The following is a 55507-nucleotide window of genomic DNA, read 5'->3' on the forward strand; positions in this document are numbered from 1 at the left end:
GACACGCTACGGCAGGGACAAGGCCTGGATCGAGCGGTTCGTCGACACCTACGGCTACGACCTGAGCGAGGAGCCCGGCCTGGATCTGCTGATGCGGATGCGCGACCTGGTCCAGCTCTCCGGGCCGCTGCGGCGTGCCAACCGGTCCGCTGCGCACCGCGCCGCGCTCCGCGAGCGGTTCGACGCCATCCGCGCCGGCGACACCGCCATGACCTGGACAGGGCTCTGAGGCGAGCGCACCTCCCTCGCTCTCCACCCGGATGCGGACAGGACCGCTGTCCGCATCGAACCCCTTCCGCCGACTGCCTGATGACGGGCCCAATGGAACTGCCCCGGCCGAACCGCTGCGGCAAGTGAACCGTCTGACATCAACCAGTCGAAGGAGACCGACATGTTCGAGAACGACCGCACCCAGCCCGTCGAACGGTGCAGAGACCGCGAGCAGCACGCGGAGGTGATCGAGCTCGGCGACGCGGCTGAGCTCACCCTGGGCAGCGGCGGCACGGGTAGCGAGGACAAGCGCCGCCAGTACAACTGACGCCTGCCACGCACCGGGGAGGGCCTGCCTTGCGGGCTCTCCCCTGCCCGATCCGCGACTCTTCACGAAACGAGGTTGAGCATGTTCTGGATGGCCGGCTACATCGGCGACCACTCGCGACCCCGATCCCCGCTCGGCGCACGCCCGGTCGCCGCCAGGGGCACGTCGATCGCCTGGGCAATGGACGAGCATGGAAGCCACGCGCCAGCGGCGCGATATCGCCTGGTCCGAGACGGCGTGCACGACCTGATCCTCATCGGCACGGCGTCGGTCAGCGACGCCGAACTCGCCGCGGCTGCGGCCAGCTCGGTCCCCGACGACGTGACCTGGCGATGGCCCGGCGCATACGCGGTCGTGGAGCAGACCGAGTCGCACCTCTCGATCTGGTCGGACCTGGCGACTGCCGTGCCGATCTACACCTGCCTCGCCGACGAGGGCCTCTACTGGTCGACCTCCGCTCGTGGCCTCGCCGGGCTCGCCTGTAACGGCGAGCACCGTCTCGACATCGAGCGGCTCTCTGGCGAGCTCCATGCGCCGGGCACGCCGAGGCTCTTCGGGGAGCGCACGTACTTCGATGGCGTGCGCCTCGTCCTTCCCGGGCACCGCTACATGTTCGGCCGCAGCGGCACCGCGTGGCGCAGCCGCATGTGGGTTCCCGGAGAACGGCACGGCTCGGAACCGAGCGGCCCGGCCGGGCTCCGGGCCGAGCTCACCGCAGCGATCAGGTCACGGATCGCGAACACCATCGCTCCGAGCGCGGACCTCTCCGGAGGGCTCGACTCGACCGCCCTGACCCTCCTGGCGGCCAGGGCTCTGGCCCCGAGCGGGCGCAGGATCTCGGCCTACACGGTCCACGAGCCGTCGACCAACGCAACCGGAGCACCGACAGGGGACCTCGCCCACGCGCTGCGAGCAGGCCAGCGTCCAGGCGTCGAACACCATCTCCTCGCCCTCGACGGCGCTCATCTCCCCTATTGTCGTCTTGACGGCCTGCCGGTGACCGACGAGCCGGCACCCTCGGCCAGGGCCTACGCCAGGTTCGCGTTCCAGCTCGACGCGATGCGCGAGCGCACTGCCACCGACTGCCACATGACCGGGGACGGCGGAGACACCGTGCTGATGACGTCAGTCGCGTGGATCGCGGATGCGATCGCACATCGCCGGTTCGCCGTCGCTGCAGCCGAGGCGCGCAGGCTCGCGAGGCTGCGGCGCACCGCCCCTGCAGAGGTGCTCCGTGCGGCCACGGACCTCCTCCGCCACACGCCGGAACAGGGCCTGGCAGCAGCGGCCGCGTGGTGGCACTCCGGACTCGCGACCAAGACCCAACGCGCTGCGGCCAACGCATGGCTGACGGTCGCGGCACCGCCGCCGTGGGCGACCGCCCAAGCCGGGCTCCGCGCAGCGGCGCTGGCGGACGCCGCCCCGCCCCTGCCGCACGCCCGCGGTGCACTCACGGCGCACGCAATCGTCCACGACGCGGCAGAGGTCGGCAGGACAGCCGACTCCGACGCCCAACTGGCGGCGCACCATGGCGTACCCCTGCACAACCCCTTCGTCGACTCCCGCGTCCTGGCTGCCGTGCTGAGCGCGCCGGTCGCCGCGATGCCTCGCCCGAGCGAGTACAAGCCGCAGATCCGGGAAGCGCTGGAGGACATCTACCCGCCTGAGCTGGCTGTCAGGACCACCAAGGGCAGCTTCGCATCGGACTACTTCGCTGGGTTGCGGACGAACCTGTCTTCGCTGCTCGATCTCGCCGACGGACGCCTGAGCGACCTGGGACTCGTCCGCGTGGACGCGCTGCGTGCCTCACTCCGGGCAGGCGCGGCCGGGGCCACAGGGGCGGCCGTCTGCCTGCCGCAGCTCGACGCCGCGCTCGGCCTTGAGAGCTGGCTGCGCACGTTGGACCGGACCGAGATCGTCAGATGGGAATGGCAAGTGAGCCCGGCTGGGGCAATCTCATGACGACCACCTCCATTCCGTGTCGCGGCCGGGACCTGTACGCATGCCAATTCACGGACACCACCCTGGTGGTCGACTACCACACGGGTCTGGTCCGCCTGCTCAGCAGGAGACGCGACACAGACCAGGCCTGTGCGGGATCGCCTGCCGCTGACCAACCCCTCGCCGATCGGATCCGCGACGCGCTCGGCCTGGACGGCAGTGGCACGCGTTCTCTGCGTGTCGTGACCGGCAAACCTCCCGCGCTGTCGTTCGGGGCCGATGAGTGCGACGCCGGCCTGACTGCGGCTGAGTGTCGCAAAGCGACGCCAGCGGAAGTCATCGCCTCGGCGGCGGCTTTCATGGCAGTCCTCTTTCTGAAGGCGCTCGGAGCCCGCGGGGGGACGATGCGCCGGCTGACCGCTCTTCTCGGCGGCGTCGCCCTCCTCCCCCTCCGGACGGCGACCCTCGACGAAGCCGAGCGGGGTGTCCTCCACATCAGGCGGATGGGACGCTGGTTTCCTGGGCGTGTCGCGTGCCTGGAGGAGTCTGTCGCGGCCACAGTGGCACTTGCGCTACTCGGCAGGTCGGTCACGTGGTGCCATGGCGTCGCTTCCGACCCCGTCAGGCTCCATGCCTGGGTGCAGGCGCGAGTCGGTAACAAGGGCGTCCCCGCTGCCGAACCCGCGTCCACCGGCCGTTACACGATTCTGCGCGCGATCCCAGAAGACTTCGACCACCAAGGAGCGCAACATGACCAACACTGACCTGTGGCTGACCCACGACGGCGTCGGGCTCGGACCGCTCCGCGCCGACCTGCTCGATTCCTACTGGAGGTGGGAATCGAGCCTGCGAGTCATGGCCGGTTACGGCCGACTCGGACCCGAGACGCTCCCAGAGCGCACCGCCGGTTTGGACTCGCAGTTGCGTCACTCCGATTCGCAAGCTCGATTCACCATCTACCAGGAGGTGGACGGCAGCGAGTGGCAGCCCGTCGGCAGCTCATCTCTGGCGATGGACCACCGCTATGGCACCGCCGAGTTCTTCATTTACCTCGGCGACGAGAGGACCCGCGGCCGCGGAATCGGCACCACCGCAACCACGATGGTGCTCGACTGGGCCTTCCACGTGGCCCAACTCCGGTCGGTCTATCTGTCAGTGATCGCCGACAACACCGCCGGAGTGCGAGCGTATGAGAAGGCGGGGTTCAAGATCATCGGTACGCGACGCCAGTCGGCCTGGTGGCTTGGCCGACCGGCCGACGAGATCCTCATGGACGCGCTTCCCGGGGACTACCCCGGACCACGCCTGGTTGAGGCCGCGGTGCTCGGCAAAGCCGCAGGTGACAGTGGTCTAAGTTGAGCACCTTGATCCTCAGCGACCTCGACGGCACGCTCCTCGGCCCCGGCGCCGCACTCTCGACGTCAACCCGTGACGGCATCAACGACCTCGTGGCGAAGGGCCTGTGGTTCACCTACGCGACCGCCCGCTCGTACGTCTCCGCGGCACGCGTCACCGATAGCCTCGACCTGCGGATTCCGGTCACCGTCTCCGGTGGCGCGTTCCAGCTCGATCCGAACACCGGCGCGATCCTCAACGAGGAACGCATCCCGGACGACGACCTGGACACCGTGCTCCAGATCTGCCGCGAACACCGAGTTCCGCCGATCGTCTACAACGGCACTCCGACGGTCGAGCGGGCGACCTGGGTAGAGGGCGAGGAGTCCGAGGGCATGCGCCGCTTTCTCGCGGACAGGGTTGGCGACCAACGCTTTCGAACAGCCACAAGCTGGGCCCGTCTCCCCCGCGACGGCGTCTTCTATGCCACGATCATCGGCGACGCATCGGCGATCGCGGCCCTGACGATCGACATCGCGGCGGGTACCGACGGCAGGCTCTCCCTCATCGCGCAGATCGACACGCACCACCCGCAGGACACGTACCTCGAGCTCAGCGCCGCCCGGGCGACCAAGGCCCACGCCGTCGACTGGCTGCGCGACTACCTGGACGTCGACCAAGTCATCGCCTACGGCGACAACCTCAACGACCTGCCCATGTTCGGGGCAGCCGATGAGGCGTACGCCGTCGCCAACGCCGCCCCGGAGGTTCTCGCCGCCGCGACCAGCGTCATCGGCGCGAACACCGAGGACAGCGTCTTGCGCCACCTCACGACAGCCTGGGCAACCGACACCGCGACTGTGATTCCAAGCTGAACGCACCCTGGTAGCGCGAGTCCCTGGCACCGATTACCGCGGGTGGCGGAGACTAAGGATGTGTCCTCCAAACCAGCCCCGCACGTACTCGTCCTCTTCGGCGCGACCGGTGATCTGGCCGCGCGCAAGCTGTTCCCCGGGCTGTATCGGCTCGCGCTCGCCAAACGTCTTCCCGATCAGCTCGCCATCATCGGCAGCGGGCGGCGCTCGCCGGGCACAGACGACGAGTTTCGTGACCAGGTTCGCCAGTCGCTGAAGGAGTTCGTCCACGAGATCGACGAGAGCGTCGCCGGGCCGCTGCTGGAGCGGATCCGCTTCGTCGCCTCGTCCGCCGAGGACGGCGCCGCACTAGCCGAGGCGGTGCACGAGGCCGAGGACCGGCTCGCGCTGGAGAGCGGACAGACCCTCGGTGACGTACAGCGCCTCCTCTATCTCTCCGTGCCACCGCAGGCCGTGGAACCGATGGTCGGGATGCTCGCGCGTGAAGGACTGAACGCCCGCAGCCGGCTGGTCGCGGAGAAGCCGTTCGGCACCGACCTCGCCTCGGCGCGCGAGCTCGACTCCGTGCTCAGCGAGGCGTTCGACGAGAAGCAGATCTTCCGGATCGACCACTTCATCGGGAAGGAGGCCGTGCAGAACCTGCTGGCGCTGCGCTTCGCCAACGGTCTCTTCGAGCCCGCCTGGAACCGGCACAGCATCGAGTCGGTGCAGATCGACGTACCGGAGAAGCTCACCGTCACCGGGCGCGGCAGCTTCTACGAGGGCACCGGCTGCCTGCGCGACATGGTTACCACCCACCTGTGCCAGCTGCTCGGGTTCGTGGCGATGGAGGATCCGCACGCCTTCCGGGAGGGCGCGATCCGCGCGGCGAAGGCCGCCGCCTTCGCGGCCGTTCGGCCGCTGGACCCAGAGCGCGTGGTCTTCGGGCAGTACGACGGCTATCGCGAGGAGCCCGACGTCGCCGAAGACTCCGACGTGGAGACGTACGTCGCCATCGAGGCGTGGATCGACAACGACCGGTGGCGCGGGGTGCCGTTCTACCTTCGCACCGGCAAGGCGCTCGCGGCCGGGCGCCGGACGATCACGATTCGGTTCATCGACCCGCGGCACCGCTGGCTGCAGCCTGAGGATCCCAGCTCGGCGGAGCCCAACGAGCTGGTGATCGAGCTCAGCGACGAGGCCCGGATCGAGATCGAGGTCCGGGCAAAGCGGCCCGGACCCGGCATGGCGCTGACGGACGGCGTCTTCCGCCTCGACCTCGCACATGACGCACCGGACGCCGGGCCGCTGGAGGCGTACGAGCGACTGATCCTCGACGTCATGAACGGCGACCGGACCCTGTTCACCAGTGCGCGCGAGGTGGAGCGGCTGTGGGAGATCTGCCAGCCGGTCCTCGAGCATCGGCCCGAGGTGGAGAGCTACCCGCAGGGATCCTGGGGCCCGGAGTCGGCGCTCGAGTTGCCCCACGGCGGCTGGCGGCTGGGCAGGAAGCGGTCGACCTAGGCTGCGTACGGCACGGAGGTTCAGCCGAGGAAGTCGAGCAGCAACCGAGCCGTCTCGTCGGGCGCTTCCAGCATCGCGATGTGCCCGACACCGGCGAGGTACTCCACGCGTCCATCCGGCAAGACGTCGTACTCATGGGCCGATTCAGGGTCCCACCGCGGGTCAGCGTCTCCGAAGACCACGAGCGGCTGGCGTCCCAGCCGTAGGAGCCGCTGCGGGATGCTCTGTTCGACGAGGTAGTCGCGGTTCGCCTGCATGATCGCCCGGAACGTCTTGAACGATGTCCGCCTCAGGTCATCGATGACCTCGTCGCCGATGGTCACCGGCCGGGCGGCAGTGGCGGCGATCCCCTTCCGGAGCAGTGCGTCGGTACGCAGCCGCCACACCAACGCACCGAGCGCACCCCCGGTGAACAGCTTGACCAGCGCGGGTTCTGGAAGCAATGCCGCCATGCTCGGCCCAGTGCTGATCAACGCCAGTGGACCGACCAGCTCCGGGCGTCGCTCGGCCAAGGCGGTGGCGACGTACCCGCCGCTGGAGTGGCCCGCGACTGCCACATCCTTGGTGATCCCGAGGTCGTCAAGCACCGCAGCGACACGGTCGGCCTGGTCCGGGACGGCGTACGTCGGCGCCGTGCTCGACCTGCCGCAGCCCGGCAGGTCGATCCGCAGCACATGGAACCGCTCGGCGAGCGCGGGGACCATCGGCTCCCAGGTCGAACCGGTCGCACCGGAGCCATGGATGAGCAGCAGCGGCGGTGCCGTCTCCGGCCCGTCATGAAGGAGGTGGACACCGTGAACAGTGGGTGTGTCGTACGCAGTCATGCTCACGACGATCTCGTACGAATCCCCAGGTCGTCTTGGACGAATGTCGCTCTTGCCTCCCGCCCTAGCCTTGCGTCATGGACTGGTCTCAGGTGGACGTCACCATCCCCCAGCGGGCGCGCGGCGCCGCACCTGTCCCGGGCGTCCACATGGCAGGTTTCCGCTACCGCGGTGCCCGTCCGATCGACATCACGATGGTTGCCCACCCAGCGGTCACCCTGCTCTTCGACCTCGGCGACCACGGCTGGACCGCGCATGACGATGCCGGCAAGCGCACGCGGGGCAGTGTCGCGATCGGGCTTCTGCCCGGCAACGTGAGCCTCACGGGCGCTGGTTCCGGCGCGTGCCTCCAGGTGCGCCTCTCGCCGGTTCTCGCCGCCCAGATCCTCGACACCGCCGGCCTCACCCGCACCTTCGCCGACCTCGATGACGTCCTCGGACCGAAGGCCAGACAACTCCGCTCCGACCTTCGAAGCACCACCTCGTGGGACGAACGGTTCGCCATGACGTACGACTTCCTCGGCGGTCGTCTCGACGCCCGACGGAGGGTCGACCGCGAGGTCGCGTACGCCTGGCAGCAGACCTCCGTTCGACAGGGCCGGTCCGATATCCAAACACTTGCCGTGGAGACCGGATGGTCCCGCCAACGGCTCTGGTCCCGCTTCCGGACCCAGCTCGGCCTCTCACCCAAACAGGCCGCCCGGCTCGTACGCTTCGACCACGCCGCCCGACTTCTCGCCGATGGCACTCCGCCCGCTGAGGCCGCAGCCCAGGCTGGCTACTCCGATCAGCCACATCTCAATCGCGAAGTACGCTCGATCGTGGATACGACGCCCGTCGGCGTCGCCACCGCGCCCTGGCTTGCCATCGACCATGCCGCCTGGCCGTCGTTCATGCCGCGAGGCCGTCAGAGATAGCCACCGACTGCGTACGGCCCGGGCTTCGAACGAACCGGGACCTCGCGCGCCTACGATGGGCGCGATGTCGATGAACAGCTCGCCGAGCCCCCGCCGCCTCCTGCTTGTCGTCGACGCCCCGTCGCTGCTGCACCGCAACCATCACGCCCGGGCGCACACCCGGATGATCGACCGCGCCGGCCGGCCCGCGTGGGCGCTGCACGGCATGCTGCGCCAGATCCTCGACTCGATCGACGCCTTCGCTCCTGACGCCGTGCTCTTCGGCCTCGACGACCGCACCTCGTCCGTACGCAGGGACGCCTACCCCGACTACAAGGCCGGCCGCCCCGAGAAGGACCCGCTGCTGGCCGAGCAGCTCGACCGGGCCGGTGCGATGCTCGACGCCCTCGGGCTCGCGACCGTCACTCCCCCGGGCCTCGAGGCCGACGACGTCAACGCCTCCGCCGCGGCCTGGGCGGGCCGCAACGGGTGGGACTGCGTCGTGATCACCTCCGACCGCGACGCGTTCGCGCTGATCAGCGAGCACACGAAGGTTCTGCGGCTGATCAACGGCGGAATCAACGGCTCTCCCCTGCTGAACCCCGCTCGTCTGCACGCGATGTACGGCGTTCCTGCCTCTCGCTATCTGGAGTTTGCGGCACTTCGTGGCGACGCCAGCGACAACCTGCCCGGCGTGAGCGGCATCGGCGAGAAGACCGCCGCCGCACTCCTCGACCAGGTCGGCCCGATGGACGGTGTCTGGTCCGACATCTCCGACAACGACGGCCAGAAGGTGACGGCGCTCCTCGACGCGTGGGCCACCGACACCGGCGTACGCCGCATCAGCGCCCGCGTCGTCCGCGCACTCTCCGCGCCCGGCGCGCGGGAACGCTACGACTTCAACCTGCGGATGATGACCTGCCACGACGACCTCGACCTCCGCCTCACTCCCGACATCCCCGGCACCCCCGGCCTGCTCCCGCTCGACATCGACCGAGTCACCCGCGTCGTCGGCTTCCTCGGTGTCGAGGCCACCACCGCTGTCGCGCAACGAGTGCTGAGTACGAACCCCGCCTCGACGGTCTCGTAAGCTCCGGGGCAAGTGCGTGCTGTTCGGCGCTCTATACGTCGGGAGGATGCTTCCCCTGAAGCGAACGAAAATTCGTTCGCTTGCGGACGTACCAGAGGAGTCGGCAGTCCCCCGGCAACACTCGCGAACAACCCTTCTCCAACAGACGTACGCGCTCAGCGGATCAGGGCGCGGTCCTCGGACTCCGCGGCACGAGCAGGGGGCACGGGCGCGCCTGAGAGCGCGCGGTCGAGGTCGGTCATCAGGTCCTCCGTGTTCTCGAGGCCGATCGAGAGGCGTACGAGGTTCGCCGATGGCTTGGCGTGGGCGGCGACCGGGCGGTGGGTGAGGCCGGCGGGGTGCTGGATGAGCGAGTCGACGCCGCCGAGCGAGACTGCGTGGGTGAAGAGCTCGACCGACGAGGTCACGTGGGCGGCTGCTTCGTACCCGCCACGCAGCGCGATCGTGACCATGGCGCCGGGGCCGCGCATCTGCTTGCCGACCAGACCCCGATCGTCGTCCTCCCCCGGGAAGTGGACCCGCTCGACGGCCGGATGTGCTTGCAACCACTCCGCGATCTCGACCGCACCGGCCTGCTGGGTCCGTACGCGGGTGGGCAGGGTGGCGAGGCCGCGGTGCAGGAGGTAGGCACCCAGCGGGTGCAGAAGGCCGCCGGTGACCGCGCGAACCTGGCGCAGGCGGACAGCGGTCCCCTCGTCGCACGCGATCACACCGCCGACGACGTCGCCGTGACCGCCGATGTACTTGGTGGCGCTGTGCAGCGACATCGCCGCGCCCAGGGTGAGCGGGTTCTGCAGGACCGGGGTGGCGAAGGTGTTGTCCACGAGCACCGGTACGTCACCGGCGGCCGCGACTACGGTCGCGATGTCGACGAGGTCCAGGGTCGGGTTGGCCGGGGTCTCCAGGACCACAAGCGCCGTGTCGGGCCGAAGACACGCGGCGACCTCGTGCTCCGCACAGAACGTCACCTCGACGCCGAGCAGGCCGGAGGCGAGCAGGTGGTCGGTGCCGCCGTACAGCGGGCGGACCGCGACGACGTGCCGTTTGCCGCTGAAGGAGGTGCTCGCGATGATCGCTGCCGTCATGGCCGCCATGCCCGAGGCGTACGCGACCGACGTCTCGGCCTGCTCGAGCTGTGCCAGCGCCGACTCGAACCGCGCGACGGTGGGGTTCCACAGCCGCTGGTAGACGGACCCGCCGTCCGGGAGCGGATGACCACCGGTCGCCAAGGCCTCGTACGACGCGCCACCGCGCTCGATGTCGGGAAGGGGATTGGTCGAGGACAGGTCGATCGGGAGGGCGTGGACACCGAACATCGCCAGGTCCTCCCGTCCGGCGTGGACGGCGAGCGAGTCGAGGTGAGGGTTCGCAATCGGCATGCCGTGATGCTGGCCGGAACCCACAAGATCAAGCCATATCGATTGCCGAAGATCCCACCGAATCGCTGATACTGACGTCTTCGAGCAACTCGACCAGTGATCCAGGTGAGCCCCGTTGGCGAAAGTACAACCATCCGCAGCCGCCCTCGACTCAGTCGATCGCCGCATCCTGACCGAGCTCGCCACCAACCCCGAGCTCACCAACAAGGCCCTCGCATCGCGCCTCGGCCTCGCCGAGTCGACCTGCGCCTACCGCCTGCGGGCCCTGCGCGACAACGGCGTCATCACCGGCCGCCGCCTCGACGTCGACGTCCGCTCCCTCGGCTACCCGCTGCAGGCCGTGATCAAGGTGCGGCTCGGCAGCCACAGCAAGGAGCACGTCGAGAAGCTCTACGACGATCTGGCCACGACCCCCGGCGTGATCCAGGCCTTCCACGTCGCCGGCGCGGACGACTTCCACCTCCACGTCGCCGTCGAGGAGGCCGAGGCCCTGCGCGACTTCGTGCTGCAGCACGTGACCGTCCACCGGGTCGTACGGCAGACCGAGACGCAGCTCGTGTTCGAGCTGCGCGAGGGGCCGGGCGTACTTCCTCACGACCCCGCATAACCCGTTCAGCGCCGCGGCGCCGTCACTCGTCCTCCATCCGGAAGCCGACCTTCAGACCGACCTGGAAGTGCTGGATGTCGTCGTCGTCGACGTGTCCCCGGATCTGGGTGACCTCGAACCAGTCCAGGTGACGCAGCGTCTTGCTTGCTCGACCGACGCCGTTGCGGATCGCCTGCTCGAGTCCTTCGTCGGAGGTCCCGACGATCTCGGTGACGCGGTAGGTGTGTGAAGACATGGTCCTGCCCCTTCTCTGGATGCTCGGTGTTCCCACCATGGGCGCGACGTCGGGACCGTGCAAGGGGTGACGCCCCGAGAAACGCCGTTGTCGAACACCAATGTTCGAGTTAGTATCTCGTACATCAATGTTCGACTTGTGTCCTCAGGAGGCGCGCCATGACTTCAGACAGCAACCCCGGCGAAGCCGTCGACCAGTCCGCCGACCCGCGCCGATGGCGGCTGCTCGGGTTGTTGGGGCTGGCGCAGTTCATGCTGATCCTCGATGTCACCGTGGTGGCGATCGCGCTACCGCACATGGGCGCCGATCTCGGGCTGGGGCGCGATGCGCTGACCTGGGTGGTGAGTGCGTACACCCTCGCGTTCGGCGGCTTGATGCTGCTCGGCGGCCGGGCAGCCGACCTGTTCGGCCCGAAGCCCGTGGTGCTCGCGGGACTCGCGACGTTCACCGTGGCATCCCTGGCCACCGGCCTCGCCACGAGCGCGGAGCTGGCGATCGGCGGGCGGGTCGCGCAGGGGGTCGGGGCGGCGATGCTCTCCCCCGCTGCCCTCTCGATCGTGGTCCGGCTCTTCGACGGCGATGAGCGCAACCGAGCGCTCGGGATCTGGTCGGCGCTCGGGGCCGGTGGGGCCGCGATCGGCGTGCTTCTCGGCGGCGCCCTGACCGCCGGACCGGGCTGGGAGTGGGTGTTTCTGATCAACGTGCCCGTCGGCATCGTCGTGGCGATCCTCCTGGCCCGGCTGCTCCCGCCGCTGCCCGCCTGGGGAGGCGACGTACGTCTCGACCTCGTCGGAGCGCTGATCGTCACCGCCTCCACCGGGCTGCTGATCCTCGGCTTCATCGAAGCCGGCGACGAGGGCTGGGCCTCGAGCCGCACCGTCGTGCTCGTCGTCGCGGGGATCGTCGGATACGCCGTCCTGGCCGGCTGGTTGCGACGTACGCGTCATCCCCTCATCGACCCGGCGCTGGTCACGCGGCGCCCGGTCCTGTCCGGCACCTTCGTGCTGTTCGTCGCGACCGGGCTGATGGTGGCGGTGTTCTTCCTCGGGACGTTCTACCTGCAGAGCGCCGCCGGACACGGACCGCTCACGACCGGCCTGCTGTTCCTGCCCGTCGCCGCCGCAACGATGGTCGGCGCGCAGCTGGCCGGCAGGTTCATCGGCCGCCTCGGCGCTCGCTCTCTCGGGATCGCCGGGCTGCTCATCGCCGCCGCCGGGCTCGTCGTACCCGCGATCAGCATGAGCACGCTGTCCACCGTGATCGCGGTCAGCATCGGCTCCGCCGGACTCGGCGTCCTCTTCGTGGTCGCGGCCGCGACCGCCCTGAGCCAGGTCGAGCCGCAGCTCGCGGGCGTGGCCTCCGGCATCCTGAGCACCTTCCACGAGCTCGGCGCCTCGCTCGGCGCCGCGGTGATGTCCGGCGTCGCCGCGGCCAGCCTCGTCGACGGCACCACCGACGGCTTCGAGAGGGCCTACCTGGTCGCGGCCGTCATCGCAGCCCTTGCCGCCGTCCTCGCCGGGGCACTGATCCCCGGTCGACCCGCGTCCACCGACGCTCACCAAGAGCCCCACCAGGAGACCCAGTCATGACGAAGCCCCACCGCCCCAGACCCCGCGCGCTCTCGTTCGCGCTCCACTACCTCCAGATGGTCATCGCGATGGCCGTCGGGATGATGCTGCTCTACCCGCTCTGGCAGCTCGCAGTCGGCGGGCAGCCGGAGAGCGCATGGGTGCATCGCGCCGACGTCGACTCGCTGGTCATGGGCACCACGATGGTGATCCCGATGGCTGCCTGGATGCGCTTCCGCGGCCACGGATCGAGGCCGATCGTCGAGATGTCGGCGGCGATGTACGCGGGCTTCGTGGCCCTCTTCCCCTTCCTCTGGCTCGGGGTCATCGACGCGGGCGGCCTGATGCTGCTCGGTCACGTACTCATGCTGCTCTTCATGCTCGCCGCGATGCTCGCGCGCCCAGCTGAATACTCCGGGAGCCACGCCCACCACTCCCACGCCGCGACCGACCGGGAACCAGCATGACCGCCCACACCCACCCGGACGTCGTCGTACGCCAAGCCACCCCGGAGGACGCCGAGACCGTCCGCACGCTCATCGGTGAGATCGCCGCGCACCAGGCCCAGTCCGACTCCGTCACCGTGACCGCCGCGCAGTGGGCCGGCTACCTCGAGCGCCCGGACATCATCGTGCTGCTCGCCGAGATCGACCGAGAGCCGGTCGGCTACGTCTCGGCCGTACGCCGCCTGCACCTGTGGTCGGGCGGCGACATCATCGCCCTCGACGACCTCTACGTCCGACCCGAAAATCGCGACGCCGGTGTCGGCGGGCGGCTGATGACCGCGCTGGCAGAGCGTGCCGGCGGCCTGACGATCACCTGGGGCGTACAACCCGACAACGACGCCGCGATCCGGTTCTACCGACGCCTCGGCGCCACGGTCCGCGCCAAGGTGCTGTGCGCGTGGCCGGCCGCACGGCAGCCGATACCCTGATGCTCAACATCTCGTGGGAGGTTCCGGCCGTGACGACCCTCAAGCGCGCCGACGCACGTAAGAACATCGAGTCGATCATGGACGCGGCAACCGCCTGCCTCGCCCGCGACCCCGACGTCAGCGTCGCCGACATCGCCAAGGCGGCGGGCGTCGGGCGGGTCACGCTCTACGGCCACTTCGAGTCCCGAGCCACCCTGGTCACCCAGGTCGTCGAGCGCGCGATCCAGCAGTCCGACGAGGCGCTCGGAGCGGTCGACCTCGACGGCGACCCCCGTGCCGCCCTCAGCCGGCTCCTCGAGGCGTCGTGGCGGCTGACCCAGCAGTACGGCGCGCTGATCGTCGCCGCCGAGCAGAGCATGCCCCACGAGCAGTTCCAGGCGGTCCACCTCGGGCTGATCGACCGCTGGAAGCCGCTCATGGAGCGCGGTCGCAACGACGGCAGCTTCCGGGACGACCAGCCGCTCGAGTGGCAGCTGACCCTGCTCCAGAGCGTCCTCCACGCCGCCTCCGGGGCTGTCTACCGGGGCGAGATCAAGGCGACCGATGCCGCCACCCTGATCGACGGCACCGTCCAGGCCGCCCTCACCCCTCCCAGCGCCACCCGAGACTGACGCACGCACTCACTCCGGGAGGTTGCCGACCGCAGCGCGCTCACGGCCGAAGTAGCTGGCGAGCAGCAAGTCGGCATTTCGGTCACCTCGCCTCTCCAGGCGAGCCCGGCCCCTTGCGGTCCGGCCGAGGACCCGGTACCTGAGCAGGTTCAGCGGCAGCAGGTAGGCGTGCGCCCACGGGGGCCTCGCCGGAAGGCCGAGCTCGCGCATCGACCTGACCCCGAGGAAGACGGTCAGCATCGAGAGGAGCCGCTCCGTCTCGTACCAGCCACGCACGCGCTGCAAGGGACCCGGCCAGCCCGGATAGCTGCGATCCCGCTGGGCCTCGACCGCTGCCTGCGCCAGCTGCGGACCAGCCTCGGAGATCTCCGCCTGCGAGAGCAGCACGTGGTAGTTGATCCGGTGCCGCTCCCACTCGTCGTCGACGAGGAAGTCCTCGTCGACGCCCATCAGCCAACCTACGTACTTCCACAGATGCATCAGGGCCCGGGCGTCCCGCCTGGAGATCGGCACTCCCAGTGCCCGGCACCCGATGATGAGTACGCCGTCGAACAGGCCCAGCGTGGCCGCCTGGTCGGCCTGGTTGATCGGCAGCCCCCACCTGCCGGTGTCCCACCTGGGTTCGAACCCGGCGTTGACCAGCGCATGCATGGCCCGTACGTGGACCGTGAGGCGCCAGGCTTCACCCGATCCCGATCCCGATCCCGGCTCCGGTGGCCGCAGCGCTCCGGGCTTGCGCAGGCTCACCGCCCAGTGCTGGGTCTCGGCCAGGCGCCGCCGGGTGGTGCCGCCGGTCAGGCCGCCGGTGGCCACGAGCAGGTCCGGCGGGCCGCCGAACCGGTAGCCGCTGATGAGCGAGAGCTGCAGGAGCACGTCGGCCGCATTCTGGCCGAGTCGCGTGAACACGCGGCTGCCCTCGTCGACGAGGTCCCAGTCGACCCAGTCCGGGGTGGCCTCGACCTGCGCGAAGAAGTCGGCGAGCGCCGGCGGCGGGGACTCCACCGCCGCCGCACCGTGCTCCAGGGCCGTACGCAGCTGGGTCATCGTGACCTTGCCCGGAGTCCCGGCTCGCATCCGGATCGCCTCCGCCAGCCGCGCGCCGGCTTCGTCCCGCTCGCCGAACGCCCGCCCGATCCGCTCCATCAGGTCCTCGTCGACCTCGTCGATGCGGCCCAGGAGGCGCAACGGTCGGCCCAGACGGCGGCTGCGCGCCTCGCCTTCGCGAAAACGTGTGGGGAATCCGGTGGGTTGGGTGCCCTGCTGCGCGAGTGTGGTCATACCTCCAGCGTGATGCGAGCCAGGGCTCGCTTTCAATTCGCGTTCTGCCTAACGTTGGGGCATGCGCAAGACACCCATCCAGGCCCGCTCGAGGGCGACGGTCGAGCGCATCCTGGAGGCCGGACGCCAGGTGCTGATCGACGACGGCTACGAGACGTTCTCGACCAACCGCGTCGCGGTCGCCGCCGGCATCAGCCCCGGTTCGCTCTACCAGTACTTCTCCGACAAGTCCTCGATCCTCGACATCGTGATCAGCCGCTACTGGGACGACGTCTCCGAGCGCACCGCCTCGGCTCTGGCACTCCAGGCGAGCAGCGCCGGCACTCCGGCGATCCGGTCGGTCGCCGATGCGCTCCTCGCCGGGCTGGAGCAGGATCCTGCCCTGCTGCGCGTCCTGACCGAGGAGCTCCCCGCCTCGCGCAACCGAGATCGCCACGCGGCACTCGTCAACCGCGTACGCGACCTCACCGCCGCCTATCTACATGCCGGGGCGGTCGCGAGGACCCGCCCCGACCCGCAGCTCACCGCGTGGGTGCTCGTGGTGGCCATGGAGAACATCGCGCTGCGCTGGGTGCTCGACCGACCGCCCTACCCGCGCGAGGCCGTGCTCGAGGAGATGGTCGCCCTCACCGCGGGCTACCTGGCGCAGGCCTGATGCCTCGTTCCTAGAGCACCTCAGCCGACGACTTCCACCCGACCACCACCGTGCACACGTACGCGCCGCGCCCCGGAGGCGCGGCGGATCCAATGGCGGTCGTGGGTGACGGTGACGACGGCGCCGGGGTGGGCGTCGAGGGCGTCCTCGAGCTGCTCGACGAGCTCTGGGTCGAGGTGGTTGGTCGGCTCGTCCAGGAGCAGTACGTCACCAGGGTCGGCCAGCGCGATCGCGAGGTCGAGGCGGCGGCGCTGCCCTACCGAGAGAGCCCGCACCGGGCGGCGCATCTCCTGCTCGCGCAACAGCCCGAACCGCCGCAGGCGCTCGATGGCGTCCTCGAGGTGGATCCCCACGGTGCGCGCGAACACACCGGCGACCGAGCCCACAGGTGGCGCCGCGACGTCCTGGCGGAGCCAGGAGACCCGCACTCCCGGCGCGCGCTCGACGTTCCCCGAATCCGGAGCGAGCTCGCCGGCCAGCAGCCGCAGGAGCGTCGTCTTGCCGGCCCCGTTCGGTCCGGTGACCAGCCAGCGGTCCCCGGCGCTCAGGGACCACTCGGCCACCTGCAGCCAGGCATCGGTCTCACGACGTACGTCACGAAGGGCGATGTAGGGCCCGTCGGCCGGCGGCCGATCGAACCCGAGACCGGCGGCGAACCGGAGCGGCTCTGGTGGCGGCGCGACAGGATCGGCCCGCAGCCGGGCGACGCGCTCCTTCGCCATCCGGATCCGGCCCATCGCGCCGTGGTCGCGGCTGCGCGCCCGGAAGGCGCCGTGCCCGAAACCGTCGAGCTCGAGCTTGCGCGGGATCGCGGAGAGCCGGAACGCGTTCGCCGCGACGAGGGCCTCGTTGCGGGCCAGGTCAGCCTTCCACTCCTCGTGCCGCTCGGCCTGACGTCGCCGCTCGGTAGCTCGCGCCACGAGGAAGCCGGCGTAGCCGTTGCCGTAGCGGCGCAGCCCGCCGTCGCGTACCTGGACGATGTCAGAGGCGTTCCGCTCGAGGAAGGCCCGGTCGTGGGTGACCACCACCATCGCTCCGCGATGTACGTCCAGCTGCGACTCGAGCCAGGTCAGCGCCGCATCGTCGAGGTCGTTGGTCGGCTCGTCGAGCAGGAGCACCTCAGCGTTGGCCGACAGCGCCACGGCCAGAGCGAGCCGGGCGCGCTCGCCTCCGGAGAGCTCTTCGACCGGGCGTCCCCGGTCGAGGCCACCCAGGCCGAGCTGGTCGAGCGCGGCGTCGACACGCCGGTCGACGCCGTAGCCGTCGCGGGCCTCGAACCGGTCGATCAGCTCACCGAGCTCCTCGAGCAGCGCCGGCTGATCCTGGTCGCCGGCGATGGACAGGCGCTCAGCGCAACTCTGGATGCGCGACTCGAGGGCCCGCAGGTCCGCGAGCAGGAGGTCGACGGCATCACGCACCGTCGCCCCGGCCGGGAACCGCGGCTCCTGGGCGGCGTGTGCAATGCCACCGGGGATGACGACGCGTACCTCGCCGGCAACCGGTGTGACGGCACCGGCGAGCAGGTCGAGCAGGGTCGACTTGCCGGCGCCGTTGTCGCCGATGACGGCGAGTCGGTCGGTCGGGCCGACCGCGAGGTCGACGCGGTCGAGGACGATCCGCTCGGCGAAGCGGACCGCGGCCGAACGCAGCTCACACACGCGGTGGCCGCGTACGGCGGAGGGAGAGAAAGCAGACGGGAACAAGAGGAGACTCCTCGTGGCGACGGGTCGGAACACGGACCTCGAGCGCGCCGGTCGGACGGCGCGGTCGCTCAGGACCCACTGCGGAGAAAGACTCGACGCAGCGTCCCGATCTATCGCTTCAGAGTACCCATCGAGGCGTACGCTATCAGCCCCTCATCGAGGCCCGCGACCGGTTTACGACACCACGTCCAAAGCGTTCGACAGCCGATCGGAGCCGTGCCAGCGTTCGCTCCATGCATGTCAGATCCGGGTCCGTCAGCGACCTCCCAGACGCACTGGACCTCCTCGATGCCGCCGTCGCCTGGCTCGCCTCGCAGGGCCGCACCGGGCAGTGGGGTGAGACGCCGTTCTCCGGCATCGAGGCTCGGGTCGAGCAGATCCGGACGATGCTCTCCGAGCGCACCGCCCGCATCGCCGAGGCGGACGGGCAGGTGGTCGGAGTCTGCGTCCTGGCCGATGAACCATTGCCGTACGTCGATCCCGCACCGATCCCCGAGCTCTACCTGCAGCTGCTCGTCACCGACCGTGCCCGGAGGGGTTCCGGAATCGGCCGGACGCTGGTCGACGACGCCGTCGAGATCGCCCGGCAGCGAGGTGTCGCCCAGCTGAGGCTCGACTGCTACGCCGGGGACGACCAGGCGCTCGTCCGGACGTACGAAGGATTCGGGTTCGCGCTGGAGCGACGGTTCACGGTCGACACCGGACAGCCCGAGCCCTGGCCGGGCGCGATCCTCCGGATGCAGATCTGAGCGTCGTCGGCGGGCCACTCTCTTACGTCCGGCGTTTGTAGACTGCGCGAATCCGGCGCGTCGAGAGAGGTGAGTGCGGTGACCGAGATCGGTGCCTGGTTGGCGGCATTCGCGGAAGAGCAACGCCGGCCCGAGGAGGTCGCCCGCTGGGCCGCGTCGACCGCCGATGCGATCCTGGCCGACGGCGAGATCGATCTGGCCGATCTCCGGCCCCTCCTCCTGAAGGCCGTCGAAGAGCACTGGTACGCCTTCCTCGACCGGATCACGTTGCCGGACGCCGAATTCGAGCTGGTCCCGTCCGCACACGCCACCGCACTCGAGGCAGCCCGCCGCCATCTCGGTCTGCCGTTGCTGCTCAAGGTCTACCAGCGGGCTCAGGAGGAGAGCTGGGACTTCGCGGTGCAGGTCGTCCGGCAGGCGCCCAGCGATCTCGACCACGAGGCCCTGCTGGTCTGGTTCTGGACGAAGGCGACCGCGTGGTTCGGCTCCTCGGTCGAGCAGTCGGTGCTGATCCACCAGGCCGAGACGACCCGGATCCAGCAGCGCGGGGACGCCCGCCGCTTCGAGGTGGTCTCCCAGGCGCTGGACACCCGAAGCGTCTCCCCCGCCGAGCTGTCCGCCGCGCTGGCCGGCCACCCGATCAACATCCCAGGTCACGTCGCCCTGGTCGCGCACGCGCTCACCGCCGACTCCATCGAGCAGCTGGAAGCTGCGCTCACGGCCGTCACCCGCCGGGCCGGGCATGCCCGGTCGGTGCTGGTGCGCCCGGGAGGAAGGGAGATGTGGGCCTGGCTCGCGCTGGGTGAACGACCCGACACCGTGACCGACACCGGGATCGACCCCACAGCCGTACGAGTGACGGTGGGCGTCGCCGGAAGCGGTCTCGACGGTTTCGTCGCAGCGCATCTCGACGCGCAGGCGGCTCAGCGGGTCGCGCTGGCGCCAGGGCGGCGAGCACCGGTGACCGCCTACGACGACGTGGCCGCCCTGGTCCTGATCGCCCATGACCCGGAGGCCGCCGAGCGGTTCACCCGAACGACGCTGCGCGGGCTGGCCGATCCGCCCCATGGTCGGCTCCGCGAGACCGTGCGCGAGGTGCTCACCTCGGCCGAGACGGCGGACCGGCTCGCCGTGCGGCTCGGCATCCACAAGAACACCATCCGCTACCGCGTGGCCCAGGCCGAGCGACTCCTCGGGCATCCGCTGCGTGAACGAGCCGGCGACCTGCTCCTGGCGCTCGACTACCACGACACCTTCCTCGCCAACACGACTGTGAATACGCACAGTTATCGGTGATCGATTCGGCCCGATCGGCCAGAGACTCTGCCGCCGCGTACGTCCATTCTGACAGTGGTCGTAACCGAACTCACAGGAGGCAGCAGATGACACTCGGCGCCAGCGGCACCGTCGACGGGGGCTCCACCGAGAGGTGGCGGGACAGGAAGCGCTATCTGTGGCTCCTCGGACTCGTGGTCCCGTCCTTCGCCTTCATCGCCGTGGGTGGCTACGTCCTGACCGGGTGGGGCGTGTTCCTGTGGACGGGTCCGATCGTCGTCCTCGGCATCGTCCCCATCATCGACTTCGCGGCCGGCCTGGACCGCTCCAACCCGCCCGACGACGTCATCGAGGAGCTCGAGGAGGACAGGTACTACCGCTACATCACCTTCGCGTTCCTGCCGATCCAGTACGCCGGGTTCGCCTTCGCGATGTACCTGATCGCGACCCAGGACTGGCCGTTGGCGCACAGGATCGGGCTGGCCCTCACCATCGGGTTCATCGGGGGCATCGGCATCAACACCGCCCACGAGCTCGGCCACAAGAAGGAGAGCCACGAGCGCTGGCTGTCCAAGATCGCCCTCGCACAGAGCTTCTACGGACACTTCTACATCGAACACAACCGCGGCCACCACGTACGTGTCGCGACACCGGAGGACCCGGCCTCCTCCCGGATGGGCGAGACCCTCTACGGGTTCTGGTTCCGCACCGTGTTCGGGTCGCTTCGCAGCGCCTGGGGCCTGGAGGCCAAGCGCTACCGGCGCAAGGGCACCCACCCGTTCCACCTCGGCAACGACGTCCTCAACGCCTGGCTGATGAGCGCTGCCCTGTGGACCGCGATGACGCTGTGGCTGGGCGTCGGGATCCTGCCCTACCTCGTCCTGCAGGCCGTCATCGGGTTCTCCCTGCTCGAGGTCGTCAACTACCTGGAGCACTACGGGATGCTGCGGCAGAAGACCAGCTCCGGGCGCTACGAGCGGGTGCTGCCGATGCACTCCTGGAACTCCAACAACATCGCGACCAACGTGCTCCTCTACCACCTGCAGCGGCACAGCGACCACCACGCCAACCCGACCCGGCGCTACCAGACCCTGCGTGACTACCGGGAGTCCCCGGCGCTGCCGACCGGCTACGCCGGGATGATCGTGCTCGCCCTGGTCCCGCCGCTGTGGCGCCGGGTGATGGACAAGCGCGTGGTCGCACACTTCGACGGCGACGTACGGCTGGCCAACGTGCGCCCCGGCCGGCTCGACAAGCTGCTCGCCACCTTCCCGCCCGCAGACCCGGCGAGCGAGGAGACGCTGAAGATCGACGTGACCCGGCAGACCTTCGACGACGAGGTCGCCGCCGGCCGCTGCCCCGGCTGCGGTTACGTCTACGAGGTCGCGGTCGGCAACGAGCTCGAGGGCTTCGCGGCCGGCACCGCCTGGCGCGACATCCCCGACGACTGGTGCTGCCCGGACTGCGGCGTACGCGAGAAGGTCGACTTCATCCCGCTGAAGGAGTCCAAGCTGTGAGCGAGCGTCAGCGAGTGAACGTTGGGTCTTTCATCGAAGCGGACAAGACGGTGTGCGAGGGCATCGGCATGTGCGAGGCCCAGGCCGACACCTACTTCCAGATCGGCGACGACGGCCTCGTCGAGGTCCTCACCGACGAGGTGCCCGACCCGGACCGCGGGTACGTCAAGGCAGCCATCGACTCCTGCCCGGTCTCCGCGCTCCGCCTCCTCGGCTGAGCGCCACCCATCGAGTCTGAGGAAGACGAATGTCATCACTTCTGGTCGTCGGTGCCGGGCTGGCCGGGCTCCGTGCCGTCGAAGGCGCACGTCAGGCCGGCTGGTCCGGGCCGATCACGATCGTCGGCGATGAGCCGTACCCGCCCTATGACCGGCCGCCGCTGTCGAAAGCGGCTCTCTCCAGCGAGGAGGAGCCCGGCGTGCCGGTGCTGCGGTCGAGCGAGGTGATCGAGGAGCTGCGGGTGCATCACCTCTCCGGGGTGCGGGTCCACGGCCTCGACACCGAGCGCCGTACGGTGACCACCGGCGCCGGAGACCTCGGCTACGACGCGCTCGTGATCGCCACCGGCAGCACGGCGACGACGCTGCCGGGGCTGTCCGGGGTACGCGGCGTACAGATGCTCCGTCGCTACGACGACGCGCTCGCCGTACGCGACTCCCTGGCGCGCTCGCGCCGGGTCGTGATCGTCGGGGCCGGGTTCATCGGCTCCGAGATCGCCTCGGCGGCCCGTGCCCGCGGTATCGAGGTCACCGTCGTCGAGGCGAGCAGCCGACCGCTGGAGCGAGCGGTCGGCCCGCTCGCGGCCGCACGCCTGATGCAGTTGCACGCCGACGCCGGCGTCAGGCTGCTCACCCGGACCACCGTCTCCGGCGTACGCAGCTCGGACCTCGGCGTCGACGAGGTCGAGCTGTGCACCGGTGAGATCGTGGCCGCCGATGCCGTGGTCCTGGGCATCGGAGCCCGGCCTGCGACGGCGTGGCTCGCCGGAAGCGGCGTCGCCCTCGACAACCGCACCGGCGGCGTTCTCTGCGACCGCCGGCTCGCCACCAGCGCGCCCGGGGTCTGGGCCGCGGGTGACGTTGCGTGCGTCGACGGCGAGCGCAGCGAGCACTGGACCGCGGCGGGCGAGCAGGGTCGGATAGCCGGCGCGAACGCCGCCGGAGCCACCGAGGTCTTCGCCTCCGTCCCCTTCGCTTGGTCGACCTGGCACGGGCACCGGATCCAGGTCGTGGGCGAGACGACGGCGACCGACGAGGAGGAGCGCGAGGCCGGGTTCATCGTCTACCGGCGAGGCGGCATCGAGGTGGGCGCGGTCGGCATCGACAGCCCTGGTCCGATCGCCCGGCTCCGCCGCGCCCTCGCTGCCGAGGCTCGCTCCGAGAACCGGGCTCACACCGCATTGGCCGGAGGCGTCGTACCTGCTCGGGAGTAAGTCGTCGGGACGGTGACGACGACGCTGTGCGCGTGATCCAGGAGGTGGTGGGCCACCGCTCCCCCGCCGCCGACCACGACCATGTGCATGGTCTGGCCCTGCTCCGCGAGGGCGCGCCCGAGGCTTCCCGCCTGGATCCGCAGGTGCGGGTGCAGGTCCGGATAGCGCTCCCGGAGTCCGGCCACGCACTCCGCGACCAGCACCCGGTCGTCGTCGGGCCGCTCCGTGCTGTCGGCGCGGTAGCAGTACAGCACCGTCACCGGCAGGTTCCGCTGGTCGGCCTGGTCGAAGGCGAACTCCAGGGCCGGAATGGAGTCGCTGGTCCCGTCGATGCCGACGAGCACGCCACGGCCCACACCGCCGGCGCCCGGGCACAGCACGACGACCGGGCACTTCGCGTCCTCGACGACGGACCGGCTGATCGAGCCGAGGATCCAGCTGCCGATCGGTCCCTTGCCCCGCGACCCGAGCACCAGCAGCGAGGCATGGCCGGACGCGGCGACGAGTGCGGGAATCGCAGACCCGATCTGCTGCGATGTGGCCACCTCCGGGCGCCGGTAACCGGCGAACGCCGCGACTCCGGAGAGCGCATCGAGGCGATGCTCGGCGTAGCGCTCGGCGCTCGCCAGCACCACCGACCCGTGAGCCTGCTCGGGCTCCGAGGGGGCTCCGGCACGGAATCCGGGCGGCGTCTCCAGTGTCGTGGCCGACACCACGTGGACCAGCCCCACGTCACGTCCGTCGCGGTATGCCTGCTCGACCGCCCACGACACGCTCTCTGCCGCTGCCGGCCAGTTCTCGACCGCGACCAGGACGGCGCCCTCGGGGATTGCTGCGTACGTCATCTCGACTCCTTCGGCTCTACTCGTCTGCGCTCTACTCGCCTGTGATGGGCGATTCAGACCGGCACGACGCGCCGGCCGGTGATCTGGGTCGGGGTGATGCACACGTACAGCGTTCGCCGGCCGTCTGCCCACGGCTCCGGCCTGAGGTCGTGCGCCGTCAGCCAGACGCCGTCGACGAACTCCGCGGACCCGCGTGCCAGCACGCTCCAGCCCGAGGAGGTGTAGGAGTCGAACTCGTCGATCTGATACGACACCTGGCCGGTGCCGACGTGGTCCGCGATCGCGGTGCGCGGCGCGGTGCGGAACACGATCTGATCGCCCACCATGACGTGGTTGACCGGCAGGACCAGCGGTCCGTCCGGGTCGCCGAAGGCGACTCTGCCGACCTCGCTCCGCTCGAGCAGCTCCACGCATTCGGTGCGGTCGAGCTCGGTCAGGTGACCGGGGAACCATCGTGCTGCCAGATACATCGTCTTCTCCTTCGTCACTGACGGCCGGCACCGACCGGTCGGCTACCTGCTGTCGTGACCCCGTCCGTAGCTCCGGCGTCCCCCTCGAACGCCGGCGCCACGGACGGGTCGATCTCGACCGGGCAGATGCTTTCGCGAAGCACCGCCCGGGCAGTCCCGCCCAGGTGCCCGAAGCCGAGGAAGTTGCGGCCACGGCCCAGGATCAGCAGATCCGCGGTGCGGGATGCCTCCACCAGGGCGTACGCCGTCTGGGCGTGCACGATGTCGACGCGGGCGTCGACATCGGCCGCATCCTCGCCGAGGTCCGATCGGGCCGCTGCCAGGGCGGCGGTGAGATCCCGCTCGGCCCGGTCGACCCAGGCCTGCTCCTCGCTCCCGACGGTGAGGTAGTCCTGGTAGGCCCCGAAGGTGTGCCAGGCGTGCAGCAGCCGCAGACGCGCGCCCCGCTCGGCCGCCACCTCCAGCCCGCGGCGCACGAGGGCGACGGAGCCGACGGCGTCCTGGACCCCGACGACGATCTCGCGGGGTTCGTCCCCAGGCATCCAGTTGGCGGGGACGGCGATCACCGGCACGGCCGCGTGCGCCGCGACCGGGGCGAGGATGGAGGAGGTGAGGATCCTGTCGAGCAGCACACGCGGCTGATCACCCAGCACGACCAGGCGAGCCTTGGCGGCCTCCTGGGCCAGCACCGTCGCCGGCAGGCCGAGCAGCAGGTACGTGCTCACCACCGCGCCGCTGTCCGCGACAGCCTCCTCCGCCTCCGTGAGGATCGCTCGCCCGAGCTGGCCCATCCTGGAGTCGGCGCTCGTGGGCGCCACCGGCCAGGTCGGCAGCGGTGGTGCGTACGGGTCGACCACGTAGACCAGGTGCAACACTGCACCGGACCGGGCCGCCTCAGCGGCGGCATAGCGGGCGGCGGCGAGCCCGGCCGCGGTGCCGTCGACTCCTGCCAGGATGAGATCTCTGCTGCTCTCGTTCATGCTTCCAGCGTCGGTCCGCGAGGCCTCCGCTCGACAGGGACCCTCGGCCCCAGGCAAGGGCCTTTGGTCGCCCGTCACGACTCACCCTCGACCGCGAGCACGGTCTGCGTGACCGCGAGGACGGAGTCGGGCGTGACACTGATCGCGTCGATGCCGAGCCTGACGAGGGAACGTACGACCTCGGGGTGGTCGGAGGGCGCCTGGCCGCAGATGCCGGAGTGCATACCGTGACGCCGGCAGCCTTGGACGGCAAGGGCGATCATCCTCTCCACCGCGGGGTCACGCTCGTCGTAGTCGAAGGCGACGAGCTCGCTGTCGCGGTCCACGCCGAGGGTGAGCTGGGTGAGGTCGTTGCTGCCGATCGAGAACCCGTCGAACCGCTTGGCGAACTCGTCGACGAGGATGACGTTCGACGGGATCTCGCACATCGCATAGACCTTCAGGCCGCGCTGACCGCGGCGCAGCCCGAGCTCGGCCATCCGTGCCAGCACGCGGTCGGCCTCCTCGAGGCGGCGGACGAACGGCACCATGACGACGACGTTGTCCAGGCCCATCTCCTCGCGAACCCGGCGGAGAGCGGCGCACTCGAGCGCGAATCCCTCGGTGTAGGCCGGATGGGCATAGCGAGCCGCACCGCGGAAGCCGAGCATCGGATTGGCCTCGGTGGGCTCGAAGGCCGCACCCCCGAGGAGCGCCGCGTACTCGTTGGTCTTGAAGTCGGACAGGCGCACGACGACAGGCTTGGGGTGGAAGGCCGCGGCGATGGTGCCGATGCCCTCGGCCAGCCGCTCGATGACGTACGCCGCACCATCGTCGCCGACGAGGCGCTCGACCTCCGCGCGCTGCGCGGCGTCGGTGACGCGCTCGGGATGCAGCGCGGCGAGCGGGTGCACGCGCACGTGCTCGGCGAGGATGAACTCCATCCGCGCCAACCCGACCCCGTCGTTGGGCAGGAAGGACGACTCGAACGCGATCCCGGGGTTGCCGAGGTTGAGCATGACGTGTGTCCGCGGACGCGCGGTCAGCTCGGTGGCGACGTCGTTCGCGTGGAAGTCGGCCAGACCGCGATAGACGTTGCCGTCATCGCCTTCCGCGCAGGAGACGGTGACCTCCTCACCATCGGTGATCGTGCCGGTCGCGTCGCCGGTGCCGACCACAGCCGGGATGCCGAGCTCGCGGGCGACGATCGCGGCGTGACAGGTGCGCCCGCCGTGCTCGGTGACGACCGCGGAGGCGATCTTCATCAGTGGTTCCCAGTCGGGGCTGGTGCTGGTTGCGACCAGCACGTCACCGGGAGCGAAGCCCACGTCCTCCCCGATGCTGCGGACGATCCGGGCACGCCCCGCCCCGACCCTCGCCCCGACCGCGCGGCCGGTGGTGAGCAGGTCGCCGTGCGCCTCGACCACGAACCGGGTCATGACCGCCGGTCTCCTCCTCGCGGCCACCGTCTCGGGGCGCGCCTGGACGACGTACAACAGCCCGTCGGTGCCGTCCTTGGCCCACTCGATGTCCATCGGCTTGCCGTAGTGGCGCTCGATGGTCATGGCCGCGCCGGCCAGCTCGAGCACTTCCTCGTCGGTGAGACAGAAGCGGCCACGGTCGGCCGGCGGCGTGGGCTCGTTCCGCACCGGCTCGGTCTCCCCCAGCACCATACGCACGGCCTTGCTCCCGAGGCGGCGGCTCAGTACAGCGCGGTGGCCGACCGCGTACGTCGGCTTGTGCACGTAGAACTCATCGGGTTCGACCAGGCCCTGCACGACGTTCTCGCCGAGGCCGTAGGAGCCGGTCACGAAGACGACGTCCCGGAACCCCGACTCCGTGTCGAGCGTGAAGGTGACCCCCGAACAGGCGAGGTCGGAGCGCACCATCTTCATCACTCCGACCGAGAGCGCCACCGACAGCTGGTCGTAGCCGTGCCGGGCACGGTAGTCGACAGCCCGGTCGGTGAAGATCGAGGCGAAGCAGCGGCGAACGGCGTCGAGCAGCGCCTCCTCCCCCTGGACGTCGAGGTAGGACTCGTGCTGGCCGGCGAAGCTCGCGTCCGGCAGGTCCTCGGCGGTCGCCGAGGACCGCACCGCGAGCGCGACGTCACTGCCGTACTCCCGTCGTAGCTCCTGGTGGGCCGCCACGATCTCGTCGGCCAGGTCCTGGGGAAGCTCCGCGGAGAGCAGGAGGGTTCGTGCCCGGGCGGCGCGCTCGGCGAGGTTCTCGCGGTCGTCGACGTCGAGGTCGGCGAAGACCGTCACGAGAGCCGAGTCGATGCCCGCGGCGCGCAGGAAGTAGCGATAGCCGCCGGCCGTGACCGCGAACCCGTTGGGCACACGGATGTCACGATCGTGGAGGCTGCGGTACATCTCACCGAGGGAGGCGTTCTTGCCGCCGACGAGGGGGACGTCGGCGATGCCGACCTCCCCGAACGTACGTGTATAGCTCGTCATCGCAGCCACGGGTGGTGCATGACGAGCGGCATCCGTGCCCACTGCTTGCCGAAGCCCCAGGTGTCACCGGAGTACGTCATCGCCAGGACTCCGACGGTGAGCGCACCGAGCAGGTGGTCGTCGATGATCGGGTTCTGATCCAGCGGGAAGCTGGAGAACCACATCAGCGTGTACATCGTCGCGCCGACGATGGCGCCGACCCGCATCCCGATGCCGAAGGTGAGCGTGAGGCCCACGCCGAGCAGCCCGAGCATGAACAGCCAGTCGGCCCAGGCCTGACCCGCCATGTCGTTCCACATGCCCTGCAACGGGTTGTTCTCGGGCACGTTGGACAGGTAGCCGTCGGTGGGACTGCCACCGTTGATCCAGGCGGCGTCCTCGGCGAAGAAGTCGATGCCGGTGCGGGTGCCGGCCTCGTTGGTGATCGCACCGGTGTGGAAGCCCAGCGCGAGCAGCTTGTCGAAGAAGGCCCACAGGAACGTGAGCCCGAACGCGATCCTCAGCACCGCCAGCATCCGCGCGGCGGGCAGGGGGTAGTGCCCCGGCAGCGTTGTCGCGGAGCCTGGTGTGGAGATTGAAGTCATCATTCCTCCAACGGTCTCGCCGGCCCGTCTTGGCCGGACACCCTTCAGCCAACTGCTGCCGGCCCCGTCCCGGCGAGGGAACGGGGTCCGCCTCGGGCGGGCCCTTCGTCCCCGGTGCTTCAGGACGGTCGACCGTGACCGCTCACGAACCGGTCGCCGCCGCAGGCCGCGACAACGTCGGCTCGTCGGCCTCGATGATCTCGAGAACGGGAGGCAGCACCTCGACCGGACAGTGGCTCTCACGCAGCAGCGCGCGGCCGGTGCTCCCGAGGCGGCCCGTCGGGAAGGTGTGGCGCCGGCGCCCGATGACCAGCAGGTCGGACTCGGCCGCGGCGTCGGCGATCAGCCGCGCAGGCTGACCGCGACGCACCTCGATCCGGGTCTCCACCAACATCGAGGGAGCGGACCGATGGCTCCTCGCCCGGTCGAGCGTGCGCTCCAGGTCTCGCCGTAGCCCCGCGTCCCACTCGGCCAGCTCGCGCTGCGAGAAAGACAGACCGTCGTACGGCGTGGGCACCTCCCAGGCGTGCAGGATGACCAGCTCGGCGCCGCGGCCGGCGGCTTCGCTCATCGCACGCGCGACCAGGCCGGCGGCGTCGTCGCAGTCCTTGACGGCGACGACGACACGGTCGGCACCGGGGCCCGATGGCCACTCGGTCGGCACGACGGTGACCGCGACCGGCGCGTGCCCGGCGACCCGGTTGACCACGGAGCCCGTGAAGATCCGCTCCAGGCTTGGGCGATGCCGGCCACCGAGCACGACGAGCCGTGCCGCGGCAGCCATCTGGACGAGCCCGTTGGCGGCGTCAGCCCGCACCAGCGTCGAGGTGACGCGGTCAGCCGACGCCAGGGTCATCGCCTCCTTCGCCGCCCTCTCCAGCAATCCCGCCCCGATCTCACGGTCACGGCCGACAGCGGCCTGGCCCGCGTAGGGGTCGATGACGCCGGGGACGGTAGGCGGCGGCACCAGATGGACCAGCCACAGCTCATCCCCGCTGCGTGCGGCCTCGGCCGCGGCGTACCTGAGCGCGGCCCGACCGCCTTCCCCACCGTCGATACCGACCAGGATCCGCTCTGTCTCGGACATGTCACCCTCCTCCGGCCGGGCGCATTCCGGCCCAGTCCGCTCCGACTCTCCCGGCACCCGTCGGGCGGAGAAAGGGGCGTCGGTGCCGACCTGCGGGACCTTGGTCCACGAAACCGCCCGTCAGCGCGGCGATCGGCGACGAGCTGATCTGGCGTGCGCCGCTCGACGGGTGAACTGCCCGGCGGAGGCTGGTGCGTAACCAACCCCCGCCGGGCGTCTTCCCCGGCTCCGGCCCACCCCCTGGGCCGGCTCCCGGAGGCTCTAGGTCGCCCCGGCCGCCGAGTCCGACATCGGTGCCGATCGGCCGTGGCCATTCAGTCGCGCCACCGGGACGACCAGCACCGGGACATCGGCGCTGTTGAGCACCTCCCGCGCAACCGCACCCAATCCGATCGAGGCACCGTTGTGATGATCTCGACCCAGGACGATCAGCTGAGGGTTGCCGGCGTGGTCGGTCAGTACGTCGGCCGCATGGCCGTTGTCTCGCACCACGGTGACCGCCACGCCGGGAAACTCGTCTCGGAACGGACCGACCAACTCCTCCAACGACGCCGCACTCCGCTGCTCCCACTGCCGATAGAGGGGCGCTCCGAGGACCTTGTCCCAGACGAGCATGGGCCGCAGGTCGACTGCGGACACCACGCGTAGCGGCGCCTCGGACCGCATCGCCTCCCGGAACGCCAGCCGGAGCGACTCTTCGTCGTCCGCCGCCGGATCGACACCGACGACGATGGCGCCCTGGTGATGCGGCCGGGCGCTCCATCCCGGCGGCACCACCACCAGCGGAGACAACGCGCGAGCGGCGAGCCGGAGCGCGGTTGTCCCGATGCGCATGCTGCGCAAGGGACCCATACCGCGCTTGCCGACGACGAGCAGGTCACGCTCGCCGACGGTCGCCAGCAATGAAGGGACCGGGTGGCCGAACCGGACGAGGGTACGCACGTTCAGCTGTGGATGCTCAGCCACCACGCGGTCGCGGATGTCCTCCAGGATCAGCCATTCATGCCCCTGGGCCGCAGTCGCCTCCTGCTGGTCAGGGACGCCGACATCGACCACCCCGACCAGCATCAGCGGCTCGGCCGTCGCCAGCGCCGAGGCGACGGCGTAGTCGACCGCGGCCCGGTTGCGCTCGGAGCCGTCGACACCGACCACGACCTTCGCCTGGTCTTTCTCGTACGTCATCGCAGCTCAGAAATCCTCCGGTTGGCTCTCACAGACATTTCCAGCAGACCCTCACCGGCGAGCCGCACGCAGAGGCAATGGTCCGGACACCTCGGGATGAAGGTCCATGACCGCGCACCCGCTCACCGACCCCGGTCATCCGGCTCGGACGGGCAGGGCATCGAGATTCACCGTGCTGCGTTCCTGACCGTCGCGTACGAGCGTGCGTTGGCGGTCGGGTCCAATGCCCTCAGGCGCTCGAGGCTCAGAGCACGCCTCGCCGCTGCCGCGGCGTTGCGCCCCGGAGGTAGCGGTCGGGGCCGCCTGCCGCCCGGGCACCGGAACGGAACCACGCCTCCAGTCCTGGCGCGTCGCGCCGTCCGAGCTCTTCGAGAAGCACCTCACGGATCTCGACGGCCCGCAGCTTCGCGCCGAGATCCGTGGCCCGGTCGAGGGCCACATAGCTGGACCGCCAGGCCATGCACAGGTCCGAGTCGGTCAGCGCGTCGGTGACCACCAAGACAGCCTCAGCCGGATCGATCACGTGGGGTCTGATCGCCGCTGCTGCCACCACCGCTGACTCTGCCGCTGTCTCTGCACGCGAGCGCCGCCTGCCCACCCGGCGACGGCGCTTCACCGGTGGCGCGGTGCGCGGCGGCCAGCCGAGCCACCCCACTTCCCACGCGGCGGCCAGCCCCGCGGCGATCACCAGCAGAGCACTGGTCAGACCGAGCGCGATGACGAGCCCTGCGGCGGCCAGCGCGGCGGTCGGCCACAGCAGACTCCTGGCGAGCACGGCATTCCACCGGATCGAACCCGTGTCGGGTCCCAGGCACACCAGCAACGAGACGGTGATGAAGCTCCCGCCCACCCACCACCCGATCGTCATCGGCAGCGACCACGCCATGAGTGCGGCCATGCCGCAACCGGTCACCATGGCGGCCACGGTCGACCACACCCAACGTCTCATGAGGTCACCTTCCCGGTCGGCGGGGCCCGGGCGGAGGGGCCACGATTCCTCCCAGTCCGGGACCAAGGCCCCGATGCAGTCAGTCGTTGGCCACTCGCCGGGTCTCCCCTGCCCGGCGCACTGTCAGGGCATGCAGTTCAGAGACCGATGAAGGAGCTCGCGATGATGTACTGGTACGGCTCGGGGATGAGCGGTTGGGGCTACGCCCTGATGACCATCAGCATGGTCCTGTTCTGGGGGCTGATCATCGCCTCCGCCATCGTGGTCGGTCGCAGGCTGCTGCGCGAGGAGCGGCCGCCGGGTGCGGCACCGAGCACGCCCGAGGACGTGCTCGCGATGCGCCTGGCGCATGGCGAGATCGACGAGGACGAGTACGAGTGCCGGACGGCGGCGCTGCGGACGAGGGAGGTCACCGGACCTCGCTGACCGATCGCCGGACCCCTGACCACGAGCCCTGGCGACAGCCGGGCATTCATAGAGGAAGTGCGAGATGAAGGAAGATCTGCGACCGATCGAGGACCTGATCACGTTGACGGGCAAGACCGCCATCGTCACCGGCGGTGCGATGGGCATCGGCCTCGGCATCGCGTACAGGCTCGCCGAGGCGGGCGCACGAGTGGCTGTGGCCGACATCGACCAGGAAGCCGCCGGGTCCGCTGCGAAGCAGCTGGTGGCCGACGGCTTCGAGGCGATGCCCGTGACGGTCGACGTGTCCGACGAGACCAGCGTGCAGCGAATGGTCGAGACGGTGGCCGATGCGTATGACGCCATCGACATCCTCGTCAACAACGCCGGGATCTTCCCCAACATCCTGGTCATGAACATGACGGCCGACGACTTCCGGCGGGTGATCGGCATCAACCTGCACGGCGTCTTCCTGTGCACCAAGCTGGTGGCCCAGCGGATGATCGAGCGTGGGCAGGGTGGCCGGATCATCAACGTCACCTCCGTCGACGCGCTTCATCCGTCCTCCGCCGGGCTCGCCCACTACGACGCCTCGAAGCATGGCGTGTGGGGCTTCACGAAGAACGTCGCGCTGGAGCTCGCGCCACACCAGATCTGGGTGAACGCGATCGCTCCCGGCGGCATCATGACGCCCGGCGTGAAAAACGCGCAGGCGGGCGCTCAGGTGCCCAAGGGCGTGGACATGGCCGAGCTGATCGAGCGGTTCACGGCTCGGATCCCCATGGGCCGGTTCGGGGAGCCGGACGACATCGGGCGCGCTGCGTTGTTCCTGGCCTCGGACCTGGCCTCCTACATGACGGGCAGCCAGATCGTGGTGGACGGCGGCGTACTCCTGTCCTGAGCGGTTCATCTCGGGTACCGCGGCGCCCCGTTGCGAGGACCTTGGCGCGGAGTCACGGGGACCTTCGGCACTCCTTCGAGACCTCGAGCGGTGCCTAGCGTGGTCACGTCATGAGGGGTGACACCTCAGCTGTTCCCGGCGACGGAGGCGCGATGAGCCGCAAGAGCAAGGTCCTGCTCGGGTTGCTGCTGTTCAACGGCCTGAGCGCCACGGCCGGGGGTCTCGCGCTGATGATCGACTGGAGTCCCGAGCAGGCATCCTGGGTCCGGGACACCGACTTCCCCAGCAACTACGTCCCGGGCGTGATCCTGATGGCCGTCGTAGGCGGCAGCTCCCTGATCGCCGCCACCGCCCTTGCCAAACGCAGCCACGGCTGGCAGCTCGCCAGCATCGTCGCGGGAACGGTCATGGTCTTCTGGATCATCGGAGAGGTCGCGTCGATCCGTGGGTTCCATTTCCTGCAGGTGATCTACCTCGTGACCGGTGCGCTCGTGGTGGCGTGGACACCAGCTCGGCAGGCAGAAGAGGCTTCATCGATTGACGCGGCTGGAAGCGCGTGAGGGCGATGCAGTGATCAGTCCTCGCCGGAGGGACAGCAGCGGTGAACCCGACTCCCAGATAGCGCGCGGCCCAAACCACGCCGCCGGCTCACTCGCACCGGTTCCTGCCTGCCGATGCTGTGGTGCGCGCCTCCGCCGCCAGTCTCCACAGCGCGAAGCCGATCCAGATCAGCCACACGAACAGCAGGACGCCGTAGAACGCGTAGGCCCAGCCGAGGACAGGTCGCAGGGCCTCCGAGACGAGCCCGACGCCGCCGGTCACCACGCCGAACCAGGCAAGCCCTCTCCAGGTGATGCCCTTCAACATCAGCAGGGAGATCAGCACGATGCCGAGGGTCTGCAGCGCCCCGATCACGGCCGGAACATCGTTGAGCGCGATCAGGACCTCGGCCCCAGCCACGAAGGGGGCCTGGTCGGCCGACGTCGTGGCGTCCGCGTACTTGTCGCTCAGCACGACCATGGCCAACGAACCGTCCCCGGTGGTCGGCCAGGCGAACGACACCGCCCACGAGGCGACCGAGACCACACCCGCGATCAGCGCGAAGCTCTTGTCCAGATGACTCAACGCCATGGCGAGAGCGAGGAAGACCACCATCATGAGAAGGCTCGGGACCAGCCACATCAGCTGCCGCGCGATGTAGACCGTCCGATGAGCCTCGACGTACTCGAGCATCTCCTCCCCGCCAGATACCGGAGGGACCGCTGCGACGGCGAAGACCACCAGGGCCGCGACGTACAGGGCCACGGCCAGGCCGGCCGAGACTGCCCCCGCTCGGTAGAGCCGGTGCCACGACGGGTCAGCGCCGGGCAATTGGCCGCTCATCGTAGCCAACGTCGCGACTTCGGCCTGAACAGCCGGGACACGGTGCGTTCGTAGGCGTGCTCATCGGCGACGGTCGCGGCGTCGAGATCGGGCAGCGCGGCTGAGAGCGCGAGATCCGGATAGTGTTCGGCGAGCCGGAGGAGCTCCAGTCTGGCCACGGCGGTGTCGTGATGTCCGCCCAGTACGTCCTGAAGTTCTGCCAGCGTCCCGGCCAGACGCCTTGCGTCCGCCCCGAACACCGGCACCACCGCCTCGACCGAGTACCGGATCCGCTTGGCAGCCTTCCTGACGTCGTGCAGACGCGACGCGCGTTCGTGGACGTCGGTGCCCCGACGAGCCTCTTCCGTTGCTCGCTCGAGGCGCCGGAAGTCCTCGAGGAGGGCCGTGCGGAGCTGCTTGCGAGCGGGCTTTCCTGCACGCGCTGACCATGGCGGCTCCTCGGCGAGGGCTCGCAGCGAGTCGACGAGAGCGAAGTAGCGGGGCGACATCATCGCCTCGACCGCGGCCCGATGCGCGACCCCGTGCTCGGCCTCGATCACGGACCCGACGCTCAAGGCGTTGCCGGCCAGCAGGACCTCCAGACGGTCGCGCAGTACCTCCAGGTCGCGCGGTCGGCCGAGCTCGTCGACCAGCCACTTGACCTCGACCCTCAGGGGGCCGGTCCGCTTGCGGTCGAACACGTCGCGGTAGGTCCCCAGAACCGCGCGGACCCGCCTGCCGGCCACCCGCATGCTGTGCACCGCATCTGGTACGTCGGCCCGCACCAGAGGGTCGAGCCGGGTCATCTCGGCCACCTGGGTTGCGAGATACGGCGCCAACACCTCCGCCACGGTCGCCTTCTTCGCCTTGGCCGCGGTGGCACCGATGGCGGTCGGCGCGGTCATGGGAAGGATCCGGGAGAGCTTGGCCCGACGTGCCGAGGGCCGCGCGCCGGCGGCCAGAAGGCGGCGCTCCAGCTCGTCGACCATCCCGTCGGGCTCCCCGTTGAACTCGACCTCCCACTCCCGCCAGGTCTCCGCCTCGCTCGGCCCCGCGGTGATTCGCCGCGCCGTCACCCGGTCGTCGCACACCTCCGCGAGCACCCGCCCGTCCACGGCCCGGAGCAGGACCGACACACGGCTGGTCTCGACAGCCCCCACCCGGACCAGTGGTCGCTCGCGCACGACTCCGCGGATGATCGCGGTCAGCTCCAGCGGTGGCGCCTCCGCCGAACCTTCCAGCGGCACCTGCAGCTCGTGCCGGTCCGTACCGACGGGAAGCTTGAGGTGCCAGCCCGCGTCGTCGCCGCCGGTGCGGCGACGCAGCGTGATCCCTACGCGGATCAGGTCGAGCTCCGCGGTGTCGTAGTAGGTCGCCGACAGCGCGAGCGTCTCCTGCGGATCGACCTGGGCGACATCGGGCAGTCCTACCAGGTCAGGAAGGAGGGCGTCCTCGTCCACGTCGTACTTCCGCTCGATCTCGATCACCGTGGTCGTCATCGCTCGCCCTGCCCTCTCGTCAGCCGTCCCGAGCAGCTCAGACGGCGGGCGCCGGGTCGGCGCCGGCCTTCTCGAGCCGGCCCTCGTGCTCGAGGATGAGGTCGTCGACGGTGAGCACATCGGGGATCGCCGGCTGGATCTCGACCGGGCAACGGCTCTCGCGGATGACCGCGCGGCCGGTGTTGCCCAGGCGACCCAACGGGAAGGAGTGCCGGCGGCGGCCGATGACCAGGAGATCGGCGTTCCGGGTCTCCTCGGTGATCTCCCTGGCCGGCTGGCCGTGGCGAACCTCGATCCGGACGTCCACGTCCGCGGCGTGCGGAACTCGGCGGCGGGCGCGGACCAGCGCGTTCTCCAAGGCGCGGCGGGCGTTGCTCTCCCAGTCGCTCATGTCCAGGTGAGCCACGGTCATGTCGTCGTAGACGGTGTCCAGCTGCCAGGCATGGAGCACGACCAGCTCTGCGCTCCGGTCCGCCGCGTGCTTCAGCGCCTGGGCAAGCAGGCCCGCCGAGCCCACGCAGTCCTTGACCGCCACGACCACTCTGCGAGTCGGGTGCTCTGGCGACCACCCGCTCGGCACCACCACGACCGGGGTCGGCGCGTGGCCAGCGACCCGGTTGGTGACCGACCCGGTCATGACTCGCTCCAGACCCTGCCTGCGATCGTCACCGAGCACGACCAGTCGGGCGGAGGCAGCGCAGTGAACCAGACCGGAGACCACGGAGCTCTCCAGGAGGGTCGCCGTCACATGCTCGGCACCGACGTACGCGACCGCCTCCTCGGTGGCCTTCTTCAGCAGCTTGTTCCCGGTCCGGCGGACCTCGTCCCCGAACAATGAGTACGGATAGGCCGGCGCGGACAGGGTCACGTGCACAAGCCAGAGATCGGCGTCGTCCAAGCCCGCCTCGGAAGCCGCGTACGCGATCGCGGCCCGTCCCCCCGCTCCCCCGTCGACGCCCACCAGGATCCGGTTGTTCTCGTTCATCTCGCCTCCTCACGGGCACGGCACACCCGGCCGTCCCCAGCCCACTCTCATCGCTTCAGGCGCGTGGGGGCAGGGACGTCGGAGGTCGATCCCGAGGACCTTGGTCCGCGCTCGGTGCTCAGCGCTCGCGCTGCCGATAGGCCTCGACGGCGGTGGGCAGGGTCGGGAAGAGGCGCTCCTCACCGATCCTGTCCAGGATGCCGGAGGGGGCCAGGGAGTCACGCAGGTCCTGCTTGATCCTGGCGATCGCGAGGACGATGCCTCGCTCGCTCAGCGCGGTGCGCAGCGACTCCAGCGCGTCCACCGCGGTGACGTCGACCTCGGTGTTCGCCTCGGCGTTCAGCAGGAACCACTCCACCGGCTGCTCGGCGGCGTCGACCGCCGCGAGCGCGCGGGTGCGGAAGTCCTCGGCGTTGGCGAAGAAGAGCGGCGAGTCGTAGCGGTAGACGAGCAGGCCGGGCACCTCCTCGGCCTCGGGGTAGTCGTCCACGTCGTGCATCCCCGCCAGCCCCGGTACGTGGCCGAGGACCGCGTCGTGCGGGTGCGCGACCCGGCGCAGCAGGTCGAGCACCGAGAGTCCGACCGCGATCAGTACGCCCCACATCACCCCGGCAGCGAGCACCGCCACCGTGGTGACCAGGGCGAGGACGAGCTCGCTGCGCCGGAACCGGGCGAAGCGGCGCAGCTCGCCCACCTCGACCAGCTTGGTGGCGGCGTAGACCACGACTGCGCCGAGTGCGGCCTCGGGGAACGCCTCCAGGACCGGCGCCAGGAGCAGCACCGCCGCCACCGTGGTGGCTGCCGCGGCGTACGAGGTCAGCTGCGTACGCCCGCCCACGGCGTGACCGATGGCGGTCCTGCTGCCGCTGCTGCTGACCGGGAACCCGTGGAGGAGCGCCGAGCCGAGGTTGGCCCCGCCCAGGGCGAGCAGCTCGCGCCGCGCGTCGACGTGTTCGCCGCGGCGGGCGAACGCGCGGCCGGTGAGGATGTTGTCGGTGTAGCCCACGAAGGCGACGCCGAGCGCCGGGCCGAGCATCGCGACGATGGCGCCAGGATCCAGGACCGGGAGACCCGGGACCGGAGGCCGGCTCGGGATCTCGCCGACCAGCCGCAGCCCGGACCCCTCACCGAGCAGTGCCACCAGCGCGGTGGCGGCGAGCATGCCGATCAGCGCGACCGGCGCCCGCGGGGCGAGCAGGGAGCCGGCGATCATCGCGGCGGCTGCGCCGCCACCGAGCAGCAGCGTGGGGACATGGACCTGGTCGAGGTTGCCGATGAAGCTGCTCAGCTCCGCCAGCACCCCGTCACCGGTGATGGTGACGCCGGTGAGGTTGTCGAGCTGGGAGACGACCATGAGGACCGCGATCCCCGTCATGTAGCCGACCAGCACCGGCCGCGAGAAGAGCTCGGCCAGCACCGAGACCCGCAGGAACCAGCCCACCACGCAGATCGCGGCGACCACGAGCGCGAGCGTCGCCGCGAACGAGGCGGGGTCCTCGGCCGCGGCCGGGGTGGCGCCGATCGCCGCCGCCGTCATCAGCGCAGTGGTCGACTCCGGCCCGACCGAGAGCAACCGGGAGGTGCCCAGCAGCCCGTAGACCACCATCGCACCGACGCACGCCCACAGCCCGGTCTCGGGAGGGAGACCGGCCAGCTCGGCGTACGCCATCACCTGGGGCACCAGGTAGGCGGTGATCGTCACCCCGGCGAGCAGATCGAGCCACAGCCAGCGCCGTTGGTAGCCGCGGGCCCACGGCGGCATCACACGGCGTACATCCATGGCAGCACTGTCCCACGAGTCGCCGTCCGCCGGCCGAGGTCAGGACAAAGGACCTCCTACCGGGCCCGCGACGTGGGGATGGTCAGGATGAGCGACGAGCCCGCACCGGCTCCGCCACTGGTCGCGTCCAGGCTTCCGCCGTGGGCTGTCGCGATGGCCCTGCTGATGGTGAGGCCGATCCCGGAGCCCTGGTGCTCGCGATCGCGGGCGGTGTCGCCGCGGTAGAAGCGCTCGAAGATGTGGGGCAGCTGGGCGGCGGGGATGCCGTCGCCGGTGTCGGTGACGCGAATCGTGACGCTGTGGTTCGCGTGGTCCCAGTCGATGCTGACGCTGCCGTGCTCCGGCGTGTGCCGGCGGGCGTTGTCGAGCAGGTTGGTCAGGACCTGGAGCAGTCGGGACTCGTCGGCCTCGATCGTGACGGGCGGTCCGCCGGCGACGCCGAGGGCCACGCCCTTCGCTGCGTACGCGCCTTGCTGTGCCCGAACGGCGGTGTCCACGAGATCCGCGACCGACACAGGCGCCGGCTCGAGGCTCAGGCGGCCCTCCTCCGCACGCGACACCGCATCGATGTCGCCCGCCAGCCGGCCGAGGCGGTGCACCTGGTCGGCCAGCAGCGTACGGGTGTCGTCGTTCCACGGGGTGACGCCGTCCTCGAGTCCTTCGAGGTAGGCGGCGAGCGTCGCCACGGGGGTACGCAGCTCGTGGGCCAGATCGGAGAGCAACCTGCGCCGGGTCTCCTCGGTCCGGGCGAGCTCGCCGGCCATCGAGTTGAACGCGGCGGCCAAGGAGTCCATCTCGGGGCCCGCGTCACCGACCGGGACGCGGGCGTCGTACCTGCCGCCTGCCATCGCGGTGGCGGCGCGGGTCATGTCGGTGAGTGGTGTCTGGAACCGACGCGTGAGGTACCAGGTCACGAGCAGGGCGATGAGGAGGGCAGCGGCGACCGCGAGGCCGAGCGAGATCGCGCTGGCGGTGCGATAGGCCTCCTCGACGTGCATGCGCTCGGACGGGTCGGGTGCCCGGTCGGCCCGGAGCATGTGTGCGTGGAAGATCGGCGGCCCGACGAGGGCGGCGATCACCGCCGCGGTGAGGATCGCGGCGACGAGGACGAGTGCCTGCGCCAGGAGCAGGCGCGTGCCGATCCGCCAGGTTGGCCGGTTCATTCGGTCGCCCCTCTCATGGGCTCGGCGATGAACCGGTAGCCGACGCCGCGCACGGTGTCGACGTAGCGCGGTGCGGCCGGATCGTCGTCGATCTTCCTGCGCAGGTGGGCGACGTGGACATCGACGATGTGCGGGTCCCCGCCCCAGCCTTCGCCCCAGACCATGTCGACGATCTGCTGTCGGCTGAAGGCGCGACGAGGATGCTCGGCGAGGGAGGCGAGGATGTCGAACTCGGTGCGAGTCAGCGCGACCGGTACGCCGGCCCGGGTCACCTCACGAGTGGCGATGTCGACCGTCAGCCCGTCGAAGGCCCACCCGTGATCGGCGTCGGGCGCGACCGCGAGCCTGCTGGCGCGCGGCCGTCGGAGGGCGGCCTGGACGCGCGCGACCAGCTCGCGCAGCGAGAAGGGTTTGGTGAGGTAGTCGTCGGCGCCGACGCCGAGACCGATCAGCTTGTCGATCTCGTCGTCGCGGGCGGTGACCATGATGATGTAGCAGTCGGAGAAGGTGCGGATCTCGCGGCAGACCTCGACACCGTCCAGCCCAGGCAGACCCAGGTCGAGTACGACGAGATCCGGATCGTGGTCGCGGGCGGCACTGACGCCGTCGGGTCCGGTGTGGACCTGGACCGCGTCGTACCCGGCCTTGACGAGGTAGTCCGCGACGATCTGTGCCAGCGGCCGTTCATCCTCGACGACGAGCACCGAGCCGCTCGACGAGGTGTGAGTGTGCATGGGTCCAGTGTGGCGGGCAGCGTGGTCGGGTGGTCTCAACCGAGGCGCTCGGTGCGCAGACGCAGCGCGTTGGTGATCACGCTGACCGAGGAGAGCGCCATTGCCGCCGCGGCGATGATCGGCGAGAGCAGCAGGCCCGTGAACGGGTAGAGAACGCCCGCCGCGATCGGGATCCCGGCGACGTTGTAGATGAACGCGAAGACCAGGTTCTGCCGGATGTTGCGCATCGTCCTGGCGGAGAGGCGACGGGCGCGGGCGATCCCCATCAGGTCGCCGTTGAGCAGGGTGACCCCGGCGGACTCCAGGGCCACGTCGGTGCCCGAGCTCATCGCGAGCCCGACATCGGCGGCGGCCAGAGCGGGTGCGTCGTTGACCCCGTCGCCGGCCATCGCGACGACCTTCCCTTCGGCCTGGATCCGTTGGACGACCTCGGCCTTGCGGTCCGGGAGCACACCGGCCTCGACGTGCTCGATGCCCAGCGTGCGGGCGACGGCCTCGGCGGTGGTGCGGTTGTCACCGGTCAGCATGACCACCTCCACGCCCTGGCTCTCCAGATCGGTCACCGCGGCGGGCGTGGTCGCCTTCACCGGATCGGCGATCGCCAGGACGGCGGCCACCGTCTCGTCGACGGCGAGGAAGATCGCGGTCGCGCCCTGAGCGCGGAGCTGCTCGGCCGGCTCGGCGAGCGGGCCGGCATCGACATGCTCGCCGGCCAGGAAGTCGGAGCTGCCGAGCCGGATCCTGCGGCCCTCGACGGTTCCGACGACGCCGCGCCCGACAGGTGAGTCGAAGTCGGTCACCTCCGGCAGGGTCAGGCCGCGGGCCTGCGCGGCCTCGACGATCGCGCGGGCCAGCGGATGCTCGGAGGCGCGCTCGACCGCGGCGGCGAGACGCATCAGCTCCTCGACCGAGGGACCACTCGGATCGGCGACCTCGACGGCGGTGAGGGCAGGCCGGCCCTCGGTGAGGGTGCCGGTCTTGTCGACCACCACGACCTCGACCTTCTCCATCCGCTCCAGCGCCTCGGCGTTCTTGATGAGTACACCGCGCTCGGCGCCACGGCCGACACCCACCTTGATGCTGATCGGGGTGGCCAGCCCCAGCGCGCAGGGACAGGCGATGATGAGGACGGCGACGGCCGCGATCATGCCGTGGGCGAACCTCGGGTCCGGTCCCACCAGGAACCACACCACGAACGCCAGCAGCGCGATCCCGATCACCGCCGGTACGAAGATGCCGGCGACCCGGTCGGCGGTGCGCTGGATCGGGGCACGGGAGCGCTGGGCCTCGGCCACCAGGGCGACGATGCGCGACAGCACCGTGTCGGTGCCGACTCGCTGAGCCTCGATCAGCAGCGCTCCGGTGGTGTTGATGGTGCCTCCGATCACCACGTCGCCGGCCGTCTTGGTCACCGGCATCGACTCGCCGGTCACCAGCGACTCGTCCAGCGCCGAGCGTCCCTCGAGGACCGCGCCGTCCACGGGGACCTTCTCCCCCGGGCGTACCCGTAGCCGGTCGCCGATCTGGACCTCGTCGAGCCCGATCTCCTCGTCGGTGCCGTCGGCGCGCACCCGGCGTGCTGTCTTCGGCGCCAGGTCGAGCAGCGCACGGATGGCGCCGGAGGTCTGCTCCCGTGCCCGCAGCTCCAGCACCTGCCCCACCAGCACCAGCACGGTGATGACGGCCGCCGCTTCGAAGTACACATCGACCGCGCCGCCGGCCATGCCGTCGCCCATGTCCTTTCGGAACGAGTCCGGGAAGACACCGGGCGCGACAGTGGCGACGACGCTGTAGAGCCATGCCACCCCGGTGCCCATGGCGATCAGGGTGAACATGTTGAGGCTCCGGGTCCGGACCGAGGCCCAGCCACGTACGAAGAACGGCCAGCCGCACCACAGCACCACGGGGGTCGCCAGCACGAGCTGGATCCAGTTCGAGGTCTGTGGCGGGACCTGGTCCCCGATGGCCGAGATGAGATGGCCTCCCATCTCCAGCACGACCACCGGCACGCTGAGCACGACACCGATCCACAGCCGTCGCGTCATGTCGCGCAGCTCCGGGCTCGGACCGTCGTCCAGGCTCACCGTGACCGGCTCCAGCGCCATCCCGCAGATCGGGCACGCTCCCGGACCGGGCCGCCGGATCTCGGGATGCATCGGACAGGTCCACTCAGAGGCCGCGGCGGGTCCGTGTTCGTGGCTGCTCATGGAGCCATGCTCGCCCACCGCCGACCGGCGGTCGAGCCATCCGCTGCTCGCGACGCCAACCTTCGTCAAACCTTCATGGAACCTCCCGGAGACCTCAAGAACGAACCGACACGATCGAACTCATGATGGGAACAGGCGGCATGTGGCTCTGGATGGGTCTCGGGCTGATCGGGCTGTGGGCGCTGGTCGCGTTGGCGATCGTCTGGGTCATCGGCCCCCGACGTACCGACGGCGCACCACCAGCCGGTGACCCCACAGGAGAAGGGCACCGACGATGAATGTGTCCAGGCGCACCCTGCTCCGCGGCGGCCTCGCCGTCGCGGGCGGAGGCCTCCTCGCGGCCTGCTCCGGCAGGCCCGGCGGGAGCGAGATCGTCGTGCCCACGCCGACGCCACTGACACCGAGGTCTGGCCGGAGCGTGGTCACCAAGACCCTGACCGCACGGCCGACGACCCTCGACCTCGGTGGACCCACCGTGTCCACGTGGGCGTACGACGACGTCCTGCCCGGCCCTCTCGTGCGAGCGACCGCGGGCGACCTGGTGCGGATCACCGTCGACAACCAGCTGCCTGATGAGACGAGCGTCCACTGGCACGGCGTCGCTCTGCACAACGCGGCCGACGGCGTTCCCGGCCTCACCCAGAAGGCCGTGACCAGCGGGCAGCAGTTCACCTACGAGTTCATCGCCCCCGACCCCGGCACGTACTTCTACCATCCGCATGTCGGCGTCCAGCTCGACCGTGGTCTCTACGCACCGCTGATCATCGACGACCCCCACGAGCCGGGCGCCTACGATGCGGAGTGGGTCGTCGTCCTCGACGACTGGATCGACGGCACCGGCACGACCCCCGACGAGGTGCTCGCCGACCTCATGGCATCCGGCTCCCCGTCCGGCGGCATGCACGGCATGGGTGGCATGGGCGGCTCACCGTTCGGGGACGCCGGTGACGTCACCTATCCGCACTTCCTGATCAACGGCCGCGTCGGCACCACGCCTGACGTGCTGGGCGCCAAGCCCGGTCAGCGGGTCCGGATCCGGGTCATCAACGCCGCGGCCGACACCATCTTCGCCGTCGCATTGGGCGATCACCGGATGACCGTCACCCACACCGACGGGTTCGCCGTCCAGGAGCAGGAGGCAGGCGCCTTCTACATCGGCATGGGTGAGCGGTACGACGTGGTCGTGACCCTGGCCGACGGCGTCTTCCCGCTCGTGGCCAGTCCGATCCGCAAGGACGGCGCCGCTCTCGCCGTGGTCCGCACCGGCTCGGGTCCGATCCCCACCCCGGCGCGCGCCGCAGCGATCCGGGAGCTGACCGGTCCCGTGCTCCTCGGCTCCGATCTCCGCCCCGCCGACTCCGCGCGCCTTCCGGACAAGGACATCGGCCAGGGCGTCGATCTCGCCCTCAGCGGGAAGATGAGCACCTACGAATGGGCGATCAACGGAGCGCCGTACGGCAAGAACGAGCCGATCGCGGTCGAGTCCGGCAAACGGGTCTCGGTGCGGGTGACCAACATGACGATGATGACCCACCCTGTGCATCTGCACGGGCACACGTTCGCGCTGCCAAACGGCCTGCGCAAGGACACCGTCCTGCTCACACCCATGCAGCGGATGGTCGTCGAGCTCGAGGCCGACAACCCGGGCAACTGGGCAGCGCACTGCCACAACATCTACCACGCCGAGGCGGGGATGATGGCCGCCCTCGTCTACTAGCGGCAGGACCAAGGCCCTCTCGCCGGTGGCCGATGACCACTCCTGCGCGCGCCTGGTCGGGCAGAGGATCGACGCAGACCAGACCTCAGGAGGGAACCATGAAAGCACTCGTCTACGACGGCCCGGGATCGCGGAAGTGGACCGAGGTCCCCGACCCGGTCATCGCCGACGCGGAGGACGCGATCGTCCGCGTCGACGCCGTCACGATCTGCGGCACCGACCTGCACATCCTCAAGGGCGACGTACCGAGCGTGGCCCCCGGCACGGTGCTCGGCCACGAGGCCGTCGGCGTGGTCGAGCAGACCGGTTCGGGGGTACGTGACTTCGCACCCGGCGACCGCGTGCTCATCTCCTGCATCAGCAGCTGCGGACGCTGCCGCTACTGCCGGACTGGCAGCTACGGCCGGTGCACCGGGGGCGGCGGCTGGGTGCTCGGACACCTGATCGACGGCACCCAGGCCGAGCGTGTGCGGGTGCCGTACGCCGACCACTCGATGCATCATCTGCCGCGCGAGGTCGACGACGAGACCGCCGTGCTGCTCGCCGACATCCTGCCGACCTCCTACGAGGTCGGTGCGCGCAACGGTCAGGTGAGCCCCGGCGACACCGTCCTGATCGTCGGGGCCGGCCCGATCGGTCTGGCCGCGATCGCGACCGCTCGGCTATACAGCCCGCTGCGGATCGTCGTCGTCGAGCCGGGCGAGACGCGGCGCAAGAGCGCCGAGGCGTACGGTGCCGACGTCACTCTGGCCGACGCCGAGGAGGCACGTGCCTGGGTCCGGGACAACACTCCCGACGGCGTCGACGTCGCCATCGAGGCGGTGGGCGTGCCCGAGACCTTCGAGCTGTGCGCCGAGCTGGTCCGTCCGTGCGGCCATGTGGCGAACGTCGGTGTCCACGGGCGCAGCGCGGTGCTCAGCCTCGAGGCGCTGTGGGACCGCGACGTCACGATCACCACCGGACTGGTCGACACCAGCTCGACGCCGATGCTCCTGTCGATGCTCGCGGCGGGGCGGATCGCGCTCCCCGACCTGGTGACCCACCGGTTCGGCTTGGCGGAGATCCAGGAGGCGTACGACGTCTTCGCCGATGCCCAGAACACCGGGGCGATGAAGGTGGTGCTGCTCGGCGACGAGGCGGATCTCACCGGTCGATGACCGGTCAGCCCAACGGCACCGACCATTCCACCACGGTCCCCTTCGGCGTCGCCGGCTCAACCGTGCACCGGCCGCCGTGGGCCTCGGCGCGGCGGCGCATGTTCGTCAGCCCGCTCTCCACCGCGTCGGCGGGGACCCCGCGTCCGTCGTCGCGCACTCGCAGCACGAGATCGGAACCCGCCGACAGGGACACCTCCACCTCGCTCGCGTGTGCGTGACGGACGGTGTTCGACAACGCTTCGCCGAGGACCGCCACGACTTCCTGGGTGATCTCGGGCGTCGCCCGCAGCCGAACCGGGCCGTCGAAGACGAGCGCCGGGCGGAACTTGAGGGACTCCGCTGCCCGGTTCACCAGGTCGGTGACCTGGGACTGGATGTCGCCGCTGTGGTCGGGCGTGCCGAGCTCGAAGACCGCGCGCCGGAGGTCGCGGATGGTGTCGTCGATGTCGTCGACCGCCTGGTCCAGACGGCCGCGCAGCTTCGGGTTGTCGGCCAGGTTGAGGCCGCCTTGGAGACGTAGCCCGATGACGAAGAGCCTCTGGATCACGATGTCGTGCAGGTCGCGGCCGATCCGGTCGCGGTCGTCATAGACCGCCAGTCGCTGACGCTCCTCGCGGTTCTGCGCGAGCCGGATGGCCAACGCGACCTGCTCGGCGAAGGCGTTGGCGACGGTCAGATCCACGTCTTGCGCCTGATCGGCGTGGTCGCGGCGCCACGCGAGCGCGAGCACGCCCACCGCGTTCATCTCCTCGGAAGGGTCGGTGCGTCCCAGCGGCACCAGCACTCCGGGTCCGATGTCGCTCAGGTCGATGACGGCGGCCGCGCTTCCGCCTCCGGCCGCGGTCGCGATGTCCTCCACCATCATCGGCGCGCCGACGCCGATCGCCTGGCCGGTGACCGACTCGCGCAGCGGAGCGTTCTTCAGCACCTCGACGTCGATATCGGTGCCGGAGATAACCTCTACCCGCAGCCGCTCGGCCGTCGGCCCGGTGACGATCCAGGCGACGTCGGCCCCGGAGATCTCGCGCGCCCGGTCGGCCACCAGCTGCAGCGCCGCGGAGCGGTCGATGTCACCCATCAGCGCGGCGGTGATCTCGGCACGGGCATCGAGCCATCGGCCGCGGCGCGCCGCCTCCTCGGCCAGCAGCGCGTTCTCGATCGCGACGCCGGCGGCCGCGGCCAGGGCGACCACGATGTTCTCGTCCTGGACGGTGAACTCGTCGCCGTCGGTCTTCTCGGTGAGGTAGAGGTTGCCGAACACCTTCTCCCCGATGCGTACCGGCACACCGAGGAAGGAGCCCATCGGGGGATGGTTCGGAGGGAAACCGTAGGAGGACTTGTGGTGTGTGATGTCGCGCAGCCTGAGCGGCTCGGGGTGGTCGATCAGCAGGCCGAGCAGACCGTGCCCGCTGGGCAGATCGCCGATGAGGATCTGCTCCTCCGCGGTCAACCCCTGGGTGATGAACAGGCGCAGTCGGCGTTCCCCGGCACCGGCCAGGACCCCGAGGGCGGCATACCTCGCCCCCGCCAGCGCCTTCGCCACCTTGACGATGCGGTTCAGCAGGTCGTCGATCGAGAGTCCGGCGCCCATCGTCACGATGGCGTCGAGCAGCAACCGCCAGCGCACCTGCTCGTCCCGAGCGTCGGTGACCCTGTCAAGCACTTCGGTCAGCAGCTCGTCGAGCGGTGTGTCGCTCAGTGTTGTATCGGCCGCGTCGTCTGGTCCACGGCGCTGTCGGGGTAGCGCACGTCCCACATCGACCCTCCCCATCGGATGAGTGGTACGCCCCCCAACGTATCAACCCTGCAGGGTCTTGGTCACCAAAATCGCAGCCTGAGTCCTGCTCTCCAGTCCCAGCTTGGCCAGGAGCGACGAGACGTAGTTCTTGACCGTCTTCTCCGCGAGGTGCATCTCCTTGCCGATCTGCCGGTTCGTCAGGCCCTCGCCGATGAGCTCCAGGATCCGGCGCTCGTGGTCGGTCAGGTGCTCGAAGGCCGAGTTGGTCTTCGGCCCGCTGCGGATCCGCTCGAGGACCTGTGCGGTGACCGCGGGATCCAGCATGGAATGGCCAGCGGCGACCTGGCGGACGGTCTCGACGAGGTCGGCGCTCCGCACCTGCTTGAGGAGGTAGCCGGACGCGCCGGCCATGATCGCGGAGAACAGCGCGTCGTCGTCGTCGAACGAGGTGAGGATCAGCGCGGCGATGCTGGGGTCGACCGAGCGTACGTCGCGGCACACGTCGATGCCGGACCCGTCCGGCAGGCGGCCGTCGAGGATCGCGACGTCCGGCCGCAGCGCCGGGATCCGTCGCCGGGCCTCGTCGGCGAGCCCGGATTCGCCGACGACGACGATGTCGTCCTCGTCCTCGAGAAGGTCCTTGATCCCGCGGCGGATCACCTCATGGTCATCGAGCAGGAAGACCCGGATGGGCTCTGCTGCGCTCTCCGGCGCTGCTGATTCGGTCACCTGTTCAATCTACGACCGAGGATGGCCCCTGCCAATGCGCGTCTTGCCCGCAGGCCGAGGACCAAGGTCCCTAGACGCACCCGCGACCGCGCGGTCTCAGTCGAGCGCATCGAAGCCCGCATAGACCATGAACGCCGGCCAGAAGACCCCTTCGACCAAGCCCCAGACGTGACCCCAGAAGCCGTCCTCCTGCTGCCAGAACCAGACCCAGGCACCGATGACGCCGAGCCCGTAGAGCGCGTTTCCGACATGGGTGCTCACCGCCGCGCCACCGCTGCGGTCGCCCGCGCTCACTGCTGACCCGTTCTGACGGAGCTGGGCGCGGTCTCGGGCTCGGTCTCGGGCGCAACTGCCTCTCCCGAAGGCATCGTCGGCGCCGGCGGGACCAGTCCGGCCGGATCGCTCCCACCCTGGTCGAGACGGAACGGCGGATAGGTGTCGGTCATCAGGCAGACGTACGCCGCGACCCGGGCCGCCCACCGGTCGATACCGAGGACGAGGTCGAAGATGCCCTGCGGATAGCGACGGCCGAACAGCATCACCACGCCGGCGAAGAGGACCAGGAGTCCGACGATCCCGCTCCCCCAGGACCAGGCGACCGTGTCGGTCCCCTGGGTCGCGTACAGGCCGCTGCCCAGGAAGAAGGCGAGGACCAGCAGGTGCGGGATCGCCAGCAGCCACGACTTCACCAGCACCAGGCCGCGAGAGAGATGCTCGGGGTAGGCGATGTGGAGCCGGGCCGGGTAGTCCGGCACGTCCTCCAGCGTGAACGGCGGATAGGTGTCGGTGCCGAGTGCGGCGTAGCCGTAGTAGTCCACCCGCCAGGTCCAGCGCATCACGCCGAGGTTGAAGTCGAAGATCGCCCGCGGATAGCGACCGGTGAACAGGATGGCGAACCAGGCGATCACGGTGAGTACGGCGAAGGCGATCCAGAGAAAGAGCAGGATGACGTAGTGCGGGATCAGCAACAGCCACTTGACCAGCCACAGCGCGCGGCTGATCCGGGCGTCGAGGCGTCCCTCCAGCACGACCGGGGAATCGAATGAGTTCATGTCTCCACCCTCCGCGCAGTGCGGGCCAACGGCATCGGACCAAGGTCCTCGGGTCGGGGACGTGCGCCACTGCCCGCGCGAACCGACGCGGCCGGAAAGTGGTGACACTGGCAGAACGCGGAGGGCGCGGCGCCAGAGGAAGGACGTGAGCAAGATGCGAGCAGCAGTCGTGTACGAGTCGATGTTCGGCAACACCGCCACGATCGCCACCGCGGTCGCCAACGGACTCCGGAAAGCCGGCGTCCAGGTCAAGGTGATCCCGGTGGCACTCGCCGGCAATGACGTGCTCCGTGACCACGACCTGGTCGTGATCGGGGCGCCGACGCACGCGCTCGGGCTGAGCAGACCCAGCACCCGCGCCGATGCCGTCCTCCAGGGCGCTCCGGCCGAGGTCGAGGCCCGCGGCGTCCGGGAGTGGCTCGCGGATCTGACCGACGCCGAACCGAGGTCGGTGCGGATCGCCACCTTCGACACCCGGGCACGGGCGATGCGCCACCTCCCGGGCTCGGCCGCCCGCCACGTGGCTCACCTGCTGCGCCGCCGCGGCTACGACGTACCCCCGGCGACCAGCTTCTACGTCGCCGCCACCCTGGGACCCCTCGCCCACGACGAAGAGGCACGTGCCAGCGACTGGGCCGCGAACCTGGGCCACCAGCTGAAGCGGCAGGTGGCCTGAGATGTCGAGGCTCCCCAACGAGACCACCTTGCGCGCGATCGTGGAGCTGGCCTGCCGCGCGCCATCGGTGCACAACACCCAGCCCTGGGCATGGGTCGTACGCGACACCATGCTGCTGCTGCGGGCCGACCCGCATCGCAAGCTCCTCCACGCCGACCCGAACGAGCGCGACCTGGTGATGAGCTGCGGCGCCGCCCTGCACGAGCTCGTCGTGGCAGCGGCCGGGATGGGCTGGGAATGCACCGTGCACCGCACCCCCGAAGGGGGCCGCACCGACCTGCTCGCCGTGGTGACGTTCACGCCCCGAGAACCAGACGTCGAGGACTTCAGCCGACTCGCGGCCATCGAGCAGCGGCAGACCGACCGACGCCAGGTCTCGTCGTGGCCGGTGCCACGCCAGCGCCTCGATCACCTCGCCGGCCTCGTCCTCGACTACGGCGTCGTGGCGACCACCGTCCCCGACCACCTGCGTCCGGTCGTGGTGGCCGCACTGGAGACCTCCCGTGCCCATCAGACCACCGACGAGGCTTACCTGGCCGAGCTCTACTCCTGGACGCGCGGAGGCAGCGACGAGGGAATCCCGGAGTCCAACCTCCTCGCCGCCGACGCCGACCCGGCCTCTTACACCCGATTCCCGAGCGGCACCCTCGCCGAGGGTCATGACGAAGCCGGACCGTCGGCAGAGGAGTGGCTGGTCCTGGCGACCGCGTCGGACGATCCGGTCTCCTGGCTCCGCGCCGGGGAGGCACTGGACGCGATGTGGCTCTCCTGCACCACCTCAGGGCTGGCCCTGGTGCCGTACACGCAGCCGATCGAAGTCGGCTCCACCCGGCGTACGCTGCAGCACGACCTGCTCGGCGACAACTCCTGCCCGCAGGTGCTGGTACGCATCGGCTGGCCGCAGCGCTACCACCAGCCGCTGCCGCCGACCCCGCGGCGCGCCCTCGACGACGTCCTCCACCACGAGAGCGCCGCCTCGTCGTGACCTACTGCTCGATCACGTCGCCGGTCGAGCCTGGCACGGCGCCGGCAGAGGCGTGCCAGCCGGCCGGGACGACGGCGACCGGGACCGTGGCGCGGTGCAGCAACCGCCGGCTCACCGACCCCAGCGGCATCCGCCAGTGCCTACCATGCCCGGGTCTGCCGACCACCAGCAGCGATGCGTTCTCGGCCAGGCCGAGGATGACCTCCACCGGAGGGCCGGTCGGAGTGCGGTACGTCACCGGGACGTCCTGGTAGAGCGCCCGCAGCGGCGTCACCGCCGCATCCTGGCCGTCGGCGATGCGCTCCATCCACTCCTCCTCGCTGTCGAGGACCATTCGCGTGCCGGGCGGCACCTGTGGCTGCCAGGCCGAGACCGCGACGAGCGGGAGGCCCTGCCCGTGCGCGTAGGCGAGGGCGAACTCCACCGCCTCCAGATGCGGCTCGAGCGCGTCGATCGCCACGACCACGGGGCTCCCGGCGGCGGGAGGCGACCAGCGGGGCGGTGCGACCACGACCGGCACACTCGCGTTCTGCGCGATGGTGATGGCCGTCGCACCCACGTACGAGCCGCGGTCGGACTCCTCATCGGCGCGGCCGATGACGACCAGCTCCCTGCCCAGCGACCGGGCGAGCAGGGCGCTCTCCGAGCCGACCAGGACCGAGGACGTGACGCTCACGTCCGGGTGATCCTGGCGCACCTCCTCGACCAGCTCGGCCATCTCGTCGGTCGCGTCGGAGACCGAGCCACGTAGCGTACGTTCCCAGGCCGGACCGGCGTCGTCGACGACGTGACACAGCTCGATCCCGAGCCCGCTCGACTCCGCATGCGCGACGGACCACTGGACGGCTGAGGTGAGGCGGAGCGGCCGGTCGGTCCCGACGAGCATCCTCGGCGCCGACCGCCGCGCGCGGATGCGTCCTGCGGGCTCCTCGCTCGCGTCCGGCCCTGGCCCGTCGACCCGTTGACGTGCGTCCCGGAGCAGGCCGACCGCAAGCTGCTCGAGGGCGCGACTGGCGGCGAGCGTCTCCCCCACGGCCAGGTCCCGACCGGGGCACAGACCCGCGTCGCCGGTGCCGACCAACGCCTCTCGGCCGCTGGCGTGGAGCTTCGCCTCGGCGTGCACGGTGCCGTCCTCGCTGTCGAGGAACACGTCCACCGCCCACACCGTGCCGGCGTGGCGCTCCACCTCGGAAGAAGCCTGGGAACTCACCGATCAGCTCCCGTCGTGCTCGATGGCGACGCGGGTGGCCTTCTGCTCCTCGCCGGCGTACGGCACCCGCACCTCCAGCACTCCCTTGACGTACGTGGCCCGGATGTCCTCGGCCTTGGCACCACGCGGAAGCGGAAGCGAACGCTCGAAGGACCCGTAGCGCAGCTCGCTCCGGTTGCGGTCGTGCTCCTCCTCGCGGCGCTCGCCGTGGATCGTCATGACGTCGCCAGTGACGTCGATCTGGATGTCGTGGTTCGGGTCGACGCCGGGCAGCTCGGCGCGCACGACGTAGTTCCCTTCCTCGACGAAGTCCTCGACCTTGATGTAGGGCGCCGACCCGAAGCTTCGCATCGCTGCCGACTCCGTCTCCAGCCAGCCCATCAGATCCGCGAGCGGGTTGGTCGAGCGCTTGATCATCGTGCTCATCTGTCCTCCATGAGTTTCGTGGGCACCCGTGCGGCGCCTCCGTCCTCAGTCTTGTTCCGGTCGAGCCGGGGCTCACGAGACCTTGGTCATCTGTGCCGGGACCTCCGCCACCTGCCCCCGTCGAGCAGGGGGTGGTTGCCTGGGAACGCAACCCCTACGGCCCCCGGAACGGAATCTCCCGATGCTCGACTCATCCGACGTCGTGACGATCACCCTGAACCCGGCACTGGACGACTCCTTCTCCGTGCCGAGGCTGATCCCAGGAAGCAAGATGCGGGGCAGTACGCCTCGGATCGACCCCGGCGGCGGTGGCATCAACGTCGCCCGGGTCCTGCACGTGCTCCGGGTTCCGACACTGGCGGTCTTCCCAGTGGCCGGTCACATCGGTCATGCGCTCACGGAGCTGCTGGAGGCCGAGGAGCTCCCCTTCGAGGCGATCGAGGTCGCCGGCGAGACCCGGCTCAGCCACCACGTGACCGATCTCAGCACGGGACTGGAGTATCGCTTCGTCCTGCCCGGGACCGAGCTCTCCGCCACCGACCTGCACCGCTGCTTCGAGGTCGTACGCCGGCGAGGGCACCATGCGGCGTACGTCGTGCTGAGCGGCAGCCTGCCGCCCGGAGTCTCCGCCGACGTCGTCTCCTGGGTGAGGAGTCAGGCCGACTCCATCGGCGCGCGACTGGTCCTCGACACCTCCGGCGGTGCCCTCGCGCACGCGCACGGGACCTTCCTGCTCAAACCGAGCGTGCGCGAGCTCGGGGAGCACCTCGGGCGCAGGCTGGACACTCTCGACGAGCAGCTGGCCGGCGCGCGGGAGCTGCTCCTGGCGACGGATGCGGGCGCGGTCGTGCTCTCTCGCGGCCATCTGGGGGTCGCCCTGGTGACCCCGGCCGGTGCGGAGCTTCTCCCAGCCGTCGCAGGCGATGTCGTCAGCGGCGTCGGTGCCGGCGACGCCCTCGTCGCCGGCATCATCGCCGGGCTCGTGCACGGCTGGGAGCTCTCGCGGGCAACCCGGCTCGGGCTCGCCTGCAGCGCGGCCATGATCGCGACACCGGGCACCTCGGTGTTCTCCAGCGACGACCTCGCCGCGTTCACCGGCGACCTTCCGTCGATACCGACGGCGACGTCGGGTGAGGCGATCTGACGACGTCGTCGGCGTGGTGGGCTTCGGGCCCGGCACGCGGGGACTTTCGACACTGAGATTCGCGGTGTACGCGGCGAAGACTGAAGGTGCAGAGAAAGGTGGCACACCATGTCTCGCCACGCCGTCACACGAAACCGCAACAACCGCCCGCCGGAGCCCCGAGCGGCAGAGGCGCCCGTGCCTCTGACCTCGCTGCTCGAGGAGTGGGTCGCAGATCAGCTCATCACCCCAGAGCAGGCCGCCAGGATCCTGCGCCGCCGCGACGTCCTCGTCCAAGCTCCGCCGGCTGCGCGGGAGCAGCCGCACGAGCGTTCGTCGCTCGTCATCGAGGCGCTCGGCTACCTCGGCGGTGTCATCATCCTCGTTGCGTCGATCCTGATCGCATCGTTGTACTGGGACCAGGTCGGCACCTCGGCCAGGCTCGTCATCGTCGGCGGCGTCGCCGCCGTCCTGCTCGGCGCCGGGTTCGCCGTTCCCGAGCGGCTCGACGAGGTCGGGCTTCGCCTTCGCTCGGCGTTGTGGCTGCTTTCGACGGGCGCGTTCGCAGGGTTCTTGGGTCTGCTCGGCGCAGACGCGCTGAGCATGGCGAGCAAGGACGTCTTCCTGTTGACGAGCTCCGGTGTCACGGCGTACGCCGTCGGCCTGTGGCTCGTCGGCCGTACGTTCGTCCAGCAGCTGGTCATGATGGTGGGCTTCATGCTGACCGCTGCGGCGCTCACCAACGAGCTCGGCGTCAATGACGAGCTCCCCGGGTTCGCCGTCTGGGGCGTTGCCCTGATCTGGTCGCTGCTCGGCTGGGGTGGCGTAATGGAGCCGAGGCGGTTCGTCATCGTGTTCGGGGCTGCAGGGATGTTCATCGGTGCACTGACGACGATTCCGACCTATGCCGGTATCGGCCTGGCTCTCCTGACGGCAGTCGCCGTCGTCGCGGCCGCGGTCCTGCTCCGCGACCTCCTGCTGCTCGCTGTCGGGGCGGCCGGAACCCTGCTGGTGCTTCCGTCGGCCGTCATCGAGCTCTTCCCCGGCGACCTGGCCGCACCGATCGTCATGCTCGCCTTCGGCGCCCTGCTCGTCGGGGCGGGACTGTTCATCGCGCGCCGTCGACACACCGGGCCCTCGGCAGGGACGCCCGCCGTCAGCGGTGGGAGCTCGTCGCGCCCGTCCGCAGGCTCAGGGCGGTGATCGCGGCCTCCGCGCTGGCAGCAGCGGTGCCGCCGGTGTCTATCGTGACGGCTCCTGGCCACGCTGTCTCGGCTCGACTCATGTGAGCCGCGACCATCTCGTCGGCATCCGAGATGCTGTCACGAGCGGCAATCCGGGCGATAGCCACCTCGGGGGCGACCGAGCAGCGCAGGACCGTGAGGTCGCTGTACGTCGTGTTCGCGACGTACTCCACGAGAACCCGATGTGCCGGGTCCGTCCAGGACGCATCGAGCACGACGGACTCGCCGCGGGCGAGCAGCGCCGTCGCGCGGTCGAGCAGCTCGGCGTAGGTTCGCCTCGTCGACGCGGGACTGTAGATGCCCTCCTGCCACCCAGCAGCGGCGTGAACCATCGGATCGATGCCGGCCAGCTCCTTCCGCAGCCGGTCGCTGCTGAGCACGACCATGTCCAGCCGGTCGGCAACAGCACCGGCCAAGGTGGACTTGCCCGTTCCCGGAGCTCCTCCGACGGCGATGAGCCGGACCTCTCCGCGGCGCAGGTGATCGCGCGCGAGCTCGGCGAGGCGTACGGCACCGGCTGCTTCGTCGGCGACCTGCTGCCTCGCCTGAGCCTGTTCGGTGCGCAGCGCGGTGACCTTGGCCCGCATGAACGCGCGGTAGGCGATGTAGTGATGTACGAGGGAGACGGGAAAGGTGTCCGCGCTGAACTCGCGGTAGGCGGCCACCAGGTCGACCGCCGCCTGGGAGGCACCCAACCGTTCGAGGTCCATCGCCAGGCATGCGATGTCATCGAGCGCGTCGAGGCGGCGCAGGCGGTCGTCGAACTCGAGGCAGTCGAGGATGCGCGGTCCGTCGGGCAGGCAGAAGATGTCATCGGCAAGGAGGTCACCATGGCCGTCGACGACTCGTCCGGTGCGGATCCGCTCGCTGAGCAACGCCTCTCGACCGTTCAGGTACCGGTCGCTGAGCCGCTCCACCTCGTCGACGAGGGTGC

57 protein-coding genes (2 of these 57 only partly in view) are annotated in these 55507 nt (G+C 70.2%); 30 read left to right on the plus strand and 27 right to left on the minus strand.

What is annotated here, in order from left to right:
- From ACFX43_RS09195 to zwf, 7 genes are all read left to right on the plus strand, one after another.
- Nucleotides 1-229, plus strand: the final stretch of a protein-coding gene (locus tag ACFX43_RS09195; RefSeq protein ID WP_378819758.1) for a phosphotransferase. It extends 704 nt beyond the left edge of the window; the window shows 229 of its 933 coding nt (coding positions 705-933); the start codon falls outside the window, past its left edge; it ends in the stop codon at nucleotides 227-229.
- 162 nt (nucleotides 230-391) lie between these two features.
- Nucleotides 392-538, plus strand: coding sequence for an albusnodin family lasso peptide (locus ACFX43_RS09200; protein WP_378819761.1), 147 nt, complete (start codon nucleotides 392-394; stop codon nucleotides 536-538).
- Between the two features lie 81 nt (nucleotides 539-619).
- Complete coding sequence (locus ACFX43_RS09205) at nucleotides 620-2500, plus strand: albusnodin/ikarugamycin family macrolactam cyclase (protein WP_378819764.1); 1881 nt, start codon at nucleotides 620-622, stop codon at nucleotides 2498-2500.
- Nucleotides 2497-3243, plus strand: a complete 747-nt coding sequence (locus ACFX43_RS09210) for a lasso peptide biosynthesis B2 protein (RefSeq protein WP_378819767.1) — start codon at nucleotides 2497-2499, stop codon at nucleotides 3241-3243. The genes ACFX43_RS09205 and ACFX43_RS09210 overlap by 4 nt, the downstream gene beginning before the upstream one ends.
- Nucleotides 3230-3838, plus strand: a complete 609-nt coding sequence (locus ACFX43_RS09215) for a GNAT family N-acetyltransferase (protein WP_378819770.1) — start codon at nucleotides 3230-3232, stop codon at nucleotides 3836-3838. The genes ACFX43_RS09210 and ACFX43_RS09215 overlap by 14 nt, the downstream gene beginning before the upstream one ends.
- Complete coding sequence (locus ACFX43_RS09220) at nucleotides 3835-4689, plus strand: HAD family hydrolase (protein ID WP_378819772.1); 855 nt, start codon at nucleotides 3835-3837, stop codon at nucleotides 4687-4689. The genes ACFX43_RS09215 and ACFX43_RS09220 overlap by 4 nt, the downstream gene beginning before the upstream one ends.
- 60 nt (nucleotides 4690-4749) lie before the next feature.
- On the plus strand, nucleotides 4750-6192 hold the full coding sequence (zwf, locus tag ACFX43_RS09225; protein WP_378819775.1) for a glucose-6-phosphate dehydrogenase: 1443 nt from the start codon (nucleotides 4750-4752) through the stop codon (nucleotides 6190-6192).
- Nucleotides 6193-6212: 20 nt separating this feature from the next.
- Here the strand turns inward: zwf and ACFX43_RS09230 are convergent, their stop codons facing one another.
- Nucleotides 6213-7016 (minus strand): alpha/beta fold hydrolase, encoded by an 804-nt coding sequence (locus ACFX43_RS09230; protein WP_378840803.1) that lies wholly within the window; start codon nucleotides 7014-7016, stop codon nucleotides 6213-6215.
- A 77-nt stretch (nucleotides 7017-7093) separates the two neighbouring features.
- On the opposite strand from ACFX43_RS09230, the gene ACFX43_RS09235 reads away from it, so the two are divergent.
- Both ACFX43_RS09235 and ACFX43_RS09240 read left to right on the plus strand, forming a co-directional pair.
- The gene (locus ACFX43_RS09235) at nucleotides 7094-7933 is read left to right on the plus strand and encodes a helix-turn-helix domain-containing protein (protein ID WP_378819778.1); all 840 of its coding nucleotides are present in this window, start codon (nucleotides 7094-7096) and stop codon (nucleotides 7931-7933) included.
- 64 nt (nucleotides 7934-7997) lie between these two features.
- Nucleotides 7998-9002, plus strand: coding sequence for a 5'-3' exonuclease H3TH domain-containing protein (locus tag ACFX43_RS09240; protein WP_378819781.1), 1005 nt, complete (start codon nucleotides 7998-8000; stop codon nucleotides 9000-9002).
- A 155-nt stretch (nucleotides 9003-9157) separates the two neighbouring features.
- Here ACFX43_RS09240 and ACFX43_RS09245 read toward each other — a convergent pair whose 3' ends face one another.
- Nucleotides 9158-10381 carry a trans-sulfuration enzyme family protein gene (locus ACFX43_RS09245; protein WP_378819783.1) on the minus strand — a complete coding sequence of 408 codons (1224 nt, stop codon included), beginning with the start codon at nucleotides 10379-10381 and terminating at the stop codon, nucleotides 9158-9160.
- Between the two features lie 115 nt (nucleotides 10382-10496).
- On the opposite strand from ACFX43_RS09245, the gene ACFX43_RS09250 reads away from it, so the two are divergent.
- Nucleotides 10497-10988: an Lrp/AsnC family transcriptional regulator gene (locus tag ACFX43_RS09250; RefSeq protein WP_378819786.1), complete on the plus strand. Its 492-nt coding sequence runs from the start codon at nucleotides 10497-10499 to the stop codon at nucleotides 10986-10988.
- 22 nt (nucleotides 10989-11010) lie between these two features.
- Here ACFX43_RS09250 and ACFX43_RS09255 read toward each other — a convergent pair whose 3' ends face one another.
- Nucleotides 11011-11223: a dodecin gene (locus ACFX43_RS09255; protein ID WP_350657846.1), complete on the minus strand. Its 213-nt coding sequence runs from the start codon at nucleotides 11221-11223 to the stop codon at nucleotides 11011-11013.
- A gap of 158 nt (nucleotides 11224-11381) precedes the next feature.
- Between ACFX43_RS09255 and ACFX43_RS09260 the strand changes: the two genes are divergently transcribed.
- The 4 genes from ACFX43_RS09260 to ACFX43_RS09275 are packed head-to-tail and all read left to right on the plus strand — an operon-like array spanning nucleotide 11382 to nucleotide 14336.
- Nucleotides 11382-12812 carry an MFS transporter gene (locus ACFX43_RS09260; RefSeq protein WP_378819789.1) on the plus strand — a complete coding sequence of 477 codons (1431 nt, stop codon included), beginning with the start codon at nucleotides 11382-11384 and terminating at the stop codon, nucleotides 12810-12812.
- Nucleotides 12809-13258, plus strand: coding sequence for a hypothetical protein (locus tag ACFX43_RS09265; protein ID WP_378819792.1), 450 nt, complete (start codon nucleotides 12809-12811; stop codon nucleotides 13256-13258). The genes ACFX43_RS09260 and ACFX43_RS09265 overlap by 4 nt, the downstream gene beginning before the upstream one ends.
- Nucleotides 13255-13725, plus strand: coding sequence for a GNAT family N-acetyltransferase (locus tag ACFX43_RS09270; RefSeq protein WP_378819797.1), 471 nt, complete (start codon nucleotides 13255-13257; stop codon nucleotides 13723-13725). Before ACFX43_RS09265 ends, ACFX43_RS09270 begins: the two co-directional genes overlap by 4 nt.
- A complete protein-coding gene (locus tag ACFX43_RS09275; protein ID WP_378819800.1) occupies nucleotides 13695-14336 on the plus strand; it encodes a TetR/AcrR family transcriptional regulator in 642 nt (213 codons plus the stop codon). Before ACFX43_RS09270 ends, ACFX43_RS09275 begins: the two co-directional genes overlap by 31 nt.
- A 9-nt stretch (nucleotides 14337-14345) precedes the next feature.
- Here the strand turns inward: ACFX43_RS09275 and ACFX43_RS09280 are convergent, their stop codons facing one another.
- Nucleotides 14346-15614 (minus strand): oxygenase MpaB family protein, encoded by a 1269-nt coding sequence (locus tag ACFX43_RS09280; protein WP_378819803.1) that lies wholly within the window; start codon nucleotides 15612-15614, stop codon nucleotides 14346-14348.
- Nucleotides 15615-15675: 61 nt separating this feature from the next.
- On the opposite strand from ACFX43_RS09280, the gene ACFX43_RS09285 reads away from it, so the two are divergent.
- Nucleotides 15676-16269, plus strand: coding sequence for a TetR/AcrR family transcriptional regulator (locus ACFX43_RS09285; RefSeq protein ID WP_378819806.1), 594 nt, complete (start codon nucleotides 15676-15678; stop codon nucleotides 16267-16269).
- A 20-nt stretch (nucleotides 16270-16289) separates the two neighbouring features.
- On the opposite strand, the gene ACFX43_RS09290 is transcribed toward ACFX43_RS09285, so the two are convergent.
- Nucleotides 16290-17927, minus strand: coding sequence for an ABC-F family ATP-binding cassette domain-containing protein (locus tag ACFX43_RS09290; protein ID WP_378840810.1), 1638 nt, complete (start codon nucleotides 17925-17927; stop codon nucleotides 16290-16292).
- 278 nt (nucleotides 17928-18205) lie between these two features.
- Between ACFX43_RS09290 and ACFX43_RS09295 the strand changes: the two genes are divergently transcribed.
- The 5 genes from ACFX43_RS09295 to ACFX43_RS09315 all read left to right on the plus strand — a co-directional run bounded on the left by ACFX43_RS09295 (nucleotide 18206) and on the right by ACFX43_RS09315 (nucleotide 22945).
- On the plus strand, nucleotides 18206-18721 hold the full coding sequence (locus ACFX43_RS09295; protein WP_378819808.1) for a GNAT family N-acetyltransferase: 516 nt from the start codon (nucleotides 18206-18208) through the stop codon (nucleotides 18719-18721).
- Between the two features lie 78 nt (nucleotides 18722-18799).
- On the plus strand, nucleotides 18800-20017 hold the full coding sequence (locus ACFX43_RS09300; protein ID WP_378819810.1) for a PucR family transcriptional regulator: 1218 nt from the start codon (nucleotides 18800-18802) through the stop codon (nucleotides 20015-20017).
- Nucleotides 20018-20103: 86 nt separating this feature from the next.
- Nucleotides 20104-21513 carry a fatty acid desaturase gene (locus ACFX43_RS09305; RefSeq protein ID WP_378819813.1) on the plus strand — a complete coding sequence of 470 codons (1410 nt, stop codon included), beginning with the start codon at nucleotides 20104-20106 and terminating at the stop codon, nucleotides 21511-21513.
- Nucleotides 21514-21527: 14 nt separating this feature from the next.
- Nucleotides 21528-21731, plus strand: coding sequence for a ferredoxin (locus tag ACFX43_RS09310; protein ID WP_378819816.1), 204 nt, complete (start codon nucleotides 21528-21530; stop codon nucleotides 21729-21731).
- A 29-nt stretch (nucleotides 21732-21760) separates the two neighbouring features.
- Nucleotides 21761-22945: an NAD(P)/FAD-dependent oxidoreductase gene (locus ACFX43_RS09315; RefSeq protein WP_378819819.1), complete on the plus strand. Its 1185-nt coding sequence runs from the start codon at nucleotides 21761-21763 to the stop codon at nucleotides 22943-22945.
- Here the strand turns inward: ACFX43_RS09315 and ACFX43_RS09320 are convergent.
- The 8 genes from ACFX43_RS09320 to ACFX43_RS09355 all read right to left on the minus strand — a co-directional run bounded on the left by ACFX43_RS09320 (nucleotide 22903) and on the right by ACFX43_RS09355 (nucleotide 31480).
- Nucleotides 22903-23790 carry a universal stress protein gene (locus ACFX43_RS09320; RefSeq protein ID WP_378819821.1) on the minus strand — a complete coding sequence of 296 codons (888 nt, stop codon included), beginning with the start codon at nucleotides 23788-23790 and terminating at the stop codon, nucleotides 22903-22905. The genes ACFX43_RS09315 and ACFX43_RS09320 overlap by 43 nt on opposite strands.
- Nucleotides 23791-23843: 53 nt before the next feature.
- Nucleotides 23844-24260: a pyridoxamine 5'-phosphate oxidase family protein gene (locus ACFX43_RS09325; protein WP_378819823.1), complete on the minus strand. Its 417-nt coding sequence runs from the start codon at nucleotides 24258-24260 to the stop codon at nucleotides 23844-23846.
- Between the two features lie 14 nt (nucleotides 24261-24274).
- The gene (locus tag ACFX43_RS09330) at nucleotides 24275-25240 is read right to left on the minus strand and encodes a universal stress protein (RefSeq protein ID WP_378819826.1); all 966 of its coding nucleotides are present in this window, start codon (nucleotides 25238-25240) and stop codon (nucleotides 24275-24277) included.
- 74 nt (nucleotides 25241-25314) lie between these two features.
- Nucleotides 25315-27678, minus strand: coding sequence for a phosphoenolpyruvate synthase (gene ppsA / locus ACFX43_RS09335; protein ID WP_378840815.1), 2364 nt, complete (start codon nucleotides 27676-27678; stop codon nucleotides 25315-25317).
- A complete protein-coding gene (locus ACFX43_RS09340) occupies nucleotides 27675-28262 on the minus strand; it encodes a hypothetical protein (RefSeq protein ID WP_378819828.1) in 588 nt (195 codons plus the stop codon). The genes ppsA and ACFX43_RS09340 overlap by 4 nt, the downstream gene beginning before the upstream one ends.
- Nucleotides 28263-28404: 142 nt before the next feature.
- Nucleotides 28405-29349, minus strand: a complete 945-nt coding sequence (locus ACFX43_RS09345) for a universal stress protein (RefSeq protein WP_378819831.1) — start codon at nucleotides 29347-29349, stop codon at nucleotides 28405-28407.
- A 261-nt stretch (nucleotides 29350-29610) separates the two neighbouring features.
- The gene (locus ACFX43_RS09350) at nucleotides 29611-30531 is read right to left on the minus strand and encodes a universal stress protein (protein WP_378819834.1); all 921 of its coding nucleotides are present in this window, start codon (nucleotides 30529-30531) and stop codon (nucleotides 29611-29613) included.
- Nucleotides 30532-30775: 244 nt separating this feature from the next.
- On the minus strand, nucleotides 30776-31480 hold the full coding sequence (locus tag ACFX43_RS09355; protein WP_378819837.1) for a hypothetical protein: 705 nt from the start codon (nucleotides 31478-31480) through the stop codon (nucleotides 30776-30778).
- A gap of 162 nt (nucleotides 31481-31642) precedes the next feature.
- On the opposite strand from ACFX43_RS09355, the gene ACFX43_RS09360 reads away from it, so the two are divergent.
- The 3 genes from ACFX43_RS09360 to ACFX43_RS09370 all read left to right on the plus strand — a co-directional run bounded on the left by ACFX43_RS09360 (nucleotide 31643) and on the right by ACFX43_RS09370 (nucleotide 33346).
- Complete coding sequence (locus ACFX43_RS09360; RefSeq protein ID WP_378819840.1) at nucleotides 31643-31906, plus strand: SHOCT domain-containing protein; 264 nt, start codon at nucleotides 31643-31645, stop codon at nucleotides 31904-31906.
- 64 nt (nucleotides 31907-31970) lie between these two features.
- On the plus strand, nucleotides 31971-32786 hold the full coding sequence (locus tag ACFX43_RS09365) for an SDR family NAD(P)-dependent oxidoreductase (protein WP_378819843.1): 816 nt from the start codon (nucleotides 31971-31973) through the stop codon (nucleotides 32784-32786).
- Nucleotides 32787-32938: 152 nt separating this feature from the next.
- Nucleotides 32939-33346, plus strand: a complete 408-nt coding sequence (locus ACFX43_RS09370) for a hypothetical protein (RefSeq protein ID WP_378819845.1) — start codon at nucleotides 32939-32941, stop codon at nucleotides 33344-33346.
- Between the two features lie 88 nt (nucleotides 33347-33434).
- Here the strand turns inward: ACFX43_RS09370 and ACFX43_RS09375 are convergent, their stop codons facing one another.
- From ACFX43_RS09375 to ACFX43_RS09405, 7 genes are all read right to left on the minus strand, one after another.
- Nucleotides 33435-34169 carry a hypothetical protein gene (locus ACFX43_RS09375; protein ID WP_378819848.1) on the minus strand — a complete coding sequence of 245 codons (735 nt, stop codon included), beginning with the start codon at nucleotides 34167-34169 and terminating at the stop codon, nucleotides 33435-33437.
- A complete protein-coding gene (locus tag ACFX43_RS09380) occupies nucleotides 34166-35647 on the minus strand; it encodes a CHAD domain-containing protein (protein ID WP_378819850.1) in 1482 nt (493 codons plus the stop codon). Before ACFX43_RS09380 ends, ACFX43_RS09375 begins: the two co-directional genes overlap by 4 nt.
- A gap of 37 nt (nucleotides 35648-35684) precedes the next feature.
- The gene (locus ACFX43_RS09385; protein WP_378819853.1) at nucleotides 35685-36632 is read right to left on the minus strand and encodes a universal stress protein; all 948 of its coding nucleotides are present in this window, start codon (nucleotides 36630-36632) and stop codon (nucleotides 35685-35687) included.
- A gap of 118 nt (nucleotides 36633-36750) precedes the next feature.
- On the minus strand, nucleotides 36751-38412 hold the full coding sequence (locus ACFX43_RS09390) for a SulP family inorganic anion transporter (RefSeq protein ID WP_378819854.1): 1662 nt from the start codon (nucleotides 38410-38412) through the stop codon (nucleotides 36751-36753).
- Nucleotides 38413-38468: 56 nt separating this feature from the next.
- Nucleotides 38469-39575 carry an ATP-binding protein gene (locus ACFX43_RS09395; RefSeq protein WP_378819856.1) on the minus strand — a complete coding sequence of 369 codons (1107 nt, stop codon included), beginning with the start codon at nucleotides 39573-39575 and terminating at the stop codon, nucleotides 38469-38471.
- Entirely contained in the window at nucleotides 39572-40309 is a 738-nt protein-coding gene (locus ACFX43_RS09400; RefSeq protein WP_378819858.1) for a response regulator transcription factor, read from the minus strand. The genes ACFX43_RS09395 and ACFX43_RS09400 overlap by 4 nt, the downstream gene beginning before the upstream one ends.
- Nucleotides 40310-40344: 35 nt before the next feature.
- Nucleotides 40345-42516 (minus strand): copper-transporting P-type ATPase, encoded by a 2172-nt coding sequence (locus ACFX43_RS09405; RefSeq protein WP_378819859.1) that lies wholly within the window; start codon nucleotides 42514-42516, stop codon nucleotides 40345-40347.
- A gap of 122 nt (nucleotides 42517-42638) precedes the next feature.
- Here ACFX43_RS09405 and ACFX43_RS09410 point away from each other — a divergent pair, with 122 nt between their 5' ends.
- The 3 genes from ACFX43_RS09410 (at nucleotide 42639) to ACFX43_RS09420 (ending at nucleotide 45390) form a co-directional block, all read left to right on the plus strand.
- Nucleotides 42639-42794 (plus strand): hypothetical protein, encoded by a 156-nt coding sequence (locus ACFX43_RS09410; RefSeq protein WP_378819860.1) that lies wholly within the window; start codon nucleotides 42639-42641, stop codon nucleotides 42792-42794.
- Nucleotides 42791-44233 carry a multicopper oxidase family protein gene (locus tag ACFX43_RS09415; protein WP_378819862.1) on the plus strand — a complete coding sequence of 481 codons (1443 nt, stop codon included), beginning with the start codon at nucleotides 42791-42793 and terminating at the stop codon, nucleotides 44231-44233. The genes ACFX43_RS09410 and ACFX43_RS09415 overlap by 4 nt, the downstream gene beginning before the upstream one ends.
- Before the next feature lie 98 nt (nucleotides 44234-44331).
- A complete protein-coding gene (locus ACFX43_RS09420; RefSeq protein ID WP_378819864.1) occupies nucleotides 44332-45390 on the plus strand; it encodes an alcohol dehydrogenase catalytic domain-containing protein in 1059 nt (352 codons plus the stop codon).
- A gap of 4 nt (nucleotides 45391-45394) precedes the next feature.
- On the opposite strand, the gene ACFX43_RS09425 is transcribed toward ACFX43_RS09420, so the two are convergent.
- From ACFX43_RS09425 to ACFX43_RS09440, 4 genes are all read right to left on the minus strand, one after another.
- On the minus strand, nucleotides 45395-47053 hold the full coding sequence (locus ACFX43_RS09425) for a GAF domain-containing protein (RefSeq protein ID WP_378819866.1): 1659 nt from the start codon (nucleotides 47051-47053) through the stop codon (nucleotides 45395-45397).
- A 135-nt stretch (nucleotides 47054-47188) separates the two neighbouring features.
- Nucleotides 47189-47857, minus strand: coding sequence for a response regulator (locus ACFX43_RS09430; RefSeq protein ID WP_378819868.1), 669 nt, complete (start codon nucleotides 47855-47857; stop codon nucleotides 47189-47191).
- Between the two features lie 96 nt (nucleotides 47858-47953).
- On the minus strand, nucleotides 47954-48151 hold the full coding sequence (locus ACFX43_RS09435; protein WP_378819870.1) for a hypothetical protein: 198 nt from the start codon (nucleotides 48149-48151) through the stop codon (nucleotides 47954-47956).
- On the minus strand, nucleotides 48148-48909 hold the full coding sequence (locus ACFX43_RS09440) for a DUF4389 domain-containing protein (protein ID WP_378819872.1): 762 nt from the start codon (nucleotides 48907-48909) through the stop codon (nucleotides 48148-48150). The genes ACFX43_RS09435 and ACFX43_RS09440 overlap by 4 nt, the downstream gene beginning before the upstream one ends.
- Nucleotides 48910-49054: 145 nt before the next feature.
- On the opposite strand from ACFX43_RS09440, the gene ACFX43_RS09445 reads away from it, so the two are divergent.
- Together ACFX43_RS09445 and ACFX43_RS09450 are read left to right on the plus strand one after the other, a co-directional pair.
- Entirely contained in the window at nucleotides 49055-49585 is a 531-nt protein-coding gene (locus ACFX43_RS09445; protein ID WP_378819874.1) for a flavodoxin family protein, read from the plus strand.
- A 1-nt stretch (nucleotide 49586) separates the two neighbouring features.
- A complete protein-coding gene (locus ACFX43_RS09450) occupies nucleotides 49587-50570 on the plus strand; it encodes an Acg family FMN-binding oxidoreductase (RefSeq protein WP_378819876.1) in 984 nt (327 codons plus the stop codon).
- Nucleotide 50571: 1 nt separating this feature from the next.
- On the opposite strand, the gene ACFX43_RS09455 is transcribed toward ACFX43_RS09450, so the two are convergent.
- A complete protein-coding gene (locus tag ACFX43_RS09455) occupies nucleotides 50572-51780 on the minus strand; it encodes a universal stress protein (RefSeq protein ID WP_378819878.1) in 1209 nt (402 codons plus the stop codon).
- A gap of 3 nt (nucleotides 51781-51783) precedes the next feature.
- Nucleotides 51784-52206 carry an Hsp20/alpha crystallin family protein gene (locus tag ACFX43_RS09460; RefSeq protein ID WP_378819880.1) on the minus strand — a complete coding sequence of 141 codons (423 nt, stop codon included), beginning with the start codon at nucleotides 52204-52206 and terminating at the stop codon, nucleotides 51784-51786.
- A 181-nt stretch (nucleotides 52207-52387) separates the two neighbouring features.
- On the opposite strand from ACFX43_RS09460, the gene ACFX43_RS09465 reads away from it, so the two are divergent.
- The gene (locus tag ACFX43_RS09465; protein WP_378819882.1) at nucleotides 52388-53350 is read left to right on the plus strand and encodes a 1-phosphofructokinase family hexose kinase; all 963 of its coding nucleotides are present in this window, start codon (nucleotides 52388-52390) and stop codon (nucleotides 53348-53350) included.
- A 108-nt stretch (nucleotides 53351-53458) separates the two neighbouring features.
- A complete protein-coding gene (locus ACFX43_RS09470; protein WP_378819884.1) occupies nucleotides 53459-54532 on the plus strand; it encodes a DUF2157 domain-containing protein in 1074 nt (357 codons plus the stop codon).
- Here ACFX43_RS09470 and ACFX43_RS09475 read toward each other — a convergent pair.
- Nucleotides 54486-55507, minus strand: partial view of an AAA family ATPase gene (locus tag ACFX43_RS09475; RefSeq protein ID WP_378819886.1) — the 3' portion only. The gene runs 454 nt beyond the window's last position; the window shows 1022 of its 1476 coding nt (coding positions 455-1476); its start codon lies off the right edge, out of view; the stop codon is at nucleotides 54486-54488. The two genes, ACFX43_RS09470 and ACFX43_RS09475, sit on opposite strands and share 47 nt — an antisense overlap.

The organism is Nocardioides sp. YIM B13467, from assembly GCF_042788075.1.
Classification (GTDB): domain Bacteria; phylum Actinomycetota; class Actinomycetes; order Propionibacteriales; family Nocardioidaceae; genus Nocardioides.

Bases quoted from the DNA above. Each gene is read 5' to 3' on its own strand.
- ACFX43_RS09385 (WP_378819853.1), bottom strand. From the start codon at position 36,632: ATGAACGAGAACAACCGGATCCTGGTGGGCGTCGACGGGGGAGCGGGG.
- ACFX43_RS09325 (WP_378819823.1), bottom strand. From the start codon at position 24,260: ATGTATCTGGCAGCACGATGGTTCCCCGGTCACCTGACCGAGCTCGAC.
- ACFX43_RS09415 (WP_378819862.1), top strand. From the start codon at position 42,791: ATGAATGTGTCCAGGCGCACCCTGCTCCGCGGCGGCCTCGCCGTCGCG.
- ACFX43_RS09270 (WP_378819797.1), top strand. From the start codon at position 13,255: ATGACCGCCCACACCCACCCGGACGTCGTCGTACGCCAAGCCACCCCG.
- ACFX43_RS09315 (WP_378819819.1), top strand. From the start codon at position 21,761: ATGTCATCACTTCTGGTCGTCGGTGCCGGGCTGGCCGGGCTCCGTGCC.
- ACFX43_RS09330 (WP_378819826.1), bottom strand. From the start codon at position 25,240: ATGAACGAGAGCAGCAGAGATCTCATCCTGGCAGGAGTCGACGGCACC.
- ACFX43_RS09400 (WP_378819858.1), bottom strand. From the start codon at position 40,309: ATGCACACTCACACCTCGTCGAGCGGCTCGGTGCTCGTCGTCGAGGAT.
- ACFX43_RS09205 (WP_378819764.1), top strand. From the start codon at position 620: ATGTTCTGGATGGCCGGCTACATCGGCGACCACTCGCGACCCCGATCC.
- ACFX43_RS09370 (WP_378819845.1), top strand. From the start codon at position 32,939: ATGAGCCGCAAGAGCAAGGTCCTGCTCGGGTTGCTGCTGTTCAACGGC.
- ACFX43_RS09395 (WP_378819856.1), bottom strand. From the start codon at position 39,575: ATGAACCGGCCAACCTGGCGGATCGGCACGCGCCTGCTCCTGGCGCAG.
- ACFX43_RS09390 (WP_378819854.1), bottom strand. From the start codon at position 38,412: ATGGATGTACGCCGTGTGATGCCGCCGTGGGCCCGCGGCTACCAACGG.
- ACFX43_RS09420 (WP_378819864.1), top strand. From the start codon at position 44,332: ATGAAAGCACTCGTCTACGACGGCCCGGGATCGCGGAAGTGGACCGAG.
- ACFX43_RS09350 (WP_378819834.1), bottom strand. From the start codon at position 30,531: ATGACGTACGAGAAAGACCAGGCGAAGGTCGTGGTCGGTGTCGACGGC.
- ACFX43_RS09470 (WP_378819884.1), top strand. From the start codon at position 53,459: ATGTCTCGCCACGCCGTCACACGAAACCGCAACAACCGCCCGCCGGAG.
- ACFX43_RS09200 (WP_378819761.1), top strand. From the start codon at position 392: ATGTTCGAGAACGACCGCACCCAGCCCGTCGAACGGTGCAGAGACCGC.
- ACFX43_RS09320 (WP_378819821.1), bottom strand. From the start codon at position 23,790: ATGACGTACGCAGCAATCCCCGAGGGCGCCGTCCTGGTCGCGGTCGAG.
- ACFX43_RS09355 (WP_378819837.1), bottom strand. From the start codon at position 31,480: ATGAGACGTTGGGTGTGGTCGACCGTGGCCGCCATGGTGACCGGTTGC.
- ACFX43_RS09345 (WP_378819831.1), bottom strand. From the start codon at position 29,349: ATGTCCGAGACAGAGCGGATCCTGGTCGGTATCGACGGTGGGGAAGGC.
- ACFX43_RS09305 (WP_378819813.1), top strand. From the start codon at position 20,104: ATGACACTCGGCGCCAGCGGCACCGTCGACGGGGGCTCCACCGAGAGG.
- ACFX43_RS09360 (WP_378819840.1), top strand. From the start codon at position 31,643: ATGATGTACTGGTACGGCTCGGGGATGAGCGGTTGGGGCTACGCCCTG.
- ACFX43_RS09365 (WP_378819843.1), top strand. From the start codon at position 31,971: ATGAAGGAAGATCTGCGACCGATCGAGGACCTGATCACGTTGACGGGC.
- ACFX43_RS09215 (WP_378819770.1), top strand. From the start codon at position 3,230: ATGACCAACACTGACCTGTGGCTGACCCACGACGGCGTCGGGCTCGGA.
- ACFX43_RS09255 (WP_350657846.1), bottom strand. From the start codon at position 11,223: ATGTCTTCACACACCTACCGCGTCACCGAGATCGTCGGGACCTCCGAC.
- ACFX43_RS09405 (WP_378819859.1), bottom strand. From the start codon at position 42,516: ATGAGCAGCCACGAACACGGACCCGCCGCGGCCTCTGAGTGGACCTGT.
- ACFX43_RS09240 (WP_378819781.1), top strand. From the start codon at position 7,998: ATGTCGATGAACAGCTCGCCGAGCCCCCGCCGCCTCCTGCTTGTCGTC.
- ACFX43_RS09230 (WP_378840803.1), bottom strand. From the start codon at position 7,016: ATGACTGCGTACGACACACCCACTGTTCACGGTGTCCACCTCCTTCAT.
- ACFX43_RS09465 (WP_378819882.1), top strand. From the start codon at position 52,388: ATGCTCGACTCATCCGACGTCGTGACGATCACCCTGAACCCGGCACTG.
- ACFX43_RS09265 (WP_378819792.1), top strand. From the start codon at position 12,809: ATGACGAAGCCCCACCGCCCCAGACCCCGCGCGCTCTCGTTCGCGCTC.
- ACFX43_RS09260 (WP_378819789.1), top strand. From the start codon at position 11,382: ATGACTTCAGACAGCAACCCCGGCGAAGCCGTCGACCAGTCCGCCGAC.
- ACFX43_RS09375 (WP_378819848.1), bottom strand. From the start codon at position 34,169: ATGAGCGGCCAATTGCCCGGCGCTGACCCGTCGTGGCACCGGCTCTAC.
- ACFX43_RS09285 (WP_378819806.1), top strand. From the start codon at position 15,676: ATGCGCAAGACACCCATCCAGGCCCGCTCGAGGGCGACGGTCGAGCGC.
- ACFX43_RS09450 (WP_378819876.1), top strand. From the start codon at position 49,587: ATGTCGAGGCTCCCCAACGAGACCACCTTGCGCGCGATCGTGGAGCTG.
- ACFX43_RS09235 (WP_378819778.1), top strand. From the start codon at position 7,094: ATGGACTGGTCTCAGGTGGACGTCACCATCCCCCAGCGGGCGCGCGGC.
- ACFX43_RS09410 (WP_378819860.1), top strand. From the start codon at position 42,639: ATGATGGGAACAGGCGGCATGTGGCTCTGGATGGGTCTCGGGCTGATC.
- ACFX43_RS09340 (WP_378819828.1), bottom strand. From the start codon at position 28,262: ATGACTTCAATCTCCACACCAGGCTCCGCGACAACGCTGCCGGGGCAC.
- ACFX43_RS09460 (WP_378819880.1), bottom strand. From the start codon at position 52,206: ATGAGCACGATGATCAAGCGCTCGACCAACCCGCTCGCGGATCTGATG.
- ACFX43_RS09210 (WP_378819767.1), top strand. From the start codon at position 2,497: ATGACGACCACCTCCATTCCGTGTCGCGGCCGGGACCTGTACGCATGC.
- ppsA (WP_378840815.1), bottom strand. From the start codon at position 27,678: ATGACGAGCTATACACGTACGTTCGGGGAGGTCGGCATCGCCGACGTC.
- ACFX43_RS09440 (WP_378819872.1), bottom strand. From the start codon at position 48,909: ATGAACTCATTCGATTCCCCGGTCGTGCTGGAGGGACGCCTCGACGCC.
- ACFX43_RS09280 (WP_378819803.1), bottom strand. From the start codon at position 15,614: ATGACCACACTCGCGCAGCAGGGCACCCAACCCACCGGATTCCCCACA.
- ACFX43_RS09245 (WP_378819783.1), bottom strand. From the start codon at position 10,381: ATGCCGATTGCGAACCCTCACCTCGACTCGCTCGCCGTCCACGCCGGA.
- ACFX43_RS09295 (WP_378819808.1), top strand. From the start codon at position 18,206: ATGCATGTCAGATCCGGGTCCGTCAGCGACCTCCCAGACGCACTGGAC.
- ACFX43_RS09380 (WP_378819850.1), bottom strand. From the start codon at position 35,647: ATGACGACCACGGTGATCGAGATCGAGCGGAAGTACGACGTGGACGAG.